At 67.9% G+C, this 57,186-nt stretch carries 52 protein-coding genes (1 of these 52 only partly in view); 28 read left to right on the forward strand and 24 right to left on the reverse strand.

Annotated features, from left to right (window positions below; all coding sequences use genetic code 11):
* The 7 genes from VH569_RS17230 to VH569_RS17260 all read right to left on the reverse strand — a co-directional run.
* On the reverse strand, window positions 1-165 hold a 165-nt coding region (locus VH569_RS17230; RefSeq protein WP_423316754.1), incomplete at its 3' end, for an ATP-binding cassette domain-containing protein.
* A complete protein-coding gene (locus VH569_RS17235; RefSeq protein ID WP_423316441.1) occupies window positions 162-1,250 on the reverse strand; it encodes a citrate synthase in 1,089 nt (362 codons plus the stop codon). The genes VH569_RS17235 and VH569_RS17230, both read right to left, overlap by 4 nt.
* A 164-nt stretch (window positions 1,251-1,414) precedes the next feature.
* Window positions 1,415-2,644: an ABC transporter substrate-binding protein gene (locus VH569_RS17240; RefSeq protein ID WP_423316442.1), complete on the reverse strand. Its 1,230-nt coding sequence runs from the start codon at window positions 2,642-2,644 to the stop codon at window positions 1,415-1,417.
* Between the two features lie 48 nt (window positions 2,645-2,692).
* Window positions 2,693-4,174: an FAD-dependent oxidoreductase gene (locus VH569_RS17245; protein WP_423316444.1), complete on the reverse strand. Its 1,482-nt coding sequence runs from the start codon at window positions 4,172-4,174 to the stop codon at window positions 2,693-2,695.
* A 45-nt stretch (window positions 4,175-4,219) separates the two neighbouring features.
* Entirely contained in the window at window positions 4,220-5,470 is a 1,251-nt protein-coding gene (locus VH569_RS17250; RefSeq protein WP_423316446.1) for a CaiB/BaiF CoA transferase family protein, read from the reverse strand.
* A complete protein-coding gene (locus VH569_RS17255; protein ID WP_423316447.1) occupies window positions 5,467-6,333 on the reverse strand; it encodes a citryl-CoA lyase in 867 nt (288 codons plus the stop codon). The genes VH569_RS17250 and VH569_RS17255 overlap by 4 nt, the downstream gene beginning before the upstream one ends.
* A 38-nt stretch (window positions 6,334-6,371) precedes the next feature.
* The gene (locus tag VH569_RS17260; RefSeq protein WP_423316449.1) at window positions 6,372-7,850 is read right to left on the reverse strand and encodes an aldehyde dehydrogenase; all 1,479 of its coding nucleotides are present in this window, start codon (window positions 7,848-7,850) and stop codon (window positions 6,372-6,374) included.
* A gap of 193 nt (window positions 7,851-8,043) precedes the next feature.
* Here VH569_RS17260 and VH569_RS17265 point away from each other — a divergent pair, with 193 nt between their 5' ends.
* The 9 genes from VH569_RS17265 (at window position 8,044) to VH569_RS17305 (ending at window position 16,463) form a co-directional block, all read left to right on the forward strand.
* Window positions 8,044-8,775, forward strand: a complete 732-nt coding sequence (locus VH569_RS17265; protein ID WP_161957952.1) for an IclR family transcriptional regulator — start codon at window positions 8,044-8,046, stop codon at window positions 8,773-8,775.
* Window positions 8,776-9,216: 441 nt separating this feature from the next.
* Window positions 9,217-9,633: a hypothetical protein gene (locus VH569_RS17270; RefSeq protein WP_423316451.1), complete on the forward strand. Its 417-nt coding sequence runs from the start codon at window positions 9,217-9,219 to the stop codon at window positions 9,631-9,633.
* A gap of 62 nt (window positions 9,634-9,695) precedes the next feature.
* On the forward strand, window positions 9,696-10,454 hold the full coding sequence (locus VH569_RS17275; RefSeq protein WP_423316452.1) for a hypothetical protein: 759 nt from the start codon (window positions 9,696-9,698) through the stop codon (window positions 10,452-10,454).
* Between the two features lie 138 nt (window positions 10,455-10,592).
* A complete protein-coding gene (locus tag VH569_RS17280) occupies window positions 10,593-11,351 on the forward strand; it encodes a hypothetical protein (RefSeq protein WP_423316454.1) in 759 nt (252 codons plus the stop codon).
* A gap of 277 nt (window positions 11,352-11,628) precedes the next feature.
* Complete coding sequence (locus VH569_RS17285) at window positions 11,629-13,062, forward strand: TolC family protein (RefSeq protein WP_423316456.1); 1,434 nt, start codon at window positions 11,629-11,631, stop codon at window positions 13,060-13,062.
* On the forward strand, window positions 13,059-13,313 hold the full coding sequence (locus VH569_RS17290; protein WP_423316458.1) for a hypothetical protein: 255 nt from the start codon (window positions 13,059-13,061) through the stop codon (window positions 13,311-13,313). Before VH569_RS17285 ends, VH569_RS17290 begins: the two co-directional genes overlap by 4 nt.
* A gap of 8 nt (window positions 13,314-13,321) precedes the next feature.
* Entirely contained in the window at window positions 13,322-14,014 is a 693-nt protein-coding gene (locus VH569_RS17295) for an ABC transporter ATP-binding protein (protein WP_423316460.1), read from the forward strand.
* A 23-nt stretch (window positions 14,015-14,037) separates the two neighbouring features.
* Entirely contained in the window at window positions 14,038-15,240 is a 1,203-nt protein-coding gene (locus VH569_RS17300; RefSeq protein WP_423316462.1) for an ABC transporter permease, read from the forward strand.
* 38 nt (window positions 15,241-15,278) lie between these two features.
* Window positions 15,279-16,463 (forward strand): HlyD family secretion protein, encoded by a 1,185-nt coding sequence (locus tag VH569_RS17305; RefSeq protein WP_423316464.1) that lies wholly within the window; start codon window positions 15,279-15,281, stop codon window positions 16,461-16,463.
* Between the two features lie 39 nt (window positions 16,464-16,502).
* On the opposite strand, the gene VH569_RS17310 is transcribed toward VH569_RS17305, so the two are convergent.
* The 5 genes from VH569_RS17310 to VH569_RS17330 form a co-directional block, all read right to left on the reverse strand.
* A complete protein-coding gene (locus VH569_RS17310) occupies window positions 16,503-17,708 on the reverse strand; it encodes a CoA transferase (protein ID WP_423316466.1) in 1,206 nt (401 codons plus the stop codon).
* Between the two features lie 197 nt (window positions 17,709-17,905).
* Window positions 17,906-18,658: a glucose 1-dehydrogenase gene (locus tag VH569_RS17315; protein WP_423316468.1), complete on the reverse strand. Its 753-nt coding sequence runs from the start codon at window positions 18,656-18,658 to the stop codon at window positions 17,906-17,908.
* Window positions 18,659-18,808: 150 nt separating this feature from the next.
* Window positions 18,809-19,768, reverse strand: coding sequence for a LysR family transcriptional regulator (locus VH569_RS17320; RefSeq protein ID WP_423316470.1), 960 nt, complete (start codon window positions 19,766-19,768; stop codon window positions 18,809-18,811).
* A 102-nt stretch (window positions 19,769-19,870) separates the two neighbouring features.
* Window positions 19,871-21,574, reverse strand: a complete 1,704-nt coding sequence (locus tag VH569_RS17325) for an acyl-CoA dehydrogenase family protein (protein ID WP_423316472.1) — start codon at window positions 21,572-21,574, stop codon at window positions 19,871-19,873.
* A gap of 80 nt (window positions 21,575-21,654) precedes the next feature.
* Window positions 21,655-24,354, reverse strand: a complete 2,700-nt coding sequence (locus tag VH569_RS17330) for a 2-oxoglutarate dehydrogenase E1 component (RefSeq protein ID WP_423316474.1) — start codon at window positions 24,352-24,354, stop codon at window positions 21,655-21,657.
* Window positions 24,355-24,862: 508 nt separating this feature from the next.
* Here VH569_RS17330 and VH569_RS17335 point away from each other — a divergent pair.
* The 8 genes from VH569_RS17335 to VH569_RS17370 all read left to right on the forward strand — a co-directional run bounded on the left by VH569_RS17335 (window position 24,863) and on the right by VH569_RS17370 (window position 34,518).
* Window positions 24,863-25,948 carry a TRAP transporter substrate-binding protein gene (locus tag VH569_RS17335; RefSeq protein ID WP_423316476.1) on the forward strand — a complete coding sequence of 362 codons (1,086 nt, stop codon included), beginning with the start codon at window positions 24,863-24,865 and terminating at the stop codon, window positions 25,946-25,948.
* Window positions 25,949-26,066: 118 nt separating this feature from the next.
* A complete protein-coding gene (locus tag VH569_RS17340; RefSeq protein ID WP_423316478.1) occupies window positions 26,067-26,714 on the forward strand; it encodes a TRAP transporter small permease subunit in 648 nt (215 codons plus the stop codon).
* 169 nt (window positions 26,715-26,883) lie between these two features.
* The gene (locus VH569_RS17345) at window positions 26,884-28,674 is read left to right on the forward strand and encodes a TRAP transporter large permease (RefSeq protein WP_423316756.1); all 1,791 of its coding nucleotides are present in this window, start codon (window positions 26,884-26,886) and stop codon (window positions 28,672-28,674) included.
* 19 nt (window positions 28,675-28,693) lie between these two features.
* A complete protein-coding gene (locus VH569_RS17350; protein ID WP_423316480.1) occupies window positions 28,694-29,677 on the forward strand; it encodes a ketopantoate reductase family protein in 984 nt (327 codons plus the stop codon).
* 65 nt (window positions 29,678-29,742) lie between these two features.
* Complete coding sequence (locus tag VH569_RS17355) at window positions 29,743-31,197, forward strand: aldehyde dehydrogenase family protein (protein WP_423316482.1); 1,455 nt, start codon at window positions 29,743-29,745, stop codon at window positions 31,195-31,197.
* A gap of 29 nt (window positions 31,198-31,226) precedes the next feature.
* Window positions 31,227-32,741, forward strand: coding sequence for an FAD-binding oxidoreductase (locus VH569_RS17360; RefSeq protein WP_423316484.1), 1,515 nt, complete (start codon window positions 31,227-31,229; stop codon window positions 32,739-32,741).
* Complete coding sequence (locus VH569_RS17365) at window positions 32,738-33,613, forward strand: FAS1-like dehydratase domain-containing protein (RefSeq protein ID WP_423316486.1); 876 nt, start codon at window positions 32,738-32,740, stop codon at window positions 33,611-33,613. The genes VH569_RS17360 and VH569_RS17365 overlap by 4 nt, the downstream gene beginning before the upstream one ends.
* On the forward strand, window positions 33,610-34,518 hold the full coding sequence (locus VH569_RS17370; protein WP_423316488.1) for an aldolase/citrate lyase family protein: 909 nt from the start codon (window positions 33,610-33,612) through the stop codon (window positions 34,516-34,518). The genes VH569_RS17365 and VH569_RS17370 overlap by 4 nt, the downstream gene beginning before the upstream one ends.
* 78 nt (window positions 34,519-34,596) lie before the next feature.
* Here VH569_RS17370 and VH569_RS17375 read toward each other — a convergent pair whose 3' ends face one another.
* Complete coding sequence (locus VH569_RS17375) at window positions 34,597-35,835, reverse strand: MFS transporter (RefSeq protein WP_423316490.1); 1,239 nt, start codon at window positions 35,833-35,835, stop codon at window positions 34,597-34,599.
* 106 nt (window positions 35,836-35,941) lie between these two features.
* Between VH569_RS17375 and VH569_RS17380 the strand changes: the two genes are divergently transcribed.
* Complete coding sequence (locus VH569_RS17380) at window positions 35,942-36,394, forward strand: winged helix-turn-helix transcriptional regulator (protein WP_423316492.1); 453 nt, start codon at window positions 35,942-35,944, stop codon at window positions 36,392-36,394.
* Window positions 36,395-36,462: 68 nt separating this feature from the next.
* On the opposite strand, the gene VH569_RS17385 is transcribed toward VH569_RS17380, so the two are convergent.
* Window positions 36,463-36,858: a winged helix-turn-helix transcriptional regulator gene (locus VH569_RS17385; RefSeq protein ID WP_423316494.1), complete on the reverse strand. Its 396-nt coding sequence runs from the start codon at window positions 36,856-36,858 to the stop codon at window positions 36,463-36,465.
* Window positions 36,859-36,972: 114 nt separating this feature from the next.
* Between VH569_RS17385 and VH569_RS17390 the strand changes: the two genes are divergently transcribed.
* Entirely contained in the window at window positions 36,973-37,698 is a 726-nt protein-coding gene (locus tag VH569_RS17390; RefSeq protein ID WP_377811369.1) for an SDR family NAD(P)-dependent oxidoreductase, read from the forward strand.
* Between the two features lie 202 nt (window positions 37,699-37,900).
* Here the strand turns inward: VH569_RS17390 and VH569_RS17395 are convergent, their stop codons facing one another.
* From VH569_RS17395 to VH569_RS17415, 5 genes are all read right to left on the reverse strand, one after another.
* Window positions 37,901-39,016, reverse strand: a complete 1,116-nt coding sequence (locus VH569_RS17395; RefSeq protein WP_423316497.1) for an NADH:flavin oxidoreductase — start codon at window positions 39,014-39,016, stop codon at window positions 37,901-37,903.
* Between the two features lie 445 nt (window positions 39,017-39,461).
* On the reverse strand, window positions 39,462-40,388 hold the full coding sequence (locus VH569_RS17400; RefSeq protein WP_423316499.1) for a ParB/RepB/Spo0J family partition protein: 927 nt from the start codon (window positions 40,386-40,388) through the stop codon (window positions 39,462-39,464).
* Window positions 40,381-41,400: an AAA family ATPase gene (locus VH569_RS17405; RefSeq protein WP_423316501.1), complete on the reverse strand. Its 1,020-nt coding sequence runs from the start codon at window positions 41,398-41,400 to the stop codon at window positions 40,381-40,383. The genes VH569_RS17400 and VH569_RS17405 overlap by 8 nt, the downstream gene beginning before the upstream one ends.
* Before the next feature lie 159 nt (window positions 41,401-41,559).
* The gene (locus VH569_RS17410) at window positions 41,560-42,180 is read right to left on the reverse strand and encodes a hypothetical protein (RefSeq protein WP_423316503.1); all 621 of its coding nucleotides are present in this window, start codon (window positions 42,178-42,180) and stop codon (window positions 41,560-41,562) included.
* Window positions 42,181-42,191: 11 nt separating this feature from the next.
* Window positions 42,192-43,001 (reverse strand): helix-turn-helix domain-containing protein, encoded by an 810-nt coding sequence (locus VH569_RS17415; RefSeq protein WP_423316504.1) that lies wholly within the window; start codon window positions 42,999-43,001, stop codon window positions 42,192-42,194.
* Between the two features lie 795 nt (window positions 43,002-43,796).
* On the opposite strand from VH569_RS17415, the gene VH569_RS17420 reads away from it, so the two are divergent.
* A complete protein-coding gene (locus tag VH569_RS17420; protein WP_423316505.1) occupies window positions 43,797-45,026 on the forward strand; it encodes a plasmid replication protein in 1,230 nt (409 codons plus the stop codon).
* A 23-nt stretch (window positions 45,027-45,049) separates the two neighbouring features.
* Here the strand turns inward: VH569_RS17420 and VH569_RS17425 are convergent, their stop codons facing one another.
* From VH569_RS17425 to VH569_RS17445, 5 genes are all read right to left on the reverse strand, one after another.
* Window positions 45,050-45,559: a c-type cytochrome gene (locus VH569_RS17425; RefSeq protein WP_423316507.1), complete on the reverse strand. Its 510-nt coding sequence runs from the start codon at window positions 45,557-45,559 to the stop codon at window positions 45,050-45,052.
* Window positions 45,560-45,578: 19 nt separating this feature from the next.
* Window positions 45,579-46,550 carry an alpha-ketoacid dehydrogenase subunit beta gene (locus VH569_RS17430; RefSeq protein ID WP_423316508.1) on the reverse strand — a complete coding sequence of 324 codons (972 nt, stop codon included), beginning with the start codon at window positions 46,548-46,550 and terminating at the stop codon, window positions 45,579-45,581.
* Between the two features lie 17 nt (window positions 46,551-46,567).
* A complete protein-coding gene (locus tag VH569_RS17435) occupies window positions 46,568-47,518 on the reverse strand; it encodes a thiamine pyrophosphate-dependent dehydrogenase E1 component subunit alpha (RefSeq protein ID WP_423316510.1) in 951 nt (316 codons plus the stop codon).
* A gap of 150 nt (window positions 47,519-47,668) precedes the next feature.
* Window positions 47,669-49,030, reverse strand: a complete 1,362-nt coding sequence (locus VH569_RS17440; RefSeq protein WP_423316512.1) for a GAF domain-containing protein — start codon at window positions 49,028-49,030, stop codon at window positions 47,669-47,671.
* Complete coding sequence (locus VH569_RS17445) at window positions 49,027-49,581, reverse strand: hypothetical protein (protein WP_423316514.1); 555 nt, start codon at window positions 49,579-49,581, stop codon at window positions 49,027-49,029. The genes VH569_RS17440 and VH569_RS17445 overlap by 4 nt, the downstream gene beginning before the upstream one ends.
* Before the next feature lie 409 nt (window positions 49,582-49,990).
* On the opposite strand from VH569_RS17445, the gene VH569_RS17450 reads away from it, so the two are divergent.
* The 8 genes from VH569_RS17450 to VH569_RS17485 form a co-directional block, all read left to right on the forward strand.
* Entirely contained in the window at window positions 49,991-50,269 is a 279-nt protein-coding gene (locus tag VH569_RS17450) for an STAS domain-containing protein (RefSeq protein WP_423316516.1), read from the forward strand.
* Window positions 50,270-50,273: 4 nt separating this feature from the next.
* Window positions 50,274-50,642, forward strand: a complete 369-nt coding sequence (locus VH569_RS17455; protein ID WP_109046704.1) for a response regulator — start codon at window positions 50,274-50,276, stop codon at window positions 50,640-50,642.
* On the forward strand, window positions 50,639-52,630 hold the full coding sequence (locus VH569_RS17460; protein WP_423316518.1) for a chemotaxis protein CheA: 1,992 nt from the start codon (window positions 50,639-50,641) through the stop codon (window positions 52,628-52,630). Before VH569_RS17455 ends, VH569_RS17460 begins: the two co-directional genes overlap by 4 nt.
* A 53-nt stretch (window positions 52,631-52,683) precedes the next feature.
* Window positions 52,684-53,136, forward strand: coding sequence for a chemotaxis protein CheW (locus VH569_RS17465; RefSeq protein WP_377811355.1), 453 nt, complete (start codon window positions 52,684-52,686; stop codon window positions 53,134-53,136).
* Window positions 53,137-53,219: 83 nt separating this feature from the next.
* Complete coding sequence (locus tag VH569_RS17470; RefSeq protein ID WP_423316520.1) at window positions 53,220-55,448, forward strand: HAMP domain-containing methyl-accepting chemotaxis protein; 2,229 nt, start codon at window positions 53,220-53,222, stop codon at window positions 55,446-55,448.
* An 82-nt stretch (window positions 55,449-55,530) separates the two neighbouring features.
* Window positions 55,531-56,061: a chemotaxis protein CheW gene (locus tag VH569_RS17475; RefSeq protein WP_423316522.1), complete on the forward strand. Its 531-nt coding sequence runs from the start codon at window positions 55,531-55,533 to the stop codon at window positions 56,059-56,061.
* Complete coding sequence (locus VH569_RS17480) at window positions 56,058-56,945, forward strand: CheR family methyltransferase (RefSeq protein WP_423316524.1); 888 nt, start codon at window positions 56,058-56,060, stop codon at window positions 56,943-56,945. The genes VH569_RS17475 and VH569_RS17480 overlap by 4 nt, the downstream gene beginning before the upstream one ends.
* Window positions 56,946-56,948: 3 nt before the next feature.
* Window positions 56,949-57,186, forward strand: partial view of a protein-glutamate methylesterase/protein-glutamine glutaminase gene (locus VH569_RS17485; protein ID WP_423316525.1) — the 5' end (the start) only. It continues 887 nt past the right edge of the window; only the first 238 of its 1,125 coding nucleotides appear in the window; it begins with the start codon at window positions 56,949-56,951; the stop codon falls past the right edge of the window.

The following is a 57,186-nucleotide window of genomic DNA, read 5'->3' on the forward strand; positions in this document are numbered from 1 at the left end:
CAGGTTGAACACCGTGCTCTTGCCGGCGCCGTTCGGGCCGATCAGCGCGTGGATGGTGCCGCGGCGAACCTGAAGGTTCACGTCGCGAACCGCCACGAACCCCTTGAACTCCTTCGTCAGGTTGCGCGCTTCCAGGATGATGTCGTCGGTGGGTCCGGTGGTCATTCCTGTTCTCTTCCGGTCTTGGGTCGGCCGGCCGGCAGCGGACCGACATAGCGTGACGTCGGTCGCAACATGCGTCCGGTCCGTTCCTGTTCACGCACATGCGCCGCCCATCCGGCCGCGCGGCTGGCGGCAAAGAGGGGTGTGAAGCCGGCACGCGGCACACCGAGCGCTTCCAACAGGAGGGCGGCGTAAAATTCCACATTGGTGTGCAGGGTCCGCTCGGGGCAGCGCGCCGCCATCACCGAAAGAACCGTCCGTTCGACGGCTTCGGCAAAGGCAAGCCGCCCCTCCGGTGCCCGACCCGCGCCGGACTTTTGCAGCGCCAGCAGGCTGTCCTTCATGATGTCCGCGCGAGGATCGCGGATGTGATAGGCCCTGGATCCGAAGCCCATCAGCCGCTCGCCCCGGTCGAGCGCCGCCGTCACCCAGTTTTCCGCATGATCCGCCTCGCCGATGGCATCCAGCATGTCGAGGACCAGTCCCGGCGCGCCGCCATGCAGCGGCCCTTCCAGCGCGCCCAGCGCCGCCAGCGCGGCCGCCGACAGGCCACCCCCGGTGGAGGCGACCACGCGGGCGGTGAAGGTCGAGGCGTTCACGCCATGATCGACCATCGCGACCAGATAACGGTCCAGCGCCCGCGCCTCCGCCTCGCCGGCGGCGGCATCATGGATCATGCGCAGCAGATCGGCGGCATGCGGCAAGGAACGGTCCGGCGCCACCGGGGCCTGTCCACGAACCAGCCGGATGGCCGAAGCGGCGGCAACGGCGGCGCCCGCCACCAGCATCGGCGGCGTCATCGCGGCCCCCGGCAGCGAGGCCAGCAGAAAGCGCTGACACTCGATCACAGTGAGATCGGACGGCATCGCCGCGAAGCGGGGAGAGAGCCGCGCAAAGGCGTCGCATCTCGCCGCAGCCAGGGCATCCCGGCTCATCCGTGCCGGGATCTCCGCGTCCCACAGGATCGCCACCACCTCTTCATAGGGACGGGCGATCAGATCGGGCAATCGATGCCCACGCATCACCATCTCGCCCGTCGCCGGGTCGCCCCCGCTCAGGCTGGTTTCGGCGGCCGATATCCGCTCCATCGTCATGCTGTCCGGTAAGGGGTGGGAGGCGCCGCCGCCGGGAGTGATGCGGCGAATTCGGTGCGAATCCTAAGCAATCAGCCCTCCGGCTCAACTTCATATATGTAAGCGGGGCATTACCATCAGTTATGCCCCGCCAGGAGCGAAGCGCGGTGGGGCGACGCCTACATCTTCTTGACCAGAGGGCAGTCGCTTTCCGACAGCGGCCGGTAGGCACGGTCGGCGGGAACGCTGCGGACCAGCTTGTAGTAGTCCCAGGGCGACTTGGATTCGGCCGGGGTCTTGACCTGGAAAAGATACATGTCGCGCAGCACCCGGCCGTCCTCGCGCACCGTGCCGTTCTTCGTCATGAAGTCGTTCACCGGCGTTTCCTTCATCGTCTTCATGACGGTGGGAGCGGCGTCGGTCCCGGCGGCCTTGATCGCCTTCAGGTAATGGCTGACCGCGCCGTAGACGCCGGCCTGGTAGAAGGTCGGCATCGCCTTGCGCTTCTCGAAGAAGCGTTTGGCGAAGGCGCGCGTCTCGTCGTCCATGTCCCAGTAGAAGGGCGTCGTCAGCATGATGCCCTGGGTCGCCGGCAGGCCCAGCGCATGGACCTCGCTGATGGCGAGCAGCAGCGCCACGATGTTCTTGCCCGACTGGCCGAGCCCGAATTCCGCCGCCTGCTTGATGGCGTTCTGGGTGTCGGCCCCGGCGGTGGCGAGCGCCACGACCTTGGCCGGCGACGCCTGGGCCTGGAGCAGGAAGGAAGAGAAGTCGGCATTGTTCGCCGGCATCCGGACGCTTCCCACCACCTTGCCCTTCTGGCTCTCGACGACGGCGCCGGTGTCACGCTCCAGCGCGTGGCCGAAGGCATAGTCGGAGGTCAGGAAGTACCAGCTGTCGAAGCCCGAGGCCACCACCGCCTCGCCGGTCACATGGGCCAGCGCGTAGGTGTCGTAGGTCCAGTGGATGCCGTTCGGCGTGCAGGCCTTGCCGGTCAAATCGGAGCTGGCAGGCGAGGAGAAGATGGCGACGCGGTTCTTCTCCTTGGTGATCTGCTGCACCGCCAGCGCCACGGCGGAGTTCGGCACGTCCATGATGGCGTCGACCTGATCGACATCGTACCAGCGCCGGGCCGTCGAGGCGCCGACGTCGGCCTTGTTCTGGTGGTCGGCGAAGATCAGCTCGACGGGCGTGCCGTTGACGGCGCCGCCGAAATCCTCCACCGCCATCTGCGCCGCGGCGATCGACCCCTGACCGGTGCTGTCGGACAGCTGGCCCGACAGGTCGGTCAGGATGCCGATCTTGATCTTGCCGTCACTGTAGGCGGCGCTCTGCGCGAGCGCCGGCTGGGACAGGCTGTGGGCGAACAGGCAGGCGGCGACGGCCGCCGTTACCGCGTAACGGTTCATCAGTTCCTCCCTAGGGGTATTTTTATCGATGGCCGGCTCTATGGATGCTCAGCCTGCGTCGCTGGAGGCCGCCGCATGCTGGGCGGCCAGCCGGCCGAACACCGCGCCGCGCAGGACCGAGGTCGAGCCGGTATAGACCTGGTGGTAGAGGCCGACCGTCTCGCCCGCCGCATAGAGTCCCGGCATCGGCCGGCCGTTGCCGTCCAGCACGCGGGCATCGGCATCCACCTTCAATCCGCCGAAGGTGAAGCAATTGGCCGAGACGATGGGGAAGGCGCGGAACGGACCCTTGGTCAGCGGGCGCGCCCAGTTGGTCTTGGCCGGGCTCAGCCCGGTGGTCGCCAGACCGTCCACCCGCGTCGGGTCGAAGCGGGAGGCATCGGCGGGACAGGCGGCGTTGTAGGCGGCGACCGTCGCCAGCGTGGCGTCCGGCGGCAGGCCCAGCTTTTCGACCAGCGCGTCGAGCGTCGGCGCCTCGATGGCCGGCACGTCGCTGCGGATGCTGGTGCGCCAGCGCGGAATGTCCTCCACCTGATCGTCGAACAGCACATAGGCGATCCCGTCGGGCTGATCGGCGACGATGCGGGTGATGTGGTCGTAGGTGGCGTCGGCGGTGCCCGGAGCCTCGTCGAGGAAGCGTTCGCCGCGCTTGTTGACCAGCACGCCATAGGGCCAGATGAAGATCACCGCTTCCGGCTGGCGCGACCGCGGGTCGACCGGTTCGGCATGGTAGGATCCGAAATCGCCGGCCGCCGCCGCCCCGGCGTCGAGCGCCATGCGGATGCCCTCGCCACGGTTGTAGTAGCCGCCGCGCGCCACCGGCCGCACATGCTTGGCGCGCTGGCCCATGTAGCGGGTCATCATCTCCGGGTTGCCCTGATAGCCGCCCGACGCCAGGATCGTCGACCGGCCGCGGATGGCGACGCGCAGCCCGTCCGTCCCGGTGGCATGAACGCCGCCGATGCGGCCCTGGTCGTCACGCAGCAGGTCGAGCGCCGTGGTGCGGTAGAGCACGCGGGCGCCCAGCGCCTTCGCCTCCGCCATCAGCCGTTCGATCAGGGCGAGGCCGCCGCCCTGCGCCGCGATGCGCTGGGTGTTCTGGGTCAGCAGATAGATCGGCTGCGGTTCGAACCGCAGGCCGAAGCCCTTCAGCCAGGCGATGGTCGGCGGCACCCGCTCGGCGAAGCGGGAGATCACCTCCGGATCGGGGAAGGGGTGGGCCTTCACATAGTCCGGCCAATGCTCGTACGGTTCGGCGGCGGCCGCCAGCACGTTGGGGTCGATGTTCAACCCGGCATTGGCGGCGAAATGCTCCTCGAAATCGTCGGAGATCTCGGAATCGTTCTTCATCCGCATATAGGCTTCGGTCCAGCGCGAGTTGCCGCCGAAATCCTCCTCGGGCGCCCGCTCCAGCAGGGTGACCGACAGGCCGGCCTGCAGCGCCGTCACCGCCGCCGAAAGCCCGGCGATGCCGCAGCCGACGATGACCAGATCGCTGATGGCCAGATCGCCGATGGGGTGCTCAGACATCCGTGTTTCCTCCGTCATTTCTTTCGTCTCCAGACCTGTCCCGCATCATCCCGCCAGGCGCTGCCGGTTGCCGTCGGGCTCGCTGTCGGCCACGACGATTCCGGCCCCCGTCAGCTGTTCGATCGCCGCCGGGCCGTAGCCGAGTTCGGCCAGCACCGCGCAGGTGTCCTGTCCGACGCGCGGCGGGTCGCGGCGGATCGTCAAATCGGTGTCCGCCACCTGGATCGGCAGCCGCGGCAGCGCGGTCCGCACCCCGTTCGGCAGGGTGGTCGGCATCAGCCCGCCGGTGGCCCGCAGGTGCGGATCCTCGAACAGATCCTCCGGCCGGGCGATGGGCGCGAAGGGGATGCGGGCGCGCTCGCACACCGACACAGCCTCCTCCATCGACAGGCTGCCGAACAGCGCCGTCAGCAGCGGCAGCAGGCGCGGCCGGGCGGCGATGCGGTCGTTGTTGGTGCGGAACCCGGGATCCTCGCGCAGGTCGGGCCGGTCGATGACGGCGCAGAAGCGCTCCCAATGGCTGTCGGTGGTGATGCCGACGAAGATCGGCCGCCCGTCGGCGGTGCGGAAGGTCTCGTAGACCGCCCAGGCCGACACGCGCTCCGGCATCGGCGGGATCGGCCCGTCCGCCTGGGCGGCGTAGCAGAGATGCTGCCCCATCAGGAACACCGTGGTTTCGAACAGGGCGGTCTCGATGGTCTGGCCCTTGCCGATCCGTTCCCGCTCGCGCAGCGCCACCAGGATGGCGATGACGGCGAACATGCCGCCGGTGATGTCCACGACCGAGGTGCCGGCACGCAGCGGCCGGCCGCTCGGGCCGGTCATGTAGGCGAGCCCGGTCATCATCTGCACCACCTCGTCGAGCGCGAGGCGGCCGGCATAGGGGCCGTCGAGGAACCCCTTCAGGCTGGCGTAGATCAGGCGCGGGTTGACGCGGGCCAGCGCGTCGGCGCCCAGCGCCAGCCGCTCCATCGTGCCGGGGGCGAAATTCTCCACCAGCACGTCGGCCTCGGCAACGAGACGATGCGCGATGTCACGGCCCTCCGGCGTCTTCAAATCGACGGCGATGGAGCGCTTGTTGCGGTTGAAATAGCCGAAATAGCCGGTGCCGAAGCCCTTCAGATGGCGGGTCGGCTCGCCATTCGGCACCGGTTCGACCTTCACCACGTCAGCGCCGAGGTCGGCGAGGATCATGGCGCAGGACGGCCCCATCACCGTATGGCCGAAATCGACGACCTTGACGCCGGCCAGGGGGAGCGGCTTGCCGGGGGAATCGGCGGGGGATCGGTCGGTCATGCTCCGTCTCCCGGAATCTCTGCTGGAACCGGACGGGGCGACGCCCCGTCATATCGGTAGGGGATGGACGGCGGCATCGGCCCCTTGATGCGGCCGCCCTGCTGCGACTGTTCCCAGGCGTGGGCCATGATGCCGACCGAGCGCGACAGGACGAACAGCCCGCGCCCGAGCCCGGACGGGAAACCGAGTTCGGCAAACACCACGGCGGTGGCGCCGTCGATGTTCATCGGAAGCCGCCTGCCCTTGCGCGCGGCCAGCGCGTCCTCCACCGCGCGGCCGATGGCGGCGGCCTCTCCCGTCACGGCGCCCTCCCCCGTCGCCGCCTCCACCAGGGCAAGCAGACGGCCGGCGCGCGGATCGACGGGATGGAAGCGGTGGCCGAAGCCGGGGATATGCTCGCGCCGTTCCAGCCGGGCGGCGATTTCCTCATCCGCCGCCCCGGCCACGGACATGCCGCCCGCCCCGTGATTGGCCATGCGGGCGGCGACGGCGGCGTAGAGCTCCATGCATTGCTGGCCGGCGCCGCCATGGACGTCGCCCAGCGCGTTGATGCCGGACGCCATGGCGTTGTTCAGCCCGACGCCGCAGGTGGCGGCCATGCGGGCGGTGGCGATGGACGGCGCTTGCGGCCCGTGATCCACCGCCGCCACCAGCGCGGCCCCCAGCAACCGGCCCTGCGCCGGTGTCGGCAATTCGCCGCGCAGCATCAGCCAGACCATGTCGGGGAAGCCGATCGTGCCGATCAGCTCCTCTATGGCATAGCCGCGCACCCGGATCGAACCCGGATGGATGTCGATGATCGACGTCCGCCACCAGCCGGCGGCGCTGTCGATGGTCGCTTCAGAGATGGGAATTTCGGGCATGGGAATGCTCCCGGAGGACTCGCCGCGCCGGCCCGGCCTCAACCGAGCACGAAGGGGTTGGCGCGGTTGGGTTTCGTGGTGATCCAGACGGACTTGGTCTGGAGATATTCCTTGATCGCCTCCACGCCCCCTTCGCGGCCGAGGCCGGAGCGCTTGTAGCCGCCGAAAGGCGTGGTGAAGCTGGTCGAGCGGTAATTGTTCACCCACACCGTCCCCGCGCGCAGCCGGTCGACGCAGTACATCGCGCGGTGCAGGTCGCGGGTCCACACGCCGGCCGCCAGGCCGAACTCGACGTCGTTGGCGATGCGCAGCGCATCGTCCTCGTCCTCGAAGGGGATGACGCAGAGGACCGGGCCGAACACCTCCTCCTGGGCGATGCGCATGTCGTTGCGCACCTGGGTGAAGATGGTCGGCGCCACGAACTGCCCCTGGCCGTAGTCCGGCCCCGACAGGGCATGGCCGCCGAGCGCGCAGACCGCGCCTTCCTGCTTCGCCATGTCGATCATCCGCAGGATCTTCTCCCATTGCGGACGGGTGGCGATGGGGCCGATCTGCGTGTCCATGCTGGACGGGTCGCCGATGCGCGCCTCGCCCGCCGCCGCGACCAGCTTCGCGACGAAGGCGTCGTGGATGGTCTTCTGGACCAGCAGGCGCGAACCCGCCATGCAGGTCTGCCCCGAGGCGCCGAACACGCCGGAGATGGCGCCCTTCACCGCCTGGTCGAGGTCGGCGTCGTCGAAGACGATGTTCGGCGACTTGCCGCCCAGCTCCAGCGTCACCTTCTTCAGGCCCGGCGCCGCGGCCTCGTTGACGCGCTGACCGCCGATGTCGCCGCCGGTGAAGGCGATCTTGGCGGTCAGGGGATGGCGCACCAGCGGCTCGCCCACTTCCCCGCCGAAGCCGGTGACGACGTTGACGACGCCGCGCGGGAAACCCGCCTCATGCGCCAGCTTCGCCAGTTCCAGGATGGAGGCGGAGGTGTATTCCGACGGCTTGATGACGATGGTGTTCCCGGCCGCCAGCGCCGGAGCCATCTTCCAGGTGGTCAGCGCCAGCGGCGAATTCCACGGCGTGATGGCGACGACGACGCCGAGCGGCTCGTACTTCACATAGTTGAAGACGTCGGCCTTGTTGATCGGCACGACGGCGCCCTGAACCTTGTCGGCCAGCCCGGCATAGTAATGGAACCATTGGGCGACGTTCCGCACCTGCCCGCTGACCTCGGCCATCAGCTTGCCGTTGTCGCGCTGCTCGATGGCGCCCAGCCGGTCGACATTGTCCTCGATCAGCCCGGCCAGCCGGCGCAGCAGCGCGCCGCGCTGGGTCGCCGTCAGCCCGGCCCAGTCCGGCGACAGGAAGGCGCGGTGCGCCGCCTCCACCGCACGGTCGGCATCGGCCTGCGTGCCGCGCGGGATCTCCGCCCAGGCCCGCCCCGAAAAGGGCTCCGTCGTCTCGAACCACTCGTTGGAAACCGGATCGCACCAGTCCCCGTCGATGAACAGCTTGTAGCGTTCCACCCTTCGCCTCGCAAAAGTTCTGTTAGATAGAACTATGTTTCATCTAAGAGAACATACGAAGGCAAATTGCGTCAAGCCTGAACCATTTGCCTCCGCACTTTTCTCACGCCCGGGACTTGTTCGGGCCGTCCTTGACGGCCGATGGCGGTGTCGAGGAAGAATGCACGCCGAAGCTGCCAATGAAGGGTACGACATGACCGATGCGAAGCCGACCACGACCGCCGCATCCGCCGGGGGAGTTGAGTCCGTCGACCGGGCATTGAGCATCGTCGGCTGCTTTCAGGCGGGCGATCATGCATTGAGCCTGACCGAGATCGCGGCGCGCACCGGGCTCTACAAGAGCACCATCCTGCGGCTGACCGTGTCGCTGGAAAGGGCCGGCTATCTCGTCCGCCACCAGGACAAGTCCTACCGGCTCGGCCCGGAGCTGATGCGGCTGGGGGGGCTCTACCAGCGCTCGCTGCGGCTGGAGGACCATGTCCGGCCGGTGCTGCGCCAGCTGATGCGGGAGAGCGGGGAAAGCGCCTCCTTCTTCCGGCGCGAAGGGGCGTGGCGCATCTGCGCCTTCCGCGAAGATTCGACGCAGGCGATCCGCGATCACGTTCATGAAGGCGACCGCCTGCCTCTGGACCGGGGTGCCGCCGGCCATGTGCTCACCCGCTTCGCCGGGCAGGGATCGGCGGCCGACTTCGCCGCCTTGCCTCTGCTCTCCTTCGGCGAGCGCGAGTCCGAGACCGGGGCCGCCGCCGTGCCGGTCTTTTCACAACGGGACGGGCTGGTCGGCGCGTTGACCCTGTCGGGACCGCTGACCCGCTTCACCGGGGAGCGGGTGGCGGTGATGGCGCCCCTGCTGCTGGCCGCCGGCAGCCGCCTGTCGGAGACGCTGGGCGGACATTACCCGGATTCGGCGTCGCAGTCTGCATAGGCAACGGCAGCCCAAAGCGAGATGGCGACGAAACGGTGAGACCATGGCCGTGCCGGAGGCGTCCGGGCCGGTGCCGGGAGGGTAGCGTCCTTCGTCCCGCAAGCACCGCACCGACGTCCGGGGACGCGTTCCGGCTCTGTTGCAAGGTCTGCCGGCAGGCGGCGGAATGGCTGGGCGCTGGAGGAAGCCAATCGGTGTCGGACCTCACGGGATGCCCGTAACCATCATCCCGTGCCTGCCGGCAAGCCTTGCAACAGACCCTGTGGAGGACGGGAGCAGAAATACTAAATTCGCTATCTAAGGATTTATTGGATTCTATTTTTCCACCTTCATGCATTGTCTTGCGGCATAGAATTGCGCTATATAGGTGTTGTCATCTGCCTGCGACACTACCATGCCGGGATGTCTTGGGCATTGAGACCAAAAACTGGAGGACTTTTAATGTCAGTCAAATTTGCCGGAGCAATGGGCTTTGCGGCCTCCCTGCTGTTCGCCGTGCCGGCTCTGGCGGGAAGCACCGGCGTCGTCGTGCAGAACCTGTCCGGCCAAACCGTCACGGTGTCGGGGACCAGCATCGGCCTGCCGAGTTCGATCAACAACGGTGCCTCGGGAACGGGCACATCCAGCTTTTCCTCTGGTCAGCCGGACAGCGGCGTCTTGACCGTGTCGGGGGGCGGGAAGTCTTGCAGCTTCTCGTGGTCGCGGCCGGGGCAGCAGGTCAAGAACGGCCCGCTCTGCGGAACGTTGACAAGTTTCTCGACGAAGCTTGGAGTGGGCTCTTGGAGTTGCAACAATGTGGTGGTGAGCCAGCAGCCCTCTCCCACCTGCTCGGGTAACGTGAAGTTCACGATCCAGTAACATGCAATGGCGGGCATCCATTTGTGATGCCCGCCAGTCATCCCGCTGACGGAGTGCCGAAAATGGCTGGAGCGATCACGGATTACAACGGCCCCAACGTCACGCTTGCGGGCGGTTCCGCTTTGAAGAAATTCATGGAACACACCGCCGCTGCCGCCAAGAAAAAAATCGAGGAGACCGGAAGCGTCGCGGGATTCAAAGCAGACTTCAGGTCTGCCGATGGCGAGATTTCCGTAAACATCACATCAGATTTTGGAACTGATTTGAATGGAAAGTCTGGCTATGCCTTATCCTATCGCCTGGAGACAACAGATAAAGGCGTTCAAGTTGGTGGCGGCGAAGGTGGCAGTAACGTCGCCGACAGTGGAGATGATATCGATCAGTTTGTATCGACCGTAGGTAAGATGAATGACTCAGTTGGCGCAAAATCTGGGAAAATGACAGAAGAAGAAGAGCTTAAATATGTAAAAGAAAATCTTCCGCCAGAACAATACGAAAAATTCGTTCAAGGCATAAAGGAATCCAAAGCGGCCTACGAAGCTCAGCAGAGGGAGTTGCGAGGGGAGAAGGGCGATGCGTCCTCTCCGGCGTCTGGCGGCGGCACGCGGCTTGACCGGATGAAGGCGCGGAGCGAGGATGCGGCGCAGCTTGCCGAGCGGCTGCTGAAGGGCGTGACCGGGCGCGACCAATCGGAGGCGAATGGCCCTGCGCATTGGCTGGCTTCCTCCCTCACCGATCCTGCCACCGACAAATCCTCCGCCCAGACCGCGGACAAAGCGTCGCCTCCGCCCTCGTACAAGCCCGTCGATCTGAAGACCTGACGGTGTAAATGATCTCATGCGTTCGGTATCTGTTTCCTGAACGCATCCACGCTCTTCCCCTACCCCCCGACACAAAAGGCATCGGTCGCACCTCACATGGCGGTGTAGGTCGATCATCCCAATAACGGAGCGTGAAAAATGGCTGGAGCGATCACGACGTATAATGGTCCCAACGTCACGCTTGCCGGCGGTTCCGCTCTGAAGAAATTCATGGAAGGAGCCGCTGCTGCTGCCAAGAAGAAAATTGAAGAGACCGGAAGTGTTGAGGGATTCAAAGCAGGATTTACATCGGCAAACGGCGAAATATCTATAAATATCACATCAAAACCTATCGTAGAATCCAGTGGTCGCTCGGGATACGGTTTATTTTACAGCTTGGATACAAATGATCAAGGAACTCAGGTTGCTGGGAGTCAAAGCATAATTGGCGTAACCAGTAACGGAGAAGATGTCGATAATTTTGTCTCAAAAATATCTGAAACGAATGATAGTCTCGGCACAAAATCTGGCCATACGACAGAAGAAGAAGATCTTCGGTGGGCAAAAGAAAATCTTCCACCAGATCAGTATGAAAAGGTCGTTCAGGGCATAAAAGAATCCAAAGCGGCCTACGAAGCTCAGCAGAGAGAGTTGCGTGGGGAGAAAGGCGATGCGTCCTCTCCGGCGTCTGGTAACGGTACGCGGCTTGACCGGATGAAGGCGCGGAGCGAGGACGCGGCGCAACTGGCCGAAAGGCTGCTGAAGGGCGTGACCGGGCGCAACCAGTCGGGGGCGAATGGCCCTGCGCATTGGCTGGCTTCTTCCCTCACCGATCCCGCCGCCGACAAGTCCTCCGCCCAGACCGCAGACAAAGCGTCGCCTCCGCCCTCGTACAAGCCCGTCGATCTGAAAACCTGAACACGGCCCCGACCGGAGGGAAGAAGCCAGCCGGCGGGACGGATGTCCGCATCCGAGGCCCGACCCAGGTGGCGAGGATCGGCATCGTCGCCCGTGCCGCCCGCCCTTTTCCTGTCCATGGCACATTGCGTATGATATGGACAGTTATGGTTGTGTCAAAGGTGTCTCTGTGGCGGTTCCGAGTGCCATGAACGCATGTCCTGCGATCATACGCTGCATGGCGGTCGTCCTGGCTCTGGGAACCGCCGTTGGCGGTGCGGAGGGCGCACACGCGCAGATGGCTCCGCAACCCCGCTATGCCCATGATGGCCCCGGACCGCCGCCGCCGGCAACCGGTCCCGAACTGCGCCTGACCCTGCCTGAGGCGGTCTATCTCGGGCTGCGGCGGAATAACGGGGTCCGGACGGCCTATCTGCAACGGGTTCTCGACGCCTACAACCTGCATGTCGCGGAATCCGCCTTCACCCCCCGCGGAAATCTGCTGTCCACCATCGATGCCGACCGCACCGGCGGCAGCCGCGGGGTCGCCATCGACCTGACGCCGACGGTGCAAACGCTGACGCCGCTGGGAACAATCATCGCGTTCGGCTGGGACCTGCGGCAGAGCAGCCGGCGGCAACCGAACGACGGGCTGTCGCGGGGGGAGTCGGCGCTCACCCTGTCGGTCATCCAACCGCTGCTGAAGGGGGCCGGCTACGACACCACGATGGCCCCGGTGCGCATCGCGCGGTTGCAGGAGCGCTACAACCGGCTTCGCCTGAAGACCGCGGTCGCCAACACCGTGACCGACATCGCCCGCGCCTATCACCAGTTCGTTCAAACCCGCCAGCAGATCGCCCTGGCCGACGGCGCCCTGCAACGCGCCCGCGATCTGGAGGCGACCAACCGCGCCCTGATCGCCGCCGGACGGATGGCCGCGGTCGAACTGTTCCAGGCCCAGGCGACCACGGCGGCCCAGGAACTGGCGCTGTTGCAGGCGCAAAGCGCGTTCGATGCCGCGCGGCTCGCACTGCTGGCGCTGCTGGCGCTCGATCTCGACACGCGGGTCGTTCCCGCCGACCGGCTGACGGCGAAGCCGGTGCGGATCGACGTGAACGAGGTGAGGGCGCTGGCCTTCGACAACCGCCCGGATTACCTGTCGCAGCTGATCGCCATCGAAAGCGCGCGCATCGGGCTGGATGTCGCCCGCAATCAACGGCTGTGGGATGTTTCGGTGGTCGCCGGGGTGAGCGTGCCGGGGGCCGGGCGCAGCGGCTGGCGGGCATCGGAAAAGCTGCCCGCCACCAAGACCGACCTGCGGGCCGGGCTTCAGCTCAACATCCCCATCAACGACCTGTCCCTGAAACAGCAGGAGGTCCAGGCCAGCGTCGGCCTGCGGCAGAACGAGGTTGTGCTGGAACAACTGCGCGCCCAGGTCGATCAGCAGGTGCGCGACGGGGTGCGGACGGTCGACGCCATGTGGCGTCAATACACGCTCAGCCGGCAGGTGCGGGAACTGGGCGAACGGACGCTGGCCGGCGAGATGGCCAAGCTGCGCGCCGGACGGTCGAGCAATTTCCAGGTCGTGTCGTTCCAGGACCAGCTGCGCTCCGCCGAAAGCGGCGAGCTGGCGGCGCTGGTGGCCTATCTCGATGCGCTCGTCCTGCTGGACCTGCAGGTCGGCACCACCATCGACACCTGGGGCATCCAGCTGAACGATCCGCCGCCATGATGCGCTCCCCCATCCCCACCCTCCGGCCCAGAACGGCGTTGCTCCCGGCGTTGCTGTGCACGCTGGCGGCCGGCTGCTGCGCGCCGCCCGAGATCGCGCTTCCCCCCGTCGCGGCGCCGGACATCGCGGCGCCGGCACTGGCGGCTTCCACCGACGCTCTGCCGCTGGCGGCCTATGCCCGCCCAACCGGGGAGGCGGGGGTCTCCCTCCGGCTGATGTCGCCCGACAACACGCCCGCCGCCGGTCCGTGAGGCCCCGCATGACCATCCTCGCTCTCGACGGCGTGCATAAGAGCCATGGCCGCGCGGCAGGCGCGGTGCAGGTGCTGCGCGACGTGTCGCTGGACATCCGGCAGGGCGAGGTCTGCGCCATCGTCGGGTCTTCGGGGTCGGGAAAATCGACGCTTCTCTCGCTGATGGGGCTGCTGGACCGTCCGGATTCCGGGCGGCTCCGCTTCGAGGGGGAGGAGGTCGGGGCGGCCTCGGCGGACCGGCTGGCGGCACTGCGCAACCGCCGCATCGGCTTCGTCTTCCAGTCCTTCCATCTGCTGCCCCGGCTGACGGCGCTGGAGAATGTCGCCCTGCCGTTCCTGTACCGCGGCGTGCCGCCGCGCCTGGGCCGCGACCGTGCGGCGGCGATGCTGGAGCGGGTCGGGCTGGGCGACCGGCTGCATCACCGGCCGGAGGAGATGTCGGGGGGCCAGCGCCAGCGCGTCGCCGTTGCCCGCGCGGTGGTCGGCGATCCCGCCCTGCTGCTGGCCGACGAGCCGACGGGAAATCTGGACGGCGCCACCGCGCGCCAGATCATCGACCTGTTCTTCGCCCTGAATGCCGATCTGGGGGTGACCGTGGCGCTCGTCACCCATGATCCCGCCATCGCGGCGCGCTGCGGGCGTCGATTGGTGATGCGGGACGGACGGCTGGATGGCACGGCGCACGGGGCCGCCCCATGAGGCGCGTCGGGCCCGGGAGGCCGATGGATGATGGGGAAAGCGGCGGGCGCCGGTGGCGGGCGCTGGCGGCGGACGCGTTGCGCAACCTCGGGGCGATGCGGCAGCGCTCGCTGCTGGCCCTGCTCGGCATCGCCATCGGAACGGCGGCGGTGGTCGCCCTGATCTCCATCGGCGAGAATGCCAGGGAACACTCCATGCGCCAGTTCCTCGCCATGGGGGCGGACATCCTGACGGTCCAGAAGGATTTCAGCCTGTCCGGCCGGCCGGCGGCCCTGACCCGTGCCGATGTCGACCGGCTGCGGGCGCTTCCCGGCGTCGAGGAGGTCGCGCCGCTGGCGATGCTGGGGGTGGAGATCCGCCAGGGGCGCACCCGCCTGCCCAGCGCCGTCACCGGCGTCACGCCGGAATTCTTTGCGCTGGTCCAGGCCAAAGCCGCGCAGGGCCGGACGCTGGCGGAGGGGGACCGCACCGCGACCGTCGTCGTTCTCGGGGCAGGGCTGGCGCGCCGGCTGGCGGAAGACGGCCACCCCCCGGTGCCGGGCAGCCTGCTGCGGATGGGGGGATACAACCATACGGTGGTCGGCGTTCTCGCCGGCAGCACGCCGAACCCGGTGTTGCCGCTGGATGTCGACAGCACGGCCTTCGTGCCACTGTCCGGCGCGCGGCGAGTGTCGGCCAACAGCGACATCACCAACCTCGTGGTTCGCAAGATGTCGGTTGCCGCCGATCAGGACGTGCGGCAATCGATGACCGGCCATTTCTCCGGCGGCGCCCATCCCCGCCCGGTCATGGTGCAGAGCGCCCGCCAGCTGATCGTCGCCATGAGCGATCAGGCGCGGGTTCACACCCTGCTGCTGGCCGCCATCGGCGGCGTGTCGCTGATTGTCGGCGGGGTCGGCGTGATGAATGTGATGCTGATGGGCGTGGTCGAGCGGCGGCGCGAAATCGGCTTGCGCATGGCCCTGGGCGCCCGGCCCATCGATGTCTGCGCGATGTTTCTGGCCGAAGCGCTGGCGCTCTCGCTCAGCGGCGGGATGGCGGGCGCCCTCCTGGGCCTCGCGGCGGCGGCGGTCTATGCCTGGAATGCGGGGTGGGCGTTCGCGCCGTCCGTCCCGTCGCTGCCGCTGGGGCTCGGCATGTCAAGCGGGGTGGGGCTGTTCTTCGGGCTGTACCCGGCGATGCAGGCGTCGCGCCTGGAGCCGGTCGCGGCGTTGCGCGGGGAGTGAACGCCGATGCGGTCGAGAGGAATGCAGGGAGTGGGTCGATGAGCGTGCAGGCACCGCGACCGGCGGGCGGCGGATCGCGGCGGCGGGCCCTGGACAGGCTGGCGTGGTTCTGCGGCGGCGCCCTGTGCGCCGGCCTGGCCCTGAGCGGACCGTCCTGGTTCGACGATGCGCAGGCAAAGCTGTCGGCAAGCCACGCCCCGGCCGACAGGGCCGCGCCGACGCCTCGGGCGGTTGAACCGGAGATGGCCGGGCAGAGTCCCGTCCTGTCCCTTCCCGTCCTGTCGGTGGCCGGAACGGTCGAACCGGGCAGCACGGTGGCGGTGGTGGCCCCCTTCGCCGGATCGGTGAAGGAAAAGCGGTTCGAGTATGGCCAGCAGGTCGAAGCCGGTCAGGTCCTGCTGGTCATCGACGGCTTCGATATGGATATGCGCGCGCGCGACGCGGAGGCTGCCCGTCTCAAGACCGCGCAGCATCTGGACGAGGTCAGGAACTGGGCGACCGGCGCGGAGATGGCACGTGCGCAGCGTCAGGTGGCCGCCGCGCGGCGGGAGGCCGAGCAGGCGCAACGCCGTGTCCAGGATGCCAAGCCCCTGATCGCCCAGGGCATCATTCCGCGGCAGGAGTATGAAGATCTGCTGAGGCAGGCCGAAGCACAGGCGCTCAACCGTCAGGCGGCGGAAGAGGAGCTGGCCTCCACCGCGAAAAGGGGCGGGCGCGATGCCCTCCGCATGGCTGAACTGGAGCATGCCGGCGCCCTGGCGAAGGTCGAGGATCTGCGCCGGCAAGTGGAGCGTGCGGTGGTGAGGGCTCCGGCGTCCGGCATGGTCATGAAGGCGCCAACCGCCTCCTCGGCCAGTACGCCCGGCGTCGCTGCGGTCGAGGTCGGGGCCGGGCTGTCCCAGAACCAAAGCCTGTTCCTGATTGCCGAGATGGACAGGCTGGCGGTCACGGCGCAGGTCGACGAGATGGACATCAACAGCCTGCGCGTCGGTCAGCCGGTCGACGTGACCGGCGAAGCCTTTCCAGACAATCGGCTGTCCGGACGGGTTGCCTGGGTCGCGCAGCAGGCGACGGCCGGCGACGGGGGGGCGTCGACCGGCGCATCCTTCGCCGTTCGCGTGGCGCTGCCGCCCCTGTCCGACGCGCAGAAACAACGCATCCGTGTCGGCATGTCCGCGACTTTGACGATTGGAACGACTGCGGCGCCGCGGCTTGCCGAGTGAACCGTTGCGGCCTCGCCGGACGGGTTCCGCCAGACCGCCTTATCCGGCGATGCCGGCATCGTGAAGGCGGCCGATCTCCGCCGACGGCAGCCCCAGCAGGTCGGCCAGCACCGCGTCGGTGTCCTGCCCCAGGCCGGGGGCCGGGCGATGGTCGGTGCGCTCGCCCATGCCGGGAAAGCCGAGCGGCGATCCGGGAACCAGCAGTGGCCCGACACCGGGCTGGTCGATTTCGCGGAAAAGCGCGTTGGCGGTGGAGCAGCGCGCATCCTCGGCGACGAGCTGGCCGAAATCGCGGTAGGGCCCCCACAGCACGCCCGAGCCGGCGAACGCGCCTTCCACCTGCGGCAGCGTGCGCGCGGCGAACCAGGGAGCGAGCACGGCGGAGATCGCATCGCGGGCCTGGAAGCGTCCGCCTTCGTCATCCATGTCCACGCCCATCAGCGGGCCGATCATCGCCAGCCTGTCGGCCAGCCCGGTCGCTTTGCCGAGCGCCTTCCACTGGCGGTTGGAAATGGCGACGACCATCGCGCGCCGCTCATCGGCGGTGGGAAAGTCGCGGCCATAGGCGCCGTACAGGTCGTTGCCCATCGGCGGGCGCACGGCACCGTTCACCCGCACGTCGGCGAGGTAGCCGAGATTGCCGACGGTCGCCAGCATCACGTCGGCCAGCGCCACCGTCACCTCCTGCCCCCGGCCGGTGCGGCGCCGCTGCCGTTCCGCCGCCAGCAGCCCGGTGGCGAGATAGAGGCCGGCCGCCACGTCCCAGGCCGGCAGGACATGGTTCACCGGCTCCCCTCCCCTGCCGGTCGCCATCGGGAATCCGCCGGCGCAATTGACGGTGTAATCCACCGCGGCCGATCCGTCCGGATTGCCGGTCAGCCGCAGCATGATCAGGTCGTCGCGTTTGGCGGACAGCGCCTCGTAGCCCATCCAGCCGCTGGCCGGCAGGTTGGTCAGCAGAAAGCCGGCATCCTCGCCCGACGCGGTGATGATGGCTTGGGCGATCTCCCGCCCCTCCGGCTTGTCGAGCGCCAGGGTGACCGACCGTTTCGCCTTGTTCAGCGCCGTCCAATAGAGGCTGGTGCCGTTGGGCGCCAGCGGCCAGCGGCGGTAATCGATGTTGCCGCCGATGGGGTCGATGCGGATCACCTCCGCACCCAGCTGGGCCAGGGTCATGCCGCCCAGCGGAGCCGCGACGAAGGCCGAGACTTCGACGATGCGCAGATCGGAAAGGAGCGAGGACATGGGGGAGGGATTCCGCTAGAGTGCGATCGGTTCAAGCGGAATCGCTTGAAGCGTGAATCGCACGAAAAATCAAAAGCTTAGAGTTTGTCTGCTGCTTCAATAAGCATCGGACAAACTCTAGGGGGTGGATGCAGAGGAGCGGCGGGGTTCGGTCGGGCCGGGGCGCGGACGTAACCCCGGCCTTGCACGGCCCGTCCTCAGACGCAGCGGCCGCCGTCGACCTCCAGCACCACGCCGGTGATGAAGGCCGCCTCGTCGGAGGCGAGATACAGCGCGGCGTTGGCAACGTCGGAGGGCTGGCCCAGGCGGCCGAGCGGAACGATGCCCAGCATGCGCGCCCGCTTCTCCGGGGTGTCGCCGCCCATGAAGGTGGCGAGCAGCGGCGTTTCGGTGGCGACAGGAGCCAGCGCGCAGACGCGGATGTTGTCGGGAGCCAGTTCCAGCGCCAGCGACTGGGTGATGTTGTGCACCGCGCCCTTCGTGGCGTTGTACCAGACCAGGCCCGGACGCGGGCGCAACCCGGCGGTGGAGCCGAGATTGAGGATCACGCCGGACTTCTGCGCCCGCATCGTCGCGACCACCGCCTTGGAATAGAGGTAGATCGACTTGACGTTCAGGGCGAAGACGCGGTCGAACTCCTCTTCGGTCACGTTTTCGAACGGGCCGTTGGCGTGGGTGGAGCCGGCATTGTTCACCAGGATGTCGAGACGCCCGAATTTCTCGACCGTCGCGGCGATGGTCATCTCGACATCGGCGGTGCTGGTCACGTTGGCTTTGATGCCGATGGCGGCCTCGCCCAGCCGCTCCGCCACCGCATGGGCGGCGTCGCCGTTGATGTCGACGACCGCCACGCGGGCGCCCTCGCGCACGAAGGTTTCGGCCATCGCAAGACCCAGGCCCTGCGCCGCCCCGGTGATCAGGGCAACCTTGCCGTCCAGGCGCTTCGTCATTCTCGGTTCCTTCCCCAGGGAATTCTGTGGTGATGGGGGGAGGCTATCCGCGCCGAACCGGCCGTGCTATGGACCATCCGTCATAACTGCTATCAGCAGCCAAAGCATAACGGGGCGGAGCACGGCCCCAGGCGCCTTAAAGAGACTCCATCAAGGCGCGCTGTCCTCCCCGGCACTGCCGGGCGCGACGACCTTGCCCTTGAGCACGCCGTTGGCGACGCATTTGACGACTTCGACATGGATCAGCCGCAGCAGGGCACGGGTCGCCTTCGACACCGGCTGGTGCAGCGGCGTCGCGGTGACCAGCATGGCGTGCATGTCCTTCGACGCGATCTCGCGCGCGATCAGCCGGCCCTGGCGCACCTCGCGATGAACGGCGCCGAAGGGAAGGATGGTCGACCCCATTCCCTCCTCCACCAACTGCTTGATGGCGGTGACGGAGTCGATCTCCATATCGACCTGCAGATCGATGTCGGCCCGGCGCACCGCCGCATCCACCACCCGGCGCAGGCCGTTTTCCAGGCCGGGCAGCACGAACCGCAGGTCGGCCAGCATCTCGACCCCGACCGGCCCATCGTCGCCGGCCGCCGCGTCCTTGGCCGATTGAACCAGCTGCAGACTTTCCACCAGCAGGGGGGACGACAGCATGCTGCGTCCGCGCCGCGCGTCGTAGAGGACGGCGAGGTCCAGCCGCCCGCCTTCCACCCATTCCAGCAGCGTGCCGCTGAACACCTCGTGGATGCGCAGGGTCGCGTCGGGATAGTTCTCGTGGAAGCGGCGGGCCAGCGGAGCGCCAAGCGTGGCGCAGATCGATGGCGGCAGCCCCAGCGTGACGGTCCCAGTCAGCCGTTCCGACTGGTCCTGGATCTCCTCCTTGATCTCGCTGAGCGCGCCCAGCAGGTGGCGCACCACGTCGTAGAGCTTGCGCCCCTGCTGGGTCAGCGAGACGCCGCGGCCGTGACGGTAGAACAGGCTCGTGCGCAGCTCGTGCTCCAGCTTCTGGACCTGCCGGCTCAGCGCCGGCTGCGTGATGCCCAGCTTGACCGAGGCCTTGGAGAAGCTGCCAAGATCGGCCACCTGAACGAAATAGCGCAGTTCCAGAAGTTCCATCGCGGGCGGCCTTGTCCTTTCAGTCCTCCCCGTCCGATAGCGAATACGCCGGTATGGCACAAGCGTGGTCGCGACAGGTCAGTTCCGCCCGGCCGGCACCCCTCAATTGCGGCGCGACAGCAAACCGCGGGCGACGACCTGGGCCTGGATTTCCGCCGCCCCTTCAAAGATGTTCAAGATACGGGCGTCGCACAGCACCCGGCTGACCGGATATTCGACGGCATAGCCGTTGCCGCCATGAATCTGCACCGAGTTGTCGGCGTTCGACCAGGCGACGCGCGCGGCCAGCAGCTTCGCCATGCCGGCCTCGATGTCGCAGCGGCGGTCGCTGTCCTTCTCCCGCGCGGCGAAATAGGTCAGCTGGCGGGCGATCATCGTTTCCACCGCCATCCAGGCCAGCTTGCCGGCGACGCGCGGGAAGGCGGCGAGCGGACGGCCGAACTGGACGCGCTCCTGGGCATAGCGCAGGCCAAGCTCCATGGCGTTCTGCGCCACGCCGACGGCGCGGGCGGCGGTCTGCACGCGGGCGGATTCGAAGGTCGCCATCAACTGCTTGAAGCCCTGGCCCTCGACACCGCCCAGCAGGTTCCCGCGGGGGACGGCGAAGCCGTCGAAGCCGATTTCGTATTCCTTCATGCCGCGATAGCCCAGCACCGGGATCTCGCCGCCGCTCATCCCCTCGGCCGGGAAGGGGTCCGCCTCGGTGCCGCGCGGCTTCTCGGCCAGCAGCATCGACAGGCCGCGATAGCCGGGGGCGTCCGGATCGGTGCGCACCAGCAGCGTCATCAAATCCGACCGGCTGCCATGGGTGATCCAGGTCTTCGCCCCGGTGACGCGGTAGAGGTCGCCGTCCGGCACCGCGCGGGTGCGCAGGCTGCCCAGGTCGGAACCGGTGTTGGGCTCGGTGAACACGGCGGTCGGCAGGATCTCGCCCGACGCGATGCGCGGCAGCCAGCGCGCCCGCTGTTCGGCGGTGCCGCCCATGCGGATCAGTTCGGCCGCGATCTCCGCGCGGGTGCCGAGGGAGCCGACGCCGATGTACCCGCGCGACAGCTCCTCGGTGACCACGCACATGGCGAGCTTGCCCATGCCCAGCCCGCCGTCCTCCTCCGGCACGGTCAGGCCGAACACCCCCATGTCCGCCATCCGCTCAATGACGGGAAGCGGGATCAGCTCGTCCTTCAGATGCCAGTCGTGGGCATGTGGCTCCACCGCGTCGGCGACGAAGCGGCGGAACTGGTCGCGGACCATGTCCAGCGCCTCGTCCTCCAGGGCCGCGTCGCCGAAGCCACCGCCATGCAGCGCATCGGTCAGCAGCTCGGCGATGCGCAGCCGCAGGCCGGAGGCGTTGCCGGCGGCGATCAGCCGGCGCACCGCCTCGGTGCGGAAGGCGTCCCGCTCCGCCTCGCCCAGCCCGAAATCGGCCGGCCGGACGATTTCGCCCTGGCTCATCGCCAGACCGCCGTCGAGCTGGGCCAGATATTCGCCGAACGCCGCCTGGAGCATGGCCGCTTCCAGCTCACCCAGCCGGCCGGCATGGTCCAGCCGTTCCGCCCAGCCCCGCATCTGGCGCAATGCCGCGGCATAGGTCGCGACCCAGGCGAAGCCATGCGCCGCCACCTGATGGCGGTCGAGCAGCGCGGCGTCCACGCGCCCATCCGGCGCCACCAGCGCCGCGACGCCGCGCTCCGCCGCCTCGGCCAGCTGCGCCACCGCATCGAGTGCCGTGGCCGTGGCCTGCAACAGATCGGGGAGCAGAAGCGGAGAGGCTTCGGGCGGGCTGACGGTGCTCAAGCTGGAAGACATCGGCGCGTTTCCCCAGTGTCCGTTATACGGTGTTCGGTGTTTGCTGTCGGGTCCGACCGTCGCTGAGGACGGACGGCCCGTCATTCCGCCGCGGCCTTTCCGCGGGACGGCAGGGCGGCTGCGAGCCCGGCGAAGGCCTGCCCGACCAGCCGGCGCTGGTCGGCGTCATGGTCGCCGTGGAAGCTGCCGGCGGGAGAGGCCGCTTCGGCACGGGCCACGCAGGCGACGCGCGGCTCGGCGCAGCCGGCCGCTCCCCGCAAGGACTCCAGCCGGCGGTCGAGGTAGCTCCAGGCGCCGAGGTTTTCCGGCTCCTCCTGCACCCACAGGCAGGATGCGTCCGGCCACCGGCGGAACAGAGCCGACAGTTCGGCCGCGGGCAGAGGATACAGCATCTCCAGCCGCACCACCGCCACATCCCCGGCGTGCAGGGCGGCCCGCTCCCGCTCCAGCTCGTAAGCCAGCTTGCCGCTGCACAGCAGGATGCGGCCGACGCGCTCGCCGGCGGTGACGACGACCGGCTGGAATCCGGTGCCGGGCGCGACATCGGCCAGCGCCGACACCGCCGCCGGCAGGCGCAGCAGGGTCTTCGGGCTCAGCACCACCAGCGGCTTGCGGTCGCGGCGCAGCATCTGCCGGCGCAGCAGGTGGAAATAGTTCGCCGGGGTGGACGGATGCGCGATGCGGATGTTGTCGCGCGCCGCCATCTGGAGGAAGCGCTCCGGCCGGGCGGAGGAATGCTCCGGCCCCTGCCCTTCCAGACCGTGCGGCAGCAGGATGACGAGGCCGGAGGGCTGGCGCCACTTGTCTTCCGCGCTGACGATGAACTGGTCGATCAGGATCTGGGCACCGTTGGCGAAATCGCCGAACTGCGCCTCCCAGATCACCAGCGCGTCGGGCCGTTCCAGGCTGTAGCCGTATTCGAAGCCGAGTACGGCATATTCCGACAGCGGGCTGTTGACCACGTCGAAGCGGGCCTGGGCGACGCCAAGATGGTTCAGGCTGACGTGGCGCTTGCCGGTGACGGCATCGGTCAGGGCGAAATGCCGGTGGGAGAAGGCGCCGCGCACCACGTCCTGTCCGGTCAGCCGCACCGGCACCCCGTCGGCCAGCAGCGTGGCGAAGGCCAGCGCCTCGCCGGTCGCCCAGTCCAGCGGCTCCTCGGCGCGGCGGCGGATGACGCGCTCCACCTTGCGGTCGACGGTCAGGCCATCCGGAATGGCAGCCAGCGCCGCCAGCAGAGCCCGCAGCCGGTCGGTGCCGATGCCGGTGTCCGGTTCGGCCGCTGTTGAACCGCCGGCAGCCGATCCACCAGAGGCGAACGGCGCCCAGCGTCCGCCGGGGAAGCCGTCATGGTTCGGCCGGTGATCGGCGGCAGCGGCCAACGCCTCCTGGAAGCGGGCCTTGTGACCGGCGGCAAGCGCGTCGACGTCGCCCTCCCCGACCGCTCCTTCGGCGGCGAGGCGCTTGGCATAGAGCGCGCGGACGGGCGGGTGGGCGTCGATCGCCGCGTAATCCAGCGGCTGGGTGAAACGCGGCTCGTCGATCTCGTTGTGACCGTTGCGGCGGTAGCCGACGAGGTCGATCACCGCATCGCGCCCGTGCGTCTGCCGGAAGGCGACCGCGAGGTCGGCGGCCCGCAGCGCCGCGTCCGGATCGTCTGCGTTGACGTGCAGGATGGGGCTGTCCACCGCCTTCCACAGACCGGTGCAATGCAGCGAGGTCCGCGCCTCGTCGCTTTCGGTGGTGAAGCCGATCTGGTTGTTGACGATGACATGGATGGTGCCGGCGACGGTGAAGCCGGCGACGCCGGACAGTTGCAGCGCCTCGGTCACGCTGCCCTGGCCGATCACGCTGGCGTCGGTGTGCAGCAGCACGCACAGCACCCGGCGAGCCTCGCCGCCCTGCTCCCGGAGCAGATCCTGGCGCGCCCGCGCACGGCCCAGAGTGACCGGATTGATCGCCTCCAGATGCGACGGGTTGGGGGACAGGGTCAGCGCCAGCGTGCCGTCGCCGAAGGACAGGCTGCTTTCCACCCCCATGTGATAGGGGACGTCGGCGGGGACCGGCGGGTCGGCCTGGAAGGGATGCATGCCCTTGATCCCGGCGAACAGCTCGACCAGGGGCTTGCCCAGCACGTTGGCCATCAGGCTGAGCCGGCCGCGATGCATGGTCCCGACCTGCACCTCGGTGACGCCCGCCGCCGCCGCCGCCGCGAGGATGCGGTCGAGCAGCGGAATCAGCGTCTCCATCCCCTCCGCGCCGAACCGCTTCTTCGTCGGGTAGCGGGTGCCGAGCAGCCTTTCAAACTCCTCCGCCGCGCTCAGCAGCGACAGCGCCCGGCGCCGGACGTCGGCCGGCGGAACGTCAGCCGCTCCCTCATAGGCGTCGCGCAGCCAGGAACGCAGGGCCGGATCGTCGATATGGGCGGTTTCCAGCGTCAGCGTGCCCTGATAGAGCCGGCGCAGCCTCATGGTCTCCGCATCCCCGGACGCTGGCCCGGGAGGAGGTGAGGCGCGGCCCAGCGGATCGAGGGCGGCGGCGGCATGGCCGCGCTGGCGGATGTCCTCGTGCTTGAGCGACAGCGGCCCGGATGCCGGCCCACCGGACGCCGAAGCACCGGATGTCATCTTGTCCGGAGCGACCGCGCCCAGCTCGTCCAGGATCTGGAAGACGGCGCGCCAGCTCACATCCACCGATGCGGGATCGTCGCGGAAGCGCTCCTGCAACGCTTCGAGATAGGCGGCCCCGGCGGCGTTGAGCGGAGAGGACGGCCTAGACATGGCGCTTACCGTTCATGCGGTTGAACATCCGTCGTTTGAGGCATTGGGAACAGTTCCCCACAGACTACCGGTCAGCCTCGCATCGCGGAGCGCATGGCGTGCCTGTAACAGATATTCATTGCGGGCATAGCAAACCGTCAGCATTTACCCCGGTTTCGCGGGGGGCTGCGGGCCCCGGCGGAAACGGTTCGTGTGACTGATGGCTTGCCCAGCTTATGGCTGGTATGCCCACGAAACACATTCCTCTGTGCGGACGGTTGCTCCACTGTCAGGGTCACCACGTCGACCCGTCAATTCCTGGACAGTCACCATCGCCCCCGGGACCAGCCGCCGCCAATTCCCCGGACACCGCGAATAAGGAGATGTCGCACCCACCGCCAGACGACGCAAACCATAATTTCCATCTTCTCTTAACAGGTCTGATGGATGTCTTGCCGGAAAAAGCGGTCGTGGACGATCAACCCTCATCGTGCCGTCACACAACAAGAACTTCGGGAGGAACAACAGCATGAAGCGCCGTCAATTCTTCAAGGGTGCCGCCGTCGCCGCCGGTGCCTCCACGCTTGCGGCTCCGGCCATCGCGCAGTCGGAGCCGACGATCCGCTGGCGCTGCGTGTCCAGCTTCCCGAAGAACATCGACGTGCTCTACGGCAGCGCCGAGGTGATGGCGAAGAACGTCGCCGAGGCCACCGACGGCAAGTTCCAGATCCAGGTCTTCGCCGCTGGCGAGGTGGTCCCGGCGCTCCAGGCGCTGGATGCCGCCAGCAACGACACGGTCGAGATGTGCCATACCGCGTCCTACTACTATGTCGGCAAGGATCCGGCCTTCGCCTTTGGCTGCTGCCTGCCCTTCGGGCTGAACACCCGCCAGCAGAACGCCTGGTTCTATCACGGCGAAGGCGGCAAGCTGCTGGAGGAGTTCTACGCCGGCTACAATCTCAAGGCGCTGGCCGGCGGCAACACCGGCGCGCAGATGGGCGGCTGGTTCCGCAACGAGATCAAGAGCGTCGAGGATCTGAAGGGGCTGAAGTTCCGCATCTCCGGCCTGGGCGGCCAGATCCTGGCCAAGCTCGGCGTGGTGGCGCAGCAGGTCGGCGGCGGCGACATCTATCCGGCGCTGGAGCGCGGCACCATCGACGCCGCCGAGTTCAACGGCCCCTACGACGACGAAAAGCTCGGGCTCTACAAGATCGCCCCCAACTATTACTATCCGGGCTGGTGGGACGGCACCTCGCTCCAGCATTTCTTCATCAACACCAAGCGCTGGAACGACCTGCCGAAGCATTATCAGGCGGCGATGACGGCGGCGGCGGCGCTGGCGAACATCGACAGCGTGGCGCGCTACGACGTGCTGAACCCGGCCGCGCTGAAGCGCGTGGTCGCCAATGGCGCCAAGCTGCGCGCCTTCCCGCAGGACGTGCTGCAAGCCAGCCACAAGGCGGCGATGGAGCTTTACGACGAGCTGTCGGACAAGAACCCGGCCTTCAAGAAGTTCTACGAGAGCTACCGCCGCTTCCAGAATGATTCCAATCTTTGGTTGCAGGCGTCGGACTATGCCTATGACAGCGCGACCCTCCGCCTGACCCGGCGCTGATCGGCCGCCGCTCCTTCACGATTCCCCAGCCAAGGGGCCGGGTGCCGGCACCGCCGCTCCCGGCCCCTTGGCATCGTCGCGATGGTCGCGATCGGCCTTCCGGGAGAAGCTGCCCTCCATGACGAGCTCACCCCCCTCCCCCCTGATAACGGCCCTGGTCGGGGTCTGCCGGCTGGTCGACGCGGTCACCGTGCGGCTGGGCAAGGCGATATCCTGGCTGATCCTGCTGGCGATCCTGGTTTCGGCGGTCAACGCCGTGATCCGCAAGCTGTTCGACGTCAGTTCCAACTCGTGGCTGGAACTGCAATGGGTGCTGTTCGCCGCGGTGTTCCTGCTCTGCTCGCCCTGGACGTTGCGGGAGGACGAGCACATCCGCATCGACATCGTCAACGCGATGCTGACGAAGCGGGCACGCGACGGCATCGACCTGTTCGGCCACATCGCCTTCCTGCTGCCCTTCAGCTTCGTGATGATGATCACCTCCTGGCCCTTTGCACTCGCCTCCTACGCCATCGAGGAACAGTCGATGAACGCCGGCGGCCTGCCGCAATGGCCGGCGAAGCTGCTGATTCCGCTGGGCTTCACCGTTCTGTTCGTCCAGGGCCTGTCGGAACTGGTCAAGCGCGCCGCTATCATGGCCGGCCATCTGGAGGATGGGACCCAGCGGGCCGGAGGCCATCAGGCGGCCGCCGAGGCCGAGGCCGAGCGGCTGCTCGCCGCCGAGCGCGAGCGGGCCACCCCTCCCGACACCATTCCCAGCCGGTAGACGCGCGATGAGCACGACCTCCCCCTCCCTTTCGCCGCGCACCGTCCGGCTGTCCGTCATCTCCCTGCTGCTGCTGGCCGCCGTCGCCGTGGCGCTCTACGTGCTTCCGGTGCCGGGCGCCGGCGCGCTAGCCGAACAGGACGGCTGGCGCGGCTGGTTCGGCCACAACATGGCGCCGATCATGTTCGGCGTGCTGGTGGTCATGCTGCTGCTGGGCTATCCGGTCGCCTTCGCGCTGGCCGCCAACGGCCTGCTGTTCGGCCTGATCGGCATCGAACTGGGCCTGTTCCGCCCCGACCTGTTCCAGGCGCTGCCGGAACGCATCTACGGCACGATGAACAACGACGTGCTGCTGGCCGTGCCCTTCTTCACCTTCATGGGGCTGGTGCTGGAACGTTCGGGAATGGCCGAGGATCTGCTCGACACCATCGGGCAGCTGTTCGGCTCGATCCGCGGCGGGCTCGCCTATGCCGTCATCTTCGTCGGCGCGCTGCTGGCGGCGACGACCGGCGTGGTCGCCGCCTCGGTGATCTCCATGGGCCTGATCTCGCTGCCGATCATGCTGCGCTACGGCTACGACCGCCGTCTGGCGTCGGGCATCATCGCCGCGTCCGGCACGCTGGCCCAGATCATCCCGCCGTCCCTGGTGCTGATCGTGATGGCCGACCAGCTCGGCCGCTCCGTCGGCGACATGTACGAGGCCGCCTTCATCCCCGGCCTGCTGCTGGCCGGCCTGTACGCCCTCTACGTCTTCATCGTCTCGCTGATCTGGCCCAAGGCCGCCCCCGGCCTGCCGCCGGAAGCCATCGCCTACCGCGAGCCCAATGGTGCGCGCGGCGTCTGGCAGCTCGGCGTGCTGGCGCTGTTCTCGGGCGCCGTCGCCTATTGGGTGATGGGGCGCACCGGGGTGAAGTCCGGCGCCGATTATGTCGTGCTGCTGCTGTCGGTGGCGGTGACGGTGGCCTTCCTGGCCGCCACCTTCAACCGGACCTTCGGCGCGCAGCGTCTGGCGCTGCAAGCCGCGGTGACGGCGGTGCTGACGGCGGGAGCGGCGTGGCTGACGCTGAACGGCTCGACCACGCTGGCGCTGCTGGGCGATTCCGTCGCGGCCGGCGCGCTCTACGCCCTAGCCGTGGCGCTGGTGGAACGGGCCAGCGGTCGGCGGCTGATCTCCCGGATGGCGGAGCAGGCGACCTTCGTGATGGTGCCGCCGCTGGCGCTGATCTTCCTGGTGCTCGGCACCATCTTCATCGGGCTCGCCACCCCGACGGAGGGCGGCGCCATGGGAGCCGTCGGCGCGCTGGCGCTGGCGGCGATGAAGAAGCGGCTGAGCTTCGACATGGTGCGTCAGGCCACCTACTCGACGGCCAAGCTGGCGGCCTTCGTGCTGTTCATCCTGATCGGAGCGCGGGTGTTCTCGCTGACCTTCTACGGCGTCAACGGCCATGTCTGGGTCGAGGAGCTGATGGTCTCCCTGCCGGGCGGCCAGATGGGCTTCCTGATCGCCGTCAGCGTGATGGTGTTCCTGCTCGCCTTCTTCCTCGATTTCTTCGAGCTGGCCTTCATCGTCATCCCACTGCTGGCTCCGGCGGCCGACCGGCTGGGCATCGATCTGGTGTGGTTCGGCATCATCCTGGCGGTGAACATGCAGACCAGCTTCATGCACCCGCCCTTCGGCTTCTCGCTGTTCTTCCTGCGCTCGGTGGCGCCGAAACTGCCCTACATCGACCGCGTGACGAAGAAGGAGACGGCGCCCGTCCTGACCAGCCAGATCTACTGGGGAGCCGTGCCCTTCGTCGTCATCCAGCTGGTGATGGTGGCGCTGGTGATCGCCTTCCCGCAGATGGTCATGCACTACAAGTCGGCCGCGGTCAAACTGGACGACAAGCAGATCGAGGAGCAGTTCCAGGGCCTGGGCAGCGGCATGGACAACGAGCTGCCGCCGCTGGAATTCAAGTGAGACAGGAAGGGAAGACGACATGCGCATCGCCGTCGTAGGGGCCGGCGCCGTGGGCGGCGCGCTGGCGGGGTACTTGGCCGCGACCGGCCGGCACGAGGTGTCGCTGCTGGCGCGCGGCGCCCATCTGGCGGCGATCCGCGAGCGCGGCCTGACCGTCCAGACGCCGAAGGGCACGCTCAGCAGCCGGCCGCAGGCAAGCGATGACGCCGGCGACCTCGGCCACCAGGACATGGTGATCGTCACGGTCAAGGGGCACGGCCTGCCGGCGCTGGCCTCGTCCTTCCCGGCGCTGTGCGGCCCGGACACGCTGGTGGTGGCGGCGCAGAACGGCATTCCCTGGTGGTATCTGCATGGTGCCGGCAACGGCGTGACGGCGGAGCCGCTGGAGGTGGTCGATCCCGGCGGCGCCCTGTGGGTGGCCATCGGGCCGGAGCGGATCGCCGCCTGCGTGATCGAGGTCCTGCCCGCCCGCATCGTCGAGCCGGGCGTCGTCGCCCACAGCGCCATGCCGGTGCTGGCCTTCGGGGGCCCCCGGCCCGGCGACCACGCCGAAAAGCTGGCGGCGCTGGCCGCGTCCTTCAACGCCGCCGGCGCCACCGCCCGGCTGCCCGCCGACATCCGCATCCCGCTGTGGAGCAAGCTGATGCTCAACATGGCGGTCGGCCCGACCAGCGTGCTGACCGGCGCCACCATGGGCGCCATGGAGCAGGCCCCCGGCATGGCCGCCGTCCAGGGCCGGCTGATGCGCGAATGCCTGGCCGTGGCCCGCGCCTGGGGCGTCGACCTGCCCGACGACGTCGACGAGCGGCTCGGCCGCGGCAGCGGCGTTCCAGGGCACAAGCCGTCGATGCTGCAGGATTTCGAAGCCGGGCGCAGCATGGAGATCGACCCCATCGTGACCGCCGTCCTCGAACTGGCCCGCCGCCGCGGCGTGCCGGTGCCGACCATCGAAACGCTGTGGGCGCTGACCGCCCTGAAGGAGCGGGTGGCCCGCGCCGGCTGAGCCAAGGGCTGACTCAAAGGCCGCCGCCCCTCCTCGACCGAACGGATTTCCGGAGAAGACCCGACATGCCTTCCGACATCAGTCAAAACACCAACTTCATCGCCGGAAACTGGCGGCCGGGCCGCGAGCGGCTCGACATCTTCAATCCGTCGGACCTGGACGAGCTGGCCGGCTCCTACACGTTGGCGACCGCCGACGACGTGGCCGAAGCCGTGGCCGCCGCCCGAAGCGCCCAGCCGCACTGGCGCGCCGCGACAGTGGAGCAGCGCTCCCTGGTGCTCGACGCCATCTCCCGCGCGCTGTTCGACGGCAAGGACGAGCTGGCGCGGATCGCCGCCACCGAGGGCGGCAAGACCATCCCCGACGCGCTGGGCGAGATCGTCCGCGCCGCCCATCTCGCCCGCTTCTTCTCGGCCGAGGCCTTGCGGGCGCCGGGCGAGACGCTGGGCTCGGTGCGTCCGGGGGTCGAGGTGGACGTGACGCGCGAGCCGGTCGGCGTCATCGGTCTGGTGACGCCCTGGAACTTCCCGGTCGCCACGCCGATGTGGAAGATCGCCCCGGCGCTCGCCTTCGGCAACGCGGTGATCTGGAAGCCGTCGGAAAAGACCCCCGGCATCTCCATCGCCGTCACCCGCATCATCGCGGCGGCGCTTGAAGCGCACGGCATGCCGGCCGGCCTGTTCAATCTGGTGATCGGCGCCGGTCCGAACGTCGGCGCCGCGGTGGTCGATGCGGTGGACGCGGTGTCCTTCACCGGGTCCGTCAACACCGGACGGCGCATCGCCGTGCGCTGCGCCGAGCGCATGATCCGCGTCCAGCTCGAACTGGGCGGCCAGAACCCGCTGGTGGTGCTGGGCGACGCCGACCCGGAGCGCGCCGCCGAGATCGGCGTCAACAGCGCCTATTTCCACGCCGGACAGCGCTGCACCGCCACCGGCCGCTTCATCGTCGAGGACAGCATCCACGACGCCTTCGTCGCCGCGATGGTCGAGCGGATGGCGGCCCTGCGCGTCGGCCATGCCCTTCTGCCGGAGACCCAGATCGGCCCGGTGATCGACGAGTTCCAGCTGGCCAAGAACCTGCACTACATCGAAACCGGCCTGAACGAGGGCGCCCGGCTGGCGTCCGGCGGCACGCGGCCGGAGCGGCCGACGCGCGGGCATTTCCTGGCGCCGACGCTGTTCACCGAAACCGGCAACGCCATGACCATCAACCGCGAAGAGGTGTTCGGCCCGGTCGCCAGCGTCATCCGCGTCAAGGATTACGAGGAGGCGCTGGCCGTCGCCAACGACACCGATTACGGCCTGTCGTCGGGCATTATCACCAACTCGATGAAGCATGCCCGCCATTTCCAGGCCAACATTCAGGCCGGCATGACCATGCTGAACCTGCCGACGGCGGGCGTCGACTACCATGTCCCCTTCGGCGGGCGGAAGATGTCGAGCTACGGCCCGCGCGAGCAGGGACGGTCGGCCATCGAATTCTACACCATCATCAAGACGGCCTACCGCGCGCTGTGACGCAGGCCCGAAGCCCAGGGAGAGCTCCCTTGCCGAACGACATCCAGACCAGCGGGCCGACCACCGGGCAAGCCACCCTCCGGCCGGACTTCGAGACGGCCGTGCTCGCCCCTATCCGCGCCATCGTCGGCGACCGCGGCCTGATCACCGACGCCGAAACCATGAAGCCCTTCATGGAATCCTGGCGCGACGGCTGGGTCGGCCGGTCACCTGCCGTGGTGCTTCCCGACAGCACCGAGGCTCTCGCCGCCGTGGTCCGCATCTGCGCCGAAACCCGCACGCCGATCGTGCCACAGGGCGGCAACACCGGCCTGACCGGGGCCAGCCAGCCGCATGCCGACGGATCGGAGATCGTCATCTCCACCAACCGGCTGAACCGCATCCGCGAAATCGACATCGACAACGACACGATGACGGTGGAGGCCGGCTGCATCCTCGCCAACATCCAGAGCGCGGCGCGCGACGTCGGCCGGCTGTTCCCGATGAGCCTTGCCGCCGAAGGGTCGTGCCAGATCGGCGGCAACATCGCGACCAATGCCGGCGGCGTCCAGGTCGTGCGCTACGGCAACATGCGCAACCTCGTGGCCGGGCTGGAGGTGGTGCTGCCCGACGGCCGGATCTGGGACGGGCTGCGCGGCCTCCGCAAGGACAATGCCGGCTACGACCTGAAGCAGATCTTCATCGGCTCGGAAGGCACGCTGGGCATCGTCACCGCCGCGGTGCTGAAGCTGTCGCCGCTGCCGCGCGCCACCGCCACCGCCCTGGTCGCCGTGTCGGCCCCCAGCGACGCCGTCGATCTGCTGACCCGTGCCAAGGGCGTGGCCGGCGACCGCATCGTCACCTTCGAGCTGATCCAGCGCGCCTGCATCGACGTGGCCCGCAAACATGTGCCGGACGTGCCCGATCCCCTGCGCGACCGCTATCCCTGGTACGTGCTGGTGGAGCTGGCCGACCAGGATTCCGGCAACCGGCTGGCCGAGATGCTGGAGGGCATCCTGGAGGCGGGCATGGAGGCCGGCGAGGTGCTGGACGGCGTGGTCGCCGCATCGAAGGCCCAGGCCGATTCGCTGTGGCGCATCCGCGAAGGCATCCCGGAAGGGCAGAAGCGCGAGGGCGTGTCCTTCAAGCACGACGTTTCCGTACCGATCTCCCGCGTCGCGCGCTTCCTCGACCGCACCGACGCGGCGCTGGAACGGGCCTGTCCGGGCATCCGCCCCTTCTCCTTCGGCCATCTCGGCGACGGCAACATCCATTACAACCCGATCCAGGCGGAGCACGGCGACCCGGCCGAATGGCGGGCGAAGCTGGCGACGGTCAACGCCATCGTCCACGACATCGTCGTCGATCTCGGCGGGTCGATCTCAGCCGAGCACGGCATCGGCCGCCTGCGCATCGACGAGATGCCGCGCTACAAATCGCCGGTGGAACTGGAGATGATGGCGACGCTGAAGCGTGCCTTCGATCCGCACAACCTCATGAATCCGGGCAAGATCCTGCATTCCCCCGAGGTCGCCCCCACGGTGGCCCCCAAGGTGGCGCCATGACCTTCGACGCTCTGAAGGACTGGATCGGCCGGGTGGAGATGCGGACGGACACCGCCATCGCCGCACCGCTGGCCGGGCTGGCGGCAACGCTGGACCACGACACCCCGCCCTGGCCGGCGGGGGAGCTGCCGCCGCTCGGCCACTGGCTGCATTTCCTCCCCAACGCGCCGCAGCGGGACATCGGCGAGGACGGCCACCCGCACAAGGGCGGTTTCCTGCCGCCGGTGCCGCTGCCGCGCCGGATGTGGGCCGGCAGCGACATGCGCTTCCTGGCGCCGATCCCCATCGGTGCGGAGATGCGCCGCACCTCCACCATCGAATCGGTGGAGCACAAGGCCGGCCGGTCGGGCGAAATGGTGTTCGTCAGCGTGAGGCACGAGATCGCGACCGACGCCGGCATAGCCATCCGCGAAAAGCAGGACATCGTCTATCGCGAGGCCGCCAGGCCGGGCGAGGCGCCGCCCCCGGCATCCGCCGATCCCCTGCCTGCGGCCGACTGGACCGGCAGCGTCACCCCCGATCCGGTGCTGCTGTTCCGCTATTCCGCCCTGACCTTCAACGGCCACCGCATCCATTACGACCGCCCCTACTGCCGCGAGGCCGAAGGCTATCCCGGGCTGGTGGTGCATGGACCGCTGACGGCGACCCTGCTGATGGATCTGGTGCTGCGCACTCTTGGCGACGATGCCAATGGCCGGCGGGTCGCCGGTTTCCGCTTCCGCGCCCGCCGGCCGCTGTTCGACACCGCACCCTTCACGCTGAACGCGGCGGCTAGGGGGGATGGCGAGATCGACGGATGGGCGGTCGGTCCGGACGGTCAGGTCGCCATGACGGCCGAATTCGTGGTCACGCCGGGAGCAGACAGGCCATGAGCGGACACACCGTGAATGAACCGGTTCGGGACGGAGGATTTTCCAGCGGGCGGCCCCGGCGCAGCTGGCTGTTCACCCCGGCGACGCGCCCCGACCGCTTCGACCGTGCCGCCCGGTCCGGTGCCGATGTCCTGATCGTCGATCTGGAGGACGCCGTGCCGCCTGCCGACAAGGCGATGGCGCGCGATGCGGCGCTGACCGCCCTGGCGGCGGCGCCCGCCGCGCCGATCCTGCGGGCGCTGCGCATCAACGCGCCGGTGACGTCGGAGGGGCTGGAGGATCTGCTGGCCCTGATGCGCCGCCCGCAAGACGGCGGGCCGGATTTCGTCATCGTGCCGAAGGTCGACAGTCCCGAGACGATCCGCTGGATCGACACGCTTCTGAGCGGCGCGGGCAGGCCCCTGCCGCTGGTGGCGCTGATCGAGTCCGCCCCCGGCATCGCGGCGGTGGAGGACATCGCCCGCGCATCGCCCCGGCTGGCCGCCCTGTTCTTCGGTGCCGCCGACCTGTCCGCCGATCTGGGCTGCGCCACCGCGTGGGAGCCGCTTCTGTCGGCGCGCTCCCGGCTGATCAATGCCGCAGCGCTTGCGGGCATCGAAGCGGTGGATTCCCCCTTCTTCGATCTGACGGACAGCGCCGGGTTGCAACGGGAAGCGGCATCCGCCCTGTCGCTGGGCTTCGGCGCCAAGGCGGCGATCCATCCCGGCCAGATATCCACCATCACCGCGACATTCACCCCGACCGAAGCCGAGATCGCCCAGGCCCGCCGTATCCTGGCTGAAAGTGCAAAGGGCGTCGCGGTGGTCGATGGCCGCATGATCGACGAAGCGATGGCGCGCAAGGCCCGCCGCATCCTGTCCCGCGCCACATGTTCCAACCAGCCGCAAGAAGATCGCCTGCCATAAAAATCCTCTTCGACAGAAAACGCCTGGCGACGGTGGTGTTTCGCGTGGGAGAGAGGGTGAAGTCGGCAAACCAGAAGCTCAGGGTCCGTTGGCACATTCCGTCGCTTCGCTACCGACCGACAAGTGGCGCGCGCCAGCCCAAATCAGCATTGCCGCTGCACTGAATGCTGCTCCCAGCATGGAAACGCCGTGCCAGCCAGCATGGGCGTAGACCATGGTGGCGGCACTTGCTCCAATGGCACTGCCGATCGAATAGAAAACCATGTATCCGCCGACGAGACGGCTGCGTGCCGTCGGGTGGCGAGCGACGATGATGCTCTGGTTGGTGACATGGACCGCCTGCACGGCAAGATCGAGCAGGACAACGCCGATCAGCAGAAGCGGAATCGACGACGGCAGAAACGCGATCAGCCCCCACGACAGCAGCAGGAGCGTGAGAGACAGTGCCGTCGTCCATTGGCCGAGACCGCGATCCGCGAGGCGTCCCGCACCTGTCGCGGCTGCCACCCCTGCCAGACCGACCAGCCCGAACAGACCGATCTGCGTGTGCGAATAGTTGAAAGGAGCCGTGCTGAGCGGCAGAACCAGGCTTGTCCAGAATGTGCTGAAGGTTGCGAAAATCAGCAGAGCGAGAAGACCGCGCGCCAGCAGAACCCGGTCGCGAAAAAACAGGGAGGGGATGGAGCGCAGTGTCTCCGCGTAGCTGTCGGTGCTGCCCGGCAACGGATTTCGCGGCAGAACACGCGTCAGCAGCCCGACCATAACAGCCATCAGAACGGCCGATGTCAGATAGACCGCCCGCCAGCCGCCGACATCGGCGAGCAGTCCGGCGACAAAGCGGGCGGCGAGGATGCCGATGACGACGCCGCTTGTCACTGTGCCGACTGCCCTGCCCCGTTCGGCAGGCGCTGCCAGCGTCGCGGCAAAGGCGACCAGAACCTGTACCACGACGGCGAGCAGGCCCATCGCGGCAAGGCCGGTGAATAGAACCCCTTCGCTTTTCGCTGTGGCAACGGCGACCAACGCGGCGACCGACAAAAGGCCTTGCCCAATGACAAGCCGACGGCTGTCAAGCATATCCCCGAGCGGAACGATGAAGATCAGCCCCAGTGCATAGCCGACCTGGGTCAGCGTCACGACAAGTCCAATCGCAGCGGGCGAAATTCCAAAATCCCTTGCGATCGCGTCGAGCAATGGCTGAGCGAAATAGACATTCGCGACGCTGATGCCGGCGGCAATGGCAAAGATCAGCGTCGTACCTCTTGATAGACCGCCATCCGGCCGATGTCGTCTCCCCGATTCCCTTGCGTTCTGCATGGCGATCCCGTTCGTGAAGCCAATTTGGTTTCATATCGAGACCACTTGTATGGGGAGAAATCTAGTTCTAAGTTAGGACCAGTTTTGTGCGGTGGAGGCCGGTGGCATGGTCAAGCGGGTCAGTCTTTGGGATGCGGGTTGCCCGGTGGCGCGGGCGCTCGATGTCATCGGCGATTGGTGGTCGCTGCTGATCATTCGCGACGCCTTCGACGGAGTGCGACGGTTCAACGAGTTCCAGAGCGGCCTTGGTATTGCCAAGGGAATGTTGGCAACCCGGCTGCGCGATCTGACCGAACGCGGCATTCTGGAGACCGCGCCGGCTTCGGACGGCAGCGCCTACAAGGAATATGTCCTGACCGAAAGAGGGCGCGGCCTTTTCCTCGTCATCGTCGCGCTGCGCCAGTGGGGCGAAGACCATCTCTATGGCCCCGATGAACCGCGATCCTCGATGATCGCCGCCGAAACGGGCCTCCCGGTTGCCCGTCTGGAACTGCACGGCGGAGACGGGCGGGTTCTGACATGGAGCGATACGAGGGTGATGAAGGCCGATAAAAACTGATCGAATGCAGAGATGGCAAAGCAGCGCTCCGGAACGGTGTGCGAAGGAGGCCGCATGCCGTCCGGCTGCTAGATCTCCTCCTCCTCTTCCCCTCCCTCCCCTCTCGATGTGTCATAGGCGCGCTGCGCTCTTTCCATCGCGGGGCCGTTGGCGAGCGACCAGTTGTAAAGGGCGGCGAAGGGTTCGCGCAGCGAGCAGCCGAGATCGGTAATCGTGTACTCGACGCCGATGGGCTGCGTCGGCAGGACTTTGCGACTGACGAGGCCGTTGCGCTCCAGACGCTTCAATGCCTCGGACAAAGCCTTGTGGGTGATGCCGTCGAGGCGGCGCTTGAGGTCGTTGAACCGCGCCGGCTGCGTGCAGAGGACGCTCAGGATCAGCACCGTCCATTTGTTGGCGATATGTTCGAGGATGGGCCGCGTCGCGGTGACATCGAGCGGCAGTTCGAGCACGTCTCTGGCCATGGGTATACACCTCAATATCTGAGCACTATCCGGTATCTGAGCACCATCAGGTACCTTCTTGTAATTAGATATAGGAATGATAGCTGTTCGTCATCACCAGCGATGTGAGGACGTATGAGCGGGCTTTCAGGAAAAATCGCCGTCGTGGTCGGTGGCCATGGCGGCATCGGTGGCGCCATCGCAGAGCGGTTCGCGGCGGAAGGCGCCACGGTCTACGCCACCAGCCGTCGCGCCGAAGAGGGGGAGGTCGAGCTTGGGGCCGGCAGGCTGCGCACGCGCCGCGTCGATGCTTCCGATCTGACGGCGCTCGCCGCCTTCTTCGAGGCGGTGGGCAGCGAGGCCGGGCGGGTTGACGTGCTCGCCGTCAACGCCGGAATCTCCGAGTTCGCGACCCTCGACGGCATCGGCGAGGACCATTTCGACCGGACCTTCGGCCTCAACGTGCGCGCGCTGCTGTTTGCCGCCAAGGCTGCGACGGCGATCATGCCGGATGGCGGCTCGATCGTACTGGTGGGCTCGATCGCCGGCGCAATCGGCACCAAAGGCTATGGCGTCTACGGGGCGACCAAGGCCGCCGTGCGCTCATTCGCGCGGACCTGGGCCAACGAGCTGGCGCCCCGCAACATCCGCGTCAACGTCGTGGCACCGGGACCAACCGACACCGCCATGATGGCGGCGGCGTCCGACGAGGTGCGCGAGACGCTGACGACGCTGATCCCGCTCGGCCGTATGGGTCGTGCCGACGAAGTGGCCTCGGCCGCGCTGTTCCTCGCCAGCGACCAAAGCAGCTTCATCACCGGGGCCGAGCTGCCGGTCGACGGCGGCATGGCGCAGGTCTGATCTGGGCGTTGTCCGTCCAGGCGCTCGGCGTCCTCGGCTGACCGGACTCGTCCCCCAGTAAGGACTGACCGTTCATGGGTCGGGGCGCTGTTCGTCGGGCGCCTCGATCCGCGCCGGACTGTCGGCGACGGTCTCCGAAAGGCTGGCGTCCCGGCGCGCAGCCGTGCGGGGACCGCTCGACGCCAGGCGCCGCTTCCAAGTCCTACACCAGCTCCGCGAGCGCGGCTGCGTCGAAGCCCTTCATGGCACTGCCGTTGCCGGTCCGGACCTTCTCCACCCATGCCGGATCGGCGATCAGGGCGCGACCGACGGCGATCAGGTCGAACTCATCGCGCTCCATCCGCTCCACGAGTTTGTCGAGTTTGGCTGTGGACGAGCCTTCGCCGCCGAACGCGCCTATGAAGTCACCCGCAAGGCCGACCGAGCCGACGCTGATCGTAGCCGCGCCGGTCAGCTTCTTGGCCCAGCCGGCGAAATTCAGGCCCTGCTCGCCATCGATGTCCGGGAACTCGGGCTCCCAGAATCTGCGCTGCGAGCAGTGCAGCACGTCGACGCCGGCCTCTACCAGGGGGGTCAGCCAGTCGGCCATGAGAGCCGGCGTCTCCGCGAGCCGCACGGTGAAATCCTGCACCTTCCACTGGCTGAGACGCAGGATGATCGGGAAGTCGGGGCCGACGCTCGCCCGGACCGCCGCGACGACCTCTGCGGCAAAGCGCGAACGTTCTCCAATCGTGGCACCGCCGTATCGGTCGGTCCGACGGTTGGTGGCGGCCCAGAAGAACTGGTCGAACAGGTAGCCGTGTGCCCCGTGCAGCTCGATGGTGTCGAAGCCAAGACGCTTTGCCTCGCCGGCGGCGCGGGCAAAGGCGGCAATCGTCTCGGCAATGTCGCCATCGCTCATGGCGACGCCGCGCTCGACGCCCGGTGCCTGCAATCCGGACGGGCTTTCGACGGGCGTGTCCGGCACCCACTCCGTCAGGAAGCTCTTGAGTGCTCCGGTGTGCCAAAGCTGTGGGCCCATCTTGGCACCGCCATCATGAACCGCATCGATCACCCCCTTCCAACCCGCCAGTGCCGCCTCTCCATGAAAGAACGGGACGCCCGGGTCGTTCCGCGACGCCGGCCGATCAATCACCGTGCCTTCGGAGAGGATGAGGCCCACCCCGCCGTCCGACCGACGGCGATAGTAAGCCGCATGCGCCGCGCCGGGGCTCCCATCCACTGCGAAGCTGCGGGTCATGGGTGCCATGACGATGCGGTTCGCCAGTTCCATGGCGCCAATACGGAACGGACGAAACAGGACATCAGTAGCGGTCATCAGAGTACATGCCTCCGTTGGAAAGACCGCCAAGATATACAGGAGACACTAGGTTACAATAACGCACTTAGAGTCGCCTAGGTATATGAAAGTAAACCGCTCTGGCAGCGCTTGGACCGTCACCACGAGTATCGTGCTCGTGGTGATCGGATCTCCCTTTCACAACACCGTTTCGTCGGGCGGCCATGCCCTCCTGTCGCCGGCTCTCTTAAGCCGACAGGTCTGCGGGCTCGGTGGCCGGCAAAGCATGCAGTTCGGTCCCTGGCAGACGGCGGCGAACCGCTTCTGCCCCTGGCGCAAGGCGGGGGTACGGGGTGGTCAATGGGAACCGTTCCCATCGAACAGGCCGGCAGGAACAGACGTTCGACCGGGTCGGCGGTCATCGGCACGTCCAAAGCCGGGAAGGCCGTGCAATGGGAACCGTTCCCATTGCACAACCCTTTCCTTACGCCTTGCGCTGCTCAAGCAGCGTGTCGATCAGCGACCGCATCTGCATCAGCCGCTGCCAATCCTCGTCGGTCAGCGGGCGCGGCTTCTCGACCATCGCGCTGATGGTTTCCTGAGCCCGGTTGAGCACGCGGAACACCCGCTGCGGCAGGGCGCTCAGCGCCATCTCCGGCGAGCTGTCGGCGGGGTTTTGGGGGGAGCGCTCGCCCTCATCGCCGGCGCTCTTCCGCTGTGGCGGCTCGCCGTCCGGATCGGGATTTCCCAGCCCGTCACCGCTCTTCCATTGGGTCCACATGGCAAGGGCGGACGCTTCCGATGCCGCCCGGCTCAGGGTCAGGAGAAAGCGGAGCGTCGGCTCATGCTCGGCATATTCCTTGCGGATCACCCCGGGCAGGGATTGCAGGCGGAGCAGCTTGGAGATCATGCTGCGGTCCTTGCCGACGATGCCGGCAAGCGCTTCGTCCGTATAGCCGTGACGCTCCTTCAGCCCCTGCAGCGCATCGGACTGCTCGAACGGAGACAGGTCGACGCGCTGCACATTTTCGACCAGCGCCACCTCGAGCGGATCGCCGGCGGTCAGGACCGCGGTGATGGTCGGCCAGCCCAGCGCCCGGGCGGCCCGCCAGCGCCGCTCGCCCCACACCAGGAGATACTCGCCGTTGGCCTGCTGCTGCACACCGATCGGCTGCTTCAGGCCATGCCGGTCGAGCGAGGCGGCCAGAGACGCCAGCTCCTCCTCCCGGAAGATCTTGCGAGGCTGGTCGGGATTGGTCACCACCAGCCCGATGTCGCAGGCGAAAGGCCGCTCGAAGGGCACCGCCTTGCCGGTCAGCGCATTGCTGTCGAGCCGCACCGGGCTGGCGCTGTTCTGATCGCTGCTCTTGGTGATAAGCCCCATGTTGGAGCGCGGAATGCCCTTAGCCATGCGTCATCACTCCATGACCGGCCGGGACGATGCGGCGGTCGCGTTCCGCGATCAGGGTCTGCACCACCAGATCGAAGGTTCCGATCCCCGGCGCCTTGGCGTTGAAGGCGACCAGCGCATCGCCGCCGGCCGAGGATTGCGGGTAGAGCGTGGTGTTGGGAATCGGCGGGAAGATGTGAACCTCCTGCCCGTAGGTGTCGTGCATGTCCTTCAGGGTGGCCTGGTCCTGGGTCGTGCGGCCGGAATAGAAGGTCGGGACGATGCCGAGCAGCGACAGGGTGGGATTGCCGCGTTCCCGCACGAAGTCGATCTGCCTGCGCAGCGTGCCCATGCCCATGAAGGCAAGCGGCTGGGTCTGGCACGGAATCAGGACCGTGTCGCTGGCCACCAGGGCGTTCGTCACCAGATGCCCCAGCGTGGGCGGACAGTCGATGAGGACGAAATCGACGCTGCGGCGCAGTTCGGCGAGACGGCTGCGCAGCGTGTTGTGCGAGAACTGCTGGGCGGCAAGCTCCGTCTCGCTCTCAGCCAGCTTGAGGGAGGAGGGCAGCACCCGGAGGCGCGGGTTGCGCGTCTCGACCAGACATTCCTCCGCCTTCGCCGCTCCCTTGAGGACATAGTAGAGCGTCTTCCCGGCGTCCTCGCAGGCGACGACGTCGACGCTGAGATGGATGCCGGCGTTGGCCTGTGGGTCGGAATCCACCAGCACGACGGAATAGCCGCGGTCGGCCAGCATGCGGCCGACATTGACGCAGCCGGTGGTCTTGCCGACGCCGCCCTTCTGGTTAGCCAGCGACACCACAAGCGCCGGGCCGGGTTTCTCGACCGGAAGCACCGGGTGCTTGCGGACGAAGCCGACGACGGCCTGCGGAATGCGCTCGCCGCCATTCTCCCAGCGCGAAATCCGCTGGCGGTCGTAGGAGCGGTCCAGGCCCTCGTTCAGAAAGGCCGCGAAGTCTTCCCTCGATTGCCCGCGAGCCTCGCGGTACGCCTTCAACTGTTCGCCGAGCATGCCCCCTCCCCAATCCGTCGAATCCAGCGGGGTCACCGATAGTGCGAGACACTCACACCTGTCAACGCCGTTCGGATGGGCTGCCATGCCCGCGTTAGCGTCTCGCCGCCACCCTGTCTTTTCGGCAACACCGGTGAACGCCGCGATCAAGGCCTGGGATCAGGGAAAACGGCGGATGCAGGGAGCCTCGGCCAGCCGGGTGAAACCCGGAACCGACGATCTGGGCAGGGCGGCACCCGACAGTTTGCGGAGACACTCGACCAGCTGGCGCTCCTTCGCACAGGCCTCCTCGCACAGCGTCCGCATCTCGGCGATGCTCGGCCGCCATTTCCGTGTCCGGCGCCAGCTGCGCGCCGCCTGATCGATTGCCCAGCCCGGAAACTCCCCCAGATCCTCGACCCAGTCCATGGCAACCAGCTGCTCCACCTCGGGCGTCAGCCCCTTGGCGGGGTAATGCGACAGCAGTGCCAGGATACGGCCGAGCAGCCGCTCGGGCTCCGCCGGAGCCATGACCGACCCTTCGAGGTCGGCCAGCGCCCATTGCGCCATGGCGGCCTGCCGGGCGGTGACGGTGGCGGGCGGCGACCAGATCTCGGAAAGGCCGTCGAAGCCATTGTCACCGAAGCGCGGGCGGTGTTCGAGCCGGCCGGCGGCCAGGACCTCGCGCAGCGGTTCCGGCAAGGCGGCAACGAGCAGCCGGCGGCGGTCTGCCGGCGGCATCGCGGGGTCGAAGGGCAGCGGCAAACGCTCCGGCACCGGTATGACGGCGGCGGCTGACATGGCGGTTCTCCTCACAGCCAGGAATGGGGTTCGGGCTTTGCATCCCTCAGCCGTGCCGCGACGATCATCCAGGCATTGACACGCTGTTCGGCAGCGCTTTCGCGTGGCCGGGCGGTTGGCGAAAGGGAGGTGCCGGCCGCCGCACTCCTGACCGCGGGTGCCTTGTCGGCGGCGGTATCCTGGATCAGCCAGGCGCGCCATGCCGCGGAGATGTCGCGGTAACGGTAGCCATGCGCCTGGCAGCGCAGGACGAAGCCCTCGACATGCCGACCGAGATCGACTGTGCCGAAACGGCTGCGGGCCCAGGCGAGGTCGTCGGCGCTCGGCATCCAATCCGCAGGCACGTCGGACATCTGCCCGCGCCCGCCCGCGGCGAGCGAGTCTGGAATCTGTTCGGAATGGAGATGTTTTTGACTCGCTGGTGGACAGGGGGCGTTCACCACCGAGTCATCCCTGTCCTCCGCATGAACATCCCCGGCGGTGGCAGGGCGCGGCGCCTCCTTCGCGGCCCTGTCCCCGTCCTGCTCGACGCGCAGCCGGTACAGGCAGGACAGCCGGGAGCCGTCGCGGCCGCGGCGGTGCTCGATGCGGACCAGACCGATGTCGTCCAGCCGTTGCAGGATTCGGTTGATTGTCGGGCGCGACCGCTTGAGTTTGGCGGCGAGCGTCGACTGTGACGGCCAGCAGACGCCGTGCTCGTCGGCAAAGGTGGCGAGCGCCGCCAGGATGGCGAACCCGTCGGCGTCGAGATCGGGGTGGTCGAGCCACCAGGCGGGGATCCTGCCCCAGCGGCTGGTGCTGTCGGTTGGCGAGCTGCGCATCGGGTGCTCCTGCGAGGTCTGGCAATCGGCATGGGCCGACGGATCTGCGGGCAGGATTCTCCGAGGGACGGGCATCGGCCAAATTGCACCCGGCGCCCACCGTTAGGTGTCGGGTGCAGATGCGTAGGTGCCGGATGCAGCCCGGTAGGGTGCAGGTGCCGATGGATAGGCACCGGGTGCAGAAACACTGCGAATCGGAGTGGCTCATCTGCACCCGGCTCCTATCGGTGGGCGGCGCGGGATTCTGCACCCTTCTGCCGCGGCAGGACGGGCCGGAGGATGATCCGCTTTCTGCACCCGGTGCCTACCGTCACGCCAGGGGGGAAGGTTAACCGGCGATCCCGGAAGCGCCGGAGGCTCTGCTGCACCCGGCACCTATCGACCGCTTGCGGTTTTCGCCTGCCTGCGCGGCGGGGGAAGGGGCCTGCCGGCGTGAGTGCCGGTGCGGATGGGTAGGCATTGGGTGCAGTTCGCTGCGGGGGCTGGAGATCCTGGCGCCTCAGGGGGCGCTGCAAGGGGCCGTCACCGGAAGCCGGCCGGGCAATTCCAGGCCGATTCGGACGGGTTGCCGGTAGGTGCCGGGTGCAGAAAGGAGTGTCTGGCTGCCTGTCCCGGCGTTTCCTGCACCCAGGACCTACCGGTCTGCACCCGGCACCTATCGCTTCTGCACCCGCAACCTGCCTATCTGCACCCGGCACCTACCGGCTTGGAGAAGGGCATGCCAAATCCGTCGTTGCGCATCGGACGTCCGACCCCATAGCGTGTGTCGTTGGAGACGTGGCTGGAGACCCCAAGATGTCGAGCAACACACCGGGCGGAAAGGGCGACTTGAAGCAGATGGCGTTGCCGCTCCAGTTCGCGCTGTTCGAGATCGACGAGCCCGACGACGCCAAACGCACGACCCATTTCGTCGGTCTGTACGATGTTGCGCCCAAATGGGTCTTCTTCGCCTCCGATGTCGCACGGTCCAACGGCCGCAAGCGCTCCGCCGGCGCCGTCGATGCCGCGGAGCCCGATCCGGCCAAGCCGCGCTTCCTGCGTCAGGTGAAGCGCGAGTTCGTCTTCAACGACAAGAGCTATTCGCTCAAGATCCTGCCGGCCCGCATCGAGCGCCGGGTGAAGGAGGGCGCCACCGAGGTCGTCGAGGAAATCGACATGTTCCCCGGCGAGAAGGAGCAGGTCGTCGAGGAGGTCATCCGCCGGCTTGCGGCCGAGAAGGCCCGGCTGTCGACCGGGGACAAGGACTCCATCGTCTTCAAATTCACCCTCTACGAGGTCATGCAGGAGCTTCGGCGGGTCAAGCACACGCTGAGCCTGCCGGAACTCAAGGAAGCGCTTCTCGTCCTGCGCCGCTCGACCATCGTCATCGCGGAGAAGGGCGGGAAGAACGCCCTGCTCGATTCCAGCGTCTTCCCGCAATTGTGGATGCGCAACCAGGACGTCAACGCCGGCGGCTCGCCGGACGAGAACGGCCGGGCCGACGTCGAAACCGCCGTGCAGTTCAACTGGATGGTGGAAAACACCATCCGCAGCGTCGAACAGCAGCGCATCTCCTATGAATGGCTGATGCGCATCGCCAATCCGTTCTCGCGCTGGCTGTTCAAGCGCGTCGCCTTCACGCTGCTGCAACGCCATCACCAGGACCGGTCCAGCATCGAGATCACCGCGCGGGAGATCATGCGCGACAGCGGCATGACGGAATGGGCGCGCTGGTCGAACATGCTCCGCTGGATTTCCGACATTGTCGATGTGCTGCAGAAGGTCGGCGCTCTGGCGGAGGTCGAACGCGAGGTCATCAAGGTCGGCAAGCGGCACGACGACATCATTTTCCGCCTGCGTCCGTCCGACCTGTTCCTGCATCAGATCGCCGAGGCGCATCGGGTGTCCGCCTGGAACCGGCGGGAAATCGCCCGTGCGGCCGACGCCGAACAGGCGCCGGGCAGCTTCGTGCGGGTCGATTCCAGGGAACTGGCCGACACCCGGCGCCGCCGGAAGGCCGAGCTGGTGTCGATCGCCGAGGACTGAGCGAACCCGCCGGGAGGCCGGATTCACTCGCTCTGCGGCGCCACCACCCGCATCACAAACCCGGTCGGCTTCGCCGTCGGGCCGAAGGGGCCGGGGACCTTGTTGGCGACCGCCGGCAGGCTCTTCAGGTAAGCGGCGATGGCGTAGGCATCGGCGTCCGTCAGGACGGAGAAGGCCATCCACGGCATCACCGGCGCCAGCATGCGCCCGTCCGGCCGCTTGCCGGTCCGCAGCGTGGTGACGATCTGATCCTCGCTCCAGTCGCCGAGCCCGGTCACCTTGTCTGGCGTCAGGTTCGGGCCGTGGAACACGCCCATGCCCGGGATCTCGAAGCCGACCTCCGACCCGCTCAGCGCATGGGCGAAATCCGGCTTGCCGAGGAAGTTGCCCGGTGTGTGGCAGTCGTTGCAGCCGCCGAGGGCGACGAGGTATTTGCCGCGCTCCACCCGCTCATCGGCGCGGGCCTGATCGGCGTGGAAGGCGAAAGCGGCGGCGGACAGCAGGAGGGCGGTATACAGGGTCTTGCGGAACATAGTCGGCAACTCCGGATGATCAGGCGGCGAGTGCGCCATGGACGAGGGACTGAACCGCCGCGACCACCGCGTCGGCCTGGGGAACGAAGGCCTGCTCCAGCGGGAAGCTGGCCGGGGCCGGGGCGTCGGGGCCGGTCAGCCGCAGCACCGGCGCCCGCAGGCTGGCGAAGGCCTTCTCGGCGACCAGCGCCGCGACCTCCGCCCCGACGCCGCACAGGCGGCTCGCTTCGTGGACGATCACCAGCCGGCCGGTCTTGGCGACCGACCGCAGGATGGCGTCCTCGTCCAGCGGCTTCAGGCTGCGCAGGTCGAGGACATCGGCGGAAATGCCGGACTCGGCCAGCCGGTCGGCGGCAGCCAGGCAGGTGCCGACGGTCTTGGCGTAGGAGACCAGCGTCACGTCGTCACCCTCCCGCCGCAGCGCGGCCTGCCCCAGCGGGATCGCGTCGATGTCCTCGGGCACCTCGCCGGCGCTGTAGCCAAGCGCGATGTCGGCGAAGACCAGCACCGGGTTGTCGTCGCGGATCGCCGCCTTCAGCAGCCCCTTGAAGTCGGCGGGGGTCGAGGGCATCACCACTTTCAGGCCGGGGCTGTGGACGAACCAGGATTCGATGTTGTGGTTGTGCTGGGCGCCGACGCCCCAGCCGGCGCCGGTCATCGCCAGCACCACCATCGGGAATTTGAACTGCCCGCCGGAGACGTAGCGCAGCTTGCCGGCGCTGTTGACGATCTCGTCCATCGCGTAGCACAGGAAGGGGGCGAACAGCAGGTCGATCACCGGGCGCAGGCCGGTGGCGGCGGCCCCGGCGGCGGTGCCGGCGATGATGCCCTCGGCCAGCGGGGTGTTGCGGACGCGGGCCGGGCCGAATTCGCCCAGCAGGTCGCGGCGCTTGGTGGCGACGCCCTCGCCGAAGATCAGCACGGAGGGGTCGCGGCGCATCTCCTCGGCCAGCGCGGCGGAGATCGCATCGTTCACGGTCATCTGGGTCATGATGTCGGCCTCCTCGGTCAGGCGTAGACGTCGCGGGTCAGTTCTTCGGGCGCCGGGTACGGGCTGGCCTCGGCGAAGGCGGCAGCCGCCTCCATCCGTGTCCTGACCGATTCCTCCATCCGGACGGCGGCAGCGGCGTCCAGCAGGCCGTCGCGCTCCAGCCGGCGGCGCAGCAGGGCGACGGGGTCGCGCTCGCGCCAGTGGGCCAGCTCGCCGGGGTCGACGTAGGACTGGTCGTCCGGTTCGAAATGGCCGCGCAGCCGGTAGGTCATCGCCTCCAGCAGGAAGGGCTTGCCGGTGCGGCGGATGGTGGCGACCGCGGCGGCGGCGGCCTCGAACACCGCCAGCGGGTCGTTGCCGTCGACCACCGCGCTGTCGATGCCGTAGGCGGCGGCATGGCCGGCGACGCCGTCGGCCGTCATCGTCTCCTTGCGGTGGACGAAGGCCTGCCACTGGTTGTTCTCGCAGACATAGAGGATCGGCAGGCTCCACACCGCGGCGAGGTTCAGCGATTCGTGGAAGCGGCCCTCGCAGGCCGCCCCGTCGCCGAAGAAGCAGACGACGATGCCGGGGCCGCCCTGCATCGAGCGCGACAGCCCCACGCCGGTCGCCAGCGCCAGCTCGCCGCCGACGATGGTGGAGGTCAGGACGACGCCCAGCTCCTTGGCGGAGATGTGCAGCGACCCGCTCTTGCCGCCGCAATAGCCGCCGCTCTTGCCCTGCACCTCGGCCAGCATCCGGCCGGGGTCGGCGCCGCGGGCCAGCAGATGGCCGGCGCTGCGGTGGTTGGTGAGGATCAGGTCGTCGGGGGTCAGCGCCGCGACGACGCCGACGGCCGACGCCTCCTGCCCGATGGCGGTGCAGGTTCCGGCGGCGCGGCCGCGGCCATGCAGGTCGACCAGGGTTTCTTCGTAGGCCCGGATCAGCATCATGCGCTCCAGGGCCTCCACGGGAGGGAGGGCGGTCATGTCGGTCGGCTCCGTGACGTTGTGTGCGGAACGGACCCTACGCAGGCAATCGCCGTTGGCTTGCTAACTGTTGCCTAACGGAATGCTAAAATATTCGTAACTGTTTCTGGCCCGATAACTGTCGGGACGGAAAGTAAAGATGGACGGCGTTCACGCCGTCTCCTGGAGGAGAAGCGGCTTCGACACCACTAGGCGGAAGCGTCCGCGACCGGTCTTTTCGATGCGCAGCACGCCGCAGCGCTCCTCCAGCCGGCGTTGCAGCAGGATCAGCCGCGCTTCCAGATTCTCGGCGAAGTCGGGCAGCGGAATGTCGGGGGCCAGCCGCAACTCTCGGTTGGTGAAGTCGGTGCGGCCGAGCGTGGTGTGGTCGCGCACCAGCTTCCACAGGATGGCGCCGGCCACGCCCTTGATCAGATAATCGTGGTCGACGAACACGCTGTCGTCGGCGGCGTAGTGGCGGACCACCACCGGGGCGCCTCCGGCCTCCGGGCAGGTCGCGGAAACGGGCGCCACCTCCTCCGCCGGGGGCAGGGCCTGCATCAGCGCGCCGAGCTGGGCCGCCAGCGTCGCCAGCGCATCCTCGTCGTCGTAGGTGAAGCGCATCTCCTGCCGGCTCTCGACGAACAGCACGCCGGCCAGCCGCCGCCCGGCCAGGATCGGCACCGCCAGCTGGCTGTGCGGCCGTTCCAGCCCGGGAAAGGGAATCTCGCGGGCTGGGCCGCCGGTCAGCCCGGCGTCCTCCGCCCCGTCGCGGGCAGTCAGGCTGTAGGCGACGTCGCTGGTCATGTGGGTGATGCGGATCGGCACCCGTTCCCGCGCGGCCACGCCGATCACCCCCTCGCCGGGCGCCACCTCCGACCCGACGCCGGAGGAATCGTAGCCGAGCGCCGCGACGGTGAAGAGCCGGCCGGTCGCCTCGTCCGGCATCAGGATCAGCGCATGGTCGACCCCGAACAGCCGCCGCAGCACGCACAGGCTGTGGTCGAGCAACTCCGTCAGATCGGCGCAGCCGCGCAAGGCCTCGCAGGCCCGCCGGGTCGCCGACAGGAGGCTGCGTTGGGCGACCGGGGCGGGGAGGGGCGCGCCGCCGGGCACCGCCTCGATTGCCGTCACCCGGTAGAGGTCGGCGCCGAGCAGCCGGAACACGTCCTGCATTCCGACGTGGGAGGCGATGCCGGCCAGCTTGGCCTTCATGCTCTCGAACAGCGGCCCGGTGGTCTCGGTGCGCAGGTAGCACAGCTCCATCCGGTACTGCGCCGCGGTCGGCGGGTCGATCACCTGCAGGACGGCGATGGGGTTGGCCAGGATGTTCGCGCGCGTCTTGTTGAAGAACTGGTAGGACAGCGCGACGTGGTCGGGATCGACGTAATGGACCTGCGACAGCAGCGAGACGTTGGGCGTTCCGTCCGGCGCGCAGGTGGCGATGGTCGCCGGCACCGCCCCCTCCAGGCAGGCGCGGATCGCATCGAGCGTCAGGGAGGCGCTGTTGGCGGCACTGATGGTGGTACTCATGGCGGCACCGCGCTACCGGCCTTCGGGCCTGGTGTCTGGTCGTAGAGCCGCGACGGGCAGAAGCGGACCACTGCCAGTGTGGCCGGGTCATGGGCCATCAGGGCGCGGGTGAAGGCGTCGCCGTAGCCGATCAGCGCCAGTTCGGCGGCGAAGGCGTCGACGTGGCGTGCGGCCAGCGCCGCCGCCTCGGCATCCGCTGCGGTGACGGTGGCATCATCGCCGATCAGCTGGATGGAGAGATGCGTGCTCGGCTCGGTCGCCGCCAGGGCGAAGCGTCCGGTCTCGGCAACCGCAGCGAGCAGGGCGGCGTTCGCCGTCCGGTCGAGGCAGACGCCGATCCAGGCCGCGTCGGCCGGCACCTGCACCGCCAGCGCCCGGCCGACCCGCGGTCGGTTCGCCCGATCGCTCGACGATACGACCAAGCTGACGCCACGCTCCAGGAAGGTCAGGATCGCCTCGCTCAGACCTGCCCGTGCCGGCCTTCCGCCCTCCGGCCCCGTTCTTTCCGGCCACCCGCCCCGCTGCCCGCCCCGCTGCCCGCCGTTCGCCACGAAAGCCTCTCCGGTCGTCCAGCCCCAGACTACCAAGAGGCGGGGGGGGCCGCAAACACGCACACGATTGCCGGCCGTGACCGGAAGGGGAGGGGAAGGCGCCGCCGGCCGCGCCGGCAGGACGCTGCCGAAGAAAGGCATGCGCATGGCGCAAAGTGACCGGCGGCCCGGTGCGACCGGCCCGGTGCCAGCGAAGAATCTAATGTAGACGCTATATCATCTTTCGCGGCCATTAAGTTGCGATGAAACCGGGGGTGGGGATATCCCGAATTTCAATTACGCAGACCAACAAGATATAAAATTTCAACATGTGCCTTGCGGCGACATGGCGACTGCGATGACGCGGCGAATGCGGTGAAAACGAATGGCTGATCTCAGTGGAAGCGTTGTTGTGGAGTGCGTTGGCCCGATGACGCTCATCGAAGTCGAGGACGTTCGCGACAGGCTTCTGGATTCGCTGAGTTCGGCTGGCCGGGTCGATGTCGATTGCAGTGAGGTTGGAGAGACATCGATCTGCTTCATACAACTTCTGCTGGCGGCGCGCACGAGCGCAGCCGGGCGGGGCGTCGGCCTGCATCTCAAGCAGCCGATCTCCGCATCGATGCGCGATGCGCTCGAACGGGGCGGCTTCGTCGGTCTGTCCGGACCGACGCGCAAGGCGGATGAATTCTGGATTGGAGTGCCCTGATATCATGGCGAAGACCATACTAGCCGTCGACGATTCCGCCAGCATGCGCCAGATGGTCAAGTTGACCCTGTCCTCCGCCGGTTATCAGGTGGTGGAGGCCGCGGATGGGCGTGACGCTCTGGTCAAGGCGAAGTCCGGCAGCTTCAATCTGGTGCTGACCGACCTGAACATGCCGAATATGGATGGCCTGACGCTGATCCGCGAATTGCGGACGCTGCCGGCCTATCGCGGCATCCCGATGGTCTTCCTGACCACCGAATCCGACGCCGGCAAGAAGGCCGAAGCCAAGGCGGCCGGCGCCACCGCCTGGATCGTCAAGCCGTTCCAGCAGGACCAGCTGCTGAGCGTCGTCCGAAAGATCGTCGGCACATGACCGGCGGCGACCCGGGCCAGGTCTTCCGCGAAGAGGCGGCGGAGCTTCTGGCCGATCTGGAATCCGCACTGCTCCATCTGGAACAGAGCCCCACCGACCGCGAGCCGCTCGACACCGCGTTCCGTGCCCTGCACACGATCAAGGGCTCCGGCTCGATGTTCGGGTTCGAGGCTGCGGCGAGCTTCACCCATCATCTGGAAAGCGCCTTCGACCGGATGCGCAAGGGCGAACTGGCCGCCACGACGGCGATGATCGGCATCGCCCTTGCCGCCAAGGACCATATCCGCATCCTGATCGAGGATCCCGCCAGTGCCGACCCTGCCGTAGCCGACGGCATCCTGGCCCGGCTGGCGGACCTGAGCGGCAGTGCCGCGATGTCCGCTCCCCGTGACCGGGAGCGCGACGACGAGGACAGCCGGGCGACCTGGCGTGTCCGTTTTCGGCTCGCTCCCGACGCGCTGGAGCGCGGAACCAACCCGCTGCTGCTGCTCGATGAACTGCGCGGGCTGGGCGAGGCCGAGATCGTCGCCCTGACCGACGACGTTCCGCCGCTGGGCGAGCTGGAGCCGACCCGCTGCCACATCGGCTGGGAGCTGATCCTCACCACCGCACATCCGCGTTCGACCATCGAAGACGTGTTCATCTTCGTGATCGACGAGACCGAACTGACCATCGAACCGGTGTCGGCGCTGCCGGAGCCGGGGGCGGAGCAGGAACCGGTGCCCGTGCCGGCGATGGCGGCCGGGCCTGTCCCGCCGAAGGAGCCGGCCCTGCCGAAGGCGGACGGAGCGCCCGAGAAGGGCAGGGCGCAGCCGGCGGCCAACTCGATCCGCGTGCCGGCGGAGCGGCTCGACGATCTGATGGATCAGGTCGGCGAGCTGGTGATCGCCCATGCCCGCCTGAAGCAGCTGATCTCCGACAGCGTCGATCTCCAGATCAAGTCGGTGACCGAGGAGATCGAACGGCTGTCCAACGGGCTGCGCGACATCACCATGGGCATCCGCATGGTGCCGGTGGAATCGCTGTTCGGCCGCTTCCGCCGGCTGGTCCGCGACCTTTCGCAGGAGCTGGGCAAGGACGTGGCGCTGACGATGTCCGGCGAGGAGACCGAGCTGGACAAGACGATGATCGAGCGGCTGAACGACCCGCTCGTCCACATCATCCGCAACAGCCTGGATCACGGGCTGGAGCCGGCGGCGGAGCGCGTGGCGGCGGGCAAGGCGCCGCAGGGCCGCATCCATCTGTCGGCCCGCCATGCCGGAACCCGCGTGCTGATGACCATCCGCGACGACGGGCGCGGGCTGGACCGCGACCGCATCCGCGCCAAGGCCGAGGAACACGAACTGATCCTGCCCGGCGCCAAGCTGTCGGACGCCGAGCTGTTCCAGCTGATCTTCCATCCCGGCTTCTCGACGGCGCGGACCTTGACCAGCGTGTCGGGCCGCGGCATCGGCATGGACGTGGTCAAGCGCACGATCGATGGGCTGCGCGGCACCATCGAGGTGTCCAGCCTGCCGGGCGGCGGCACCGAGATCACGCTCGGCCTGCCGCTGACGCTGGCGATCATCGACGGGCTGCTGGTCCGGGTCGGGCAGGGGCGCTACGTGATCCCGCTGTTCGCGGTGGAGGAATGCGTCGAACTGCCGGCCGATGTCGAACGCCGCCATGCCAACCGCAACTTCCTGAACATCCGCGGTGCGCTGGTGCCGTTCCTGCGTCTGCGCGACAGCTTCGCCGTGCGTCATCCGCCCGATCCCTATCAGAAGATCGTCATCATCTCCTCCGGCGACAAGCGCGTCGGTCTGGTGGTCGATCAGGTCCTGGGCGACCACCAGACCGTCATCAAGTCGATGTCCAAGCTGCATGCCGATGTCGCCAACTTCTCCGGCGCCACCATCCTCGGCGACGGCTCGGTCGCGCTGATCCTCGACATCGCGCAGATCGTGGCCGCCGGCCAGACGCAGGAGCTGCGGCGCGAAGCCTGCTGAGCAGCCTTCACAAGCGCACCGATTCCACCGACAGACGTCACAGGGAGGCCGGCATGGCCGTCACCGGGACAGAGACCTTCGAAGCGCTGACCCTGGGGCTGGGCGGCGAGATCTTCGCCATCGACGCCAATTCGGTCCACGAGATCCTGGACATCGTTCCCCAGACCGAGGTTCCGGGCGCGCCGCCGCTGGTCGGCCACCTGATCAACGTGCGGGGCAAGGTGGTGCCGCTCGCCGACCTGCGCATCCGCTTCGGCATGGAGCGCACGCCGCCGACCATCGACACCCGCATCGTCGTCGTCGAAATCCTGCTGGACGACGAGCCGACGGTGGTCGGGCTGCTGGCCGACAAGGTCCATGAGGTGACCGGCATCGCCGGCGCCTCCATCGAGGATACGCCCGACATCGGCATGCGCTGGAACCCCGAACTGATCAAGGGGATCGGCAAGCGCGGCGACGACTTCATCGTCATTCCGGACATCGTCCGCATCTTCACGACCCACTGAAACCCGGTCAACGGAAACCAAACCGGCCGGCCCGATCCCGTTCCTGGGACAGGCCGTCCAGGTCCGCGGAGCAAGGAACGGCCATGCGCATTTCCATCAAAGCCAAAATCGTCGCGGCATTCGGCACGGTCATCCTGCTGTCCGCCGCCACCGCCGGCATTGCCCTGAACGGGCTGTCGGACCTCAACCAGAAGATCGAGGAACTGGTCAACGTCTCGGCCCAGCGCATCGACATCGCGCGTCAGATGCCGGCGACGGTCTATCTGATCCAGCGCGAGGAGAAGAACTTCCTGCTGTCGAGCAGCGAGGAGGATATGGACCGCTTCGACAAGGCGATCCTGGCGCGCCGGGAGGAATTCAAGGGCATTCTGGAGCAGTACCGGCGCGTTGCCGATACGGAGACCTTGCGCAAGCTGGCCCAGGTCGAAGCCGTGATGGCGGAGTTCACCACCGCCCAGGACAAGGTCCGCTCCGTGGGCCGCGTCCATTCCAACGGCAAGGGCGCCGAACTGCTGACCGGCACCGCCAACGAGACGGTCAATACTGCACAGGAGGCCCTGCGCCCGCTGCTCGACCGGGTGGAGAACGGCTCTCAGGCCAGCGCCGAGCAGGTCGCCATCGCCCATCTGGTCCGGCGGATGACGACGGACTGGATGGCCGCCCGCGTGATTATCCGCAATGCGCTTCTGGTGTCCGACGACGCATCGACGGAAGCCGCGCTTAAGCCGTTGCCCGATCTGCTGAAGCGCATTGCCCAGCAGCAGGAGCAGATCCGCGCCCGTCTGACCGCCGACGACGACATCCGGGTGTTCGCCGGCTTCCTTGAGCGCTATCAGGCCTATCTGCGCCTGACCGACGACGTCGTGGCCCTGGCCCGCAAGAACACCGAGGTGAAGGCGCTGGCGCTGTCCGTCGGCGAGGTGCGGACCGCCGCCACCAAGCTGGCGACGATCGCCAACGATCTCGTCGCCGACGCCGAGAAGGGCATGACCCAGGACCGGCAGGCGGCGGAGGCCACCTATTCCCAGATCCGCGCCGTCACCATCGGTGCCGTCGCCATCGCCCTGCTGGTCGCCATCGCTGCCGGCGCCTATATCGCCATCTCCATCGCCCGCGGCCTCGGCAAGGCGGTCGGTCTGGCCGATGCGGTCGCCATCGGCGATCTCGGCCAGAAGGTGGAGGTGTCGACCGACGACGAGATCAAGGATCTGGTGACGGCGCTGAACAGCATGACCGCCAACCTGCGGGCGACCGCCGAGGTCGCCGACGAGATTTCCCGTGGCAACCTGACCGTCCAGGCCCGTCCGCAGTCGGACAAGGACACGCTGGGTCTGGCGCTGGAAACCATGCTGGAGAAGCTGCGCGGCGTCGTGACCGACGCGCTGTCCGCCTCCGACAATGTGGCCGCGGGCAGCCAGGAGCTGTCGGCCAGCTCGGAGCAGCTGTCGCAGGGCTCGACCGAGCAGGCGTCCGCCGCCGAGGAGGCCTCGGCCTCGATGGAGGAGATGGCCGCCAACATCAAGCAGAACGCCGAGAACGCCACCCAGACGGAGAAGATCGCCCGCCAGTCGTCCAAGGACGCCCAGGCGTCGGGCGAGGCGGTCAACAAGGCGGTGCAGGCGATGCAGACCATCGCCGAGAAGATCAGCATCGTGCAGGAGATCGCCCGCCAGACCGACCTGCTGGCACTGAACGCCGCGGTGGAGGCGGCGCGGGCCGGCGAGCATGGCCGCGGCTTCGCCGTGGTCGCCTCGGAGGTGCGCAAGCTGGCCGAGCGCAGCCAGGGGGCGGCGGCCGAGATCAGCTCCCTGTCGGCGGAATCGACCAAGATCGCCCAGGAGGCCGGGCAGATGCTGGGCCGGCTGGTGCCCGACATCCGCAAGACCGCCGAACTGGTCGAGGAGATCAGCGCCGCCTGCCGCGAGCAGGACATCGGCGCCGAGCAGATCAACCAGGCGATCCAGCAGCTCGACAAGGTGACGCAGCAGAACTCCAGCGCGTCGGAACAGATGGCTGCGACCTCGGAAGAGCTGTCGTCGATGGCGACGCAGCTTCAGGACACCATCTCCTACTTCACGGTGGAGGAGAAGGCCGCCGTTCGCTCCGCCGCCCGCAGCCCGGTCGCCGTGGCCGCTCAGGCCCGGCCGGCGCAGGCTCAGCCCGCGACTCCGGCCGCCCGCCGTCCGGCGACGACCGTCACCCTGACCCACAAGCCGGCGGCGAAGCTGAACGGCAGGGACCGCGGCGTGAAGATCGCGCTGGAAGGCGGCAGCGGCCCGGACGCGCTCGACGCCCGCTACACCGCGTTCTGATCGCCGGGCCGTTCTTCACGCCCAAGGGGATGGTGCTGGCAGCGCCATCCCGCCGTTCCGTCCCCCGAACCGGAAGCCGCAGATGACCAGCGCGACCGCGCCCCGCGAACCGGCGCAATATGTGACGATCGGCATCGATCGCGAAGTGTTCGCCATAGAGGTCGCCATCGTGCGCGAGATCCTCGATCTCCAGCCGATCACCCGCCTGCCGCACGCGCCGTCCTTCCTGGTCGGCATGATCGACGTGCGGGGCCAGGGGGTGCCCACCGTCGATCTGCGGGTCAAGCTGGGCCTGCCGGCGGCACAGCCCACCTCCAACACCCGGATCGTCGTGCTCGACGTGCCGCAGCGCGGGCAGTCGATCACCGTCGGCGTCATCGCCGACCGGGTGTTCGAGGTCACCTCGCTCGACGAGCGCGGGCTGGAGACGCCGCCCCAGGTCGGCGGGCGCTGGCGTTCGGACTGCATCCAGGCCATCGGCCGCTCCAACGGCAATTTCGTCATCGTCTTCGACATCGCCCGTCTGTTCGCCGAGGACGACGTGGCTCTGCTGGACATGGCCGATGGCATGGCGAACGGTATGGCGGGCCTGATGGCGGACGGGGTGTCATGATCGATCCCGACGATCCGCAGCCAGACGAAGGGCGGTCGCGGCCGTCCTCCGACACCTTGTCGGAGCGGGACTTCGCCCGGCTCGCCGTCATCATCGAACGCCATGCCGGCATCCGGATGCCGCCCAGCAAGCGGACCATGGTGGAAGGCCGGCTGCGCCGCCGTCTGCGGGCGCTCGGCCTGCCGGACATGAACGCCTATTGCCGCCATGTGCTGGACGACGGCGGGCTGGACGGCGAGATGATCGACCTGATCGATGCCGTCACCACCAACAAGACCGACTTCTTCCGCGAGATCGAGCATTTCCGCTATCTGATGGGCACCGCCATCCCGGCCCTGTCCCGTCTCCCCCACCGGCCCGGCCAGGACCGCCCGCTCAAGATCTGGAGCGCGGCCTGTTCGACCGGGGCGGAGCCCTACACGGTGGCGATGCTGATGCTCGACCGTGCCAGCACCGGAGCGCCGATCCGCCACGAGATCGTCGGCACCGATATCTGCACGGAAGCGCTGGCCGCCGCGAAGAGCGGCGTCTACCCGCTCGACATGGCAAAGATGGTGCCCGCCCCCTTCGCGTCACGCTATCTGATGCGGTCGCGCGACGACGGCAATCCCACGGTCCGGCTGGTGCCGCCGGTCCGCCAGTCGGTCCGCTTCGGCCATCTCAACGTGATGGACCCGGTCTATCCGATGGCGACCGACATGGATGTCGTCTTCTTCCGCAACATCCTGATCTATTTCGACAAGAAGACGCAGCAGAAGGTGCTGGAGAAGCTGTGCGGCCATCTGCGGCCCGGCGGCTACCTGTTCGTCGGCCACAGCGAGACCATCGCCAACATGGACCTGCCCGTGAAACAGGTGGGTTCCGCCATTTTCGTCCGGAGCTGAACGATGGGCCAGAAGATCCGCGTGCTGATCGTCGACGATTCCGCGACCGTCCGCCAGACCCTGGCCGGCATCCTGTCGTCCGATCCGCAGATCGAGGTGATGGGGACGGCCGCCGATCCCTATGCCGCCGTCCGCCGCATCGCGGAGGAGGCGCCGGACGTCATCACGCTCGACGTCGAGATGCCGCGCATGGACGGCATCACCTTCCTGCGCAAGCTGATGAGCCAGCACCCGATCCCGG

This window comes from Azospirillum sp. 11R-A (assembly GCF_049472615.1).
Taxonomy (GTDB): domain Bacteria; phylum Pseudomonadota; class Alphaproteobacteria; order Azospirillales; family Azospirillaceae; genus Azospirillum; species Azospirillum palustre.

Coding starts and splice junctions, on each gene's coding strand:
- VH569_RS17235 (WP_423316441.1), bottom strand. CDS start 1,250: ATGGAGCGGATATCGGCCGCCGAAACCAGCCTGAGCGGGGGCGACCCG.
- VH569_RS17240 (WP_423316442.1), bottom strand. CDS start 2,644: ATGAACCGTTACGCGGTAACGGCGGCCGTCGCCGCCTGCCTGTTCGCC.
- VH569_RS17245 (WP_423316444.1), bottom strand. CDS start 4,174: ATGTCTGAGCACCCCATCGGCGATCTGGCCATCAGCGATCTGGTCATC.
- VH569_RS17250 (WP_423316446.1), bottom strand. CDS start 5,470: ATGACCGACCGATCCCCCGCCGATTCCCCCGGCAAGCCGCTCCCCCTG.
- VH569_RS17255 (WP_423316447.1), bottom strand. CDS start 6,333: ATGCCCGAAATTCCCATCTCTGAAGCGACCATCGACAGCGCCGCCGGC.
- VH569_RS17265 (WP_161957952.1), top strand. CDS start 8,044: ATGACCGATGCGAAGCCGACCACGACCGCCGCATCCGCCGGGGGAGTT.
- VH569_RS17270 (WP_423316451.1), top strand. CDS start 9,217: ATGTCAGTCAAATTTGCCGGAGCAATGGGCTTTGCGGCCTCCCTGCTG.
- VH569_RS17275 (WP_423316452.1), top strand. CDS start 9,696: ATGGCTGGAGCGATCACGGATTACAACGGCCCCAACGTCACGCTTGCG.
- VH569_RS17280 (WP_423316454.1), top strand. CDS start 10,593: ATGGCTGGAGCGATCACGACGTATAATGGTCCCAACGTCACGCTTGCC.
- VH569_RS17285 (WP_423316456.1), top strand. CDS start 11,629: ATGGCTCCGCAACCCCGCTATGCCCATGATGGCCCCGGACCGCCGCCG.
- VH569_RS17290 (WP_423316458.1), top strand. CDS start 13,059: ATGATGCGCTCCCCCATCCCCACCCTCCGGCCCAGAACGGCGTTGCTC.
- VH569_RS17295 (WP_423316460.1), top strand. CDS start 13,322: ATGACCATCCTCGCTCTCGACGGCGTGCATAAGAGCCATGGCCGCGCG.
- VH569_RS17300 (WP_423316462.1), top strand. CDS start 14,038: ATGGATGATGGGGAAAGCGGCGGGCGCCGGTGGCGGGCGCTGGCGGCG.
- VH569_RS17305 (WP_423316464.1), top strand. CDS start 15,279: ATGAGCGTGCAGGCACCGCGACCGGCGGGCGGCGGATCGCGGCGGCGG.
- VH569_RS17310 (WP_423316466.1), bottom strand. CDS start 17,708: ATGTCCTCGCTCCTTTCCGATCTGCGCATCGTCGAAGTCTCGGCCTTC.
- VH569_RS17315 (WP_423316468.1), bottom strand. CDS start 18,658: ATGACGAAGCGCCTGGACGGCAAGGTTGCCCTGATCACCGGGGCGGCG.
- VH569_RS17320 (WP_423316470.1), bottom strand. CDS start 19,768: ATGGAACTTCTGGAACTGCGCTATTTCGTTCAGGTGGCCGATCTTGGC.
- VH569_RS17325 (WP_423316472.1), bottom strand. CDS start 21,574: ATGTCTTCCAGCTTGAGCACCGTCAGCCCGCCCGAAGCCTCTCCGCTT.
- VH569_RS17330 (WP_423316474.1), bottom strand. CDS start 24,354: ATGTCTAGGCCGTCCTCTCCGCTCAACGCCGCCGGGGCCGCCTATCTC.
- VH569_RS17335 (WP_423316476.1), top strand. CDS start 24,863: ATGAAGCGCCGTCAATTCTTCAAGGGTGCCGCCGTCGCCGCCGGTGCC.
- VH569_RS17340 (WP_423316478.1), top strand. CDS start 26,067: ATGACGAGCTCACCCCCCTCCCCCCTGATAACGGCCCTGGTCGGGGTC.
- VH569_RS17345 (WP_423316756.1), top strand. CDS start 26,884: ATGGCGCCGATCATGTTCGGCGTGCTGGTGGTCATGCTGCTGCTGGGC.
- VH569_RS17350 (WP_423316480.1), top strand. CDS start 28,694: ATGCGCATCGCCGTCGTAGGGGCCGGCGCCGTGGGCGGCGCGCTGGCG.
- VH569_RS17355 (WP_423316482.1), top strand. CDS start 29,743: ATGCCTTCCGACATCAGTCAAAACACCAACTTCATCGCCGGAAACTGG.
- VH569_RS17365 (WP_423316486.1), top strand. CDS start 32,738: ATGACCTTCGACGCTCTGAAGGACTGGATCGGCCGGGTGGAGATGCGG.
- VH569_RS17370 (WP_423316488.1), top strand. CDS start 33,610: ATGAGCGGACACACCGTGAATGAACCGGTTCGGGACGGAGGATTTTCC.
- VH569_RS17375 (WP_423316490.1), bottom strand. CDS start 35,835: ATGCAGAACGCAAGGGAATCGGGGAGACGACATCGGCCGGATGGCGGT.
- VH569_RS17380 (WP_423316492.1), top strand. CDS start 35,942: ATGGTCAAGCGGGTCAGTCTTTGGGATGCGGGTTGCCCGGTGGCGCGG.
- VH569_RS17385 (WP_423316494.1), bottom strand. CDS start 36,858: ATGGCCAGAGACGTGCTCGAACTGCCGCTCGATGTCACCGCGACGCGG.
- VH569_RS17390 (WP_377811369.1), top strand. CDS start 36,973: ATGAGCGGGCTTTCAGGAAAAATCGCCGTCGTGGTCGGTGGCCATGGC.
- VH569_RS17395 (WP_423316497.1), bottom strand. CDS start 39,016: ATGACCGCTACTGATGTCCTGTTTCGTCCGTTCCGTATTGGCGCCATG.
- VH569_RS17400 (WP_423316499.1), bottom strand. CDS start 40,388: ATGGCTAAGGGCATTCCGCGCTCCAACATGGGGCTTATCACCAAGAGC.
- VH569_RS17405 (WP_423316501.1), bottom strand. CDS start 41,400: ATGCTCGGCGAACAGTTGAAGGCGTACCGCGAGGCTCGCGGGCAATCG.
- VH569_RS17410 (WP_423316503.1), bottom strand. CDS start 42,180: ATGTCAGCCGCCGCCGTCATACCGGTGCCGGAGCGTTTGCCGCTGCCC.
- VH569_RS17415 (WP_423316504.1), bottom strand. CDS start 43,001: ATGCGCAGCTCGCCAACCGACAGCACCAGCCGCTGGGGCAGGATCCCC.
- VH569_RS17420 (WP_423316505.1), top strand. CDS start 43,797: ATGTCGAGCAACACACCGGGCGGAAAGGGCGACTTGAAGCAGATGGCG.
- VH569_RS17425 (WP_423316507.1), bottom strand. CDS start 45,559: ATGTTCCGCAAGACCCTGTATACCGCCCTCCTGCTGTCCGCCGCCGCT.
- VH569_RS17430 (WP_423316508.1), bottom strand. CDS start 46,550: ATGACCCAGATGACCGTGAACGATGCGATCTCCGCCGCGCTGGCCGAG.
- VH569_RS17435 (WP_423316510.1), bottom strand. CDS start 47,518: ATGACCGCCCTCCCTCCCGTGGAGGCCCTGGAGCGCATGATGCTGATC.
- VH569_RS17440 (WP_423316512.1), bottom strand. CDS start 49,030: ATGAGTACCACCATCAGTGCCGCCAACAGCGCCTCCCTGACGCTCGAT.
- VH569_RS17450 (WP_423316516.1), top strand. CDS start 49,991: ATGACGCTCATCGAAGTCGAGGACGTTCGCGACAGGCTTCTGGATTCG.
- VH569_RS17455 (WP_109046704.1), top strand. CDS start 50,274: ATGGCGAAGACCATACTAGCCGTCGACGATTCCGCCAGCATGCGCCAG.
- VH569_RS17460 (WP_423316518.1), top strand. CDS start 50,639: ATGACCGGCGGCGACCCGGGCCAGGTCTTCCGCGAAGAGGCGGCGGAG.
- VH569_RS17465 (WP_377811355.1), top strand. CDS start 52,684: ATGGCCGTCACCGGGACAGAGACCTTCGAAGCGCTGACCCTGGGGCTG.
- VH569_RS17470 (WP_423316520.1), top strand. CDS start 53,220: ATGCGCATTTCCATCAAAGCCAAAATCGTCGCGGCATTCGGCACGGTC.
- VH569_RS17475 (WP_423316522.1), top strand. CDS start 55,531: ATGACCAGCGCGACCGCGCCCCGCGAACCGGCGCAATATGTGACGATC.
- VH569_RS17480 (WP_423316524.1), top strand. CDS start 56,058: ATGATCGATCCCGACGATCCGCAGCCAGACGAAGGGCGGTCGCGGCCG.